At 62.5% G+C, this 56,827-nt stretch carries 53 protein-coding genes and 2 pseudogenes (1 of these 55 cut by a window edge); 32 read left to right on the forward strand and 23 right to left on the reverse strand.

Features of this window, described 5'->3' with window-relative positions:
- Positions 1-293 precede the first annotated feature (293 nt).
- Together E4Q23_RS00390 and E4Q23_RS00395 are read left to right on the forward strand one after the other, a co-directional pair.
- Complete coding sequence (locus tag E4Q23_RS00390) at positions 294-977, forward strand: TIGR04283 family arsenosugar biosynthesis glycosyltransferase (RefSeq protein ID WP_169064806.1); 684 nt, start codon at positions 294-296, stop codon at positions 975-977.
- A gap of 36 nt (positions 978-1,013) precedes the next feature.
- Positions 1,014-1,868 carry a DUF547 domain-containing protein gene (locus E4Q23_RS00395; RefSeq protein WP_169064807.1) on the forward strand — a complete coding sequence of 285 codons (855 nt, stop codon included), beginning with the start codon at positions 1,014-1,016 and terminating at the stop codon, positions 1,866-1,868.
- A gap of 96 nt (positions 1,869-1,964) precedes the next feature.
- Here the strand turns inward: E4Q23_RS00395 and E4Q23_RS00400 are convergent, their stop codons facing one another.
- The gene (locus E4Q23_RS00400; protein ID WP_248595153.1) at positions 1,965-2,732 is read right to left on the reverse strand and encodes a LysE family translocator; all 768 of its coding nucleotides are present in this window, start codon (positions 2,730-2,732) and stop codon (positions 1,965-1,967) included.
- A gap of 241 nt (positions 2,733-2,973) precedes the next feature.
- Here E4Q23_RS00400 and E4Q23_RS00405 point away from each other — a divergent pair, with 241 nt between their 5' ends.
- The 11 genes from E4Q23_RS00405 to E4Q23_RS00455 all read left to right on the forward strand — a co-directional run bounded on the left by E4Q23_RS00405 (position 2,974) and on the right by E4Q23_RS00455 (position 12,820).
- Positions 2,974-4,383: a sensor domain-containing protein gene (locus E4Q23_RS00405; protein ID WP_169064808.1), complete on the forward strand. Its 1,410-nt coding sequence runs from the start codon at positions 2,974-2,976 to the stop codon at positions 4,381-4,383.
- Between the two features lie 278 nt (positions 4,384-4,661).
- Positions 4,662-5,165, forward strand: coding sequence for a thiol peroxidase (tpx, locus tag E4Q23_RS00410; RefSeq protein WP_169064809.1), 504 nt, complete (start codon positions 4,662-4,664; stop codon positions 5,163-5,165).
- A 56-nt stretch (positions 5,166-5,221) separates the two neighbouring features.
- Entirely contained in the window at positions 5,222-6,088 is an 867-nt protein-coding gene (locus E4Q23_RS00415; RefSeq protein WP_169064810.1) for an IclR family transcriptional regulator, read from the forward strand.
- Positions 6,089-6,156: 68 nt separating this feature from the next.
- Entirely contained in the window at positions 6,157-6,354 is a 198-nt protein-coding gene (locus E4Q23_RS00420) for a YkgJ family cysteine cluster protein (RefSeq protein WP_248595154.1), read from the forward strand.
- A 34-nt stretch (positions 6,355-6,388) separates the two neighbouring features.
- A complete protein-coding gene (locus E4Q23_RS00425) occupies positions 6,389-7,213 on the forward strand; it encodes an undecaprenyl-diphosphate phosphatase (protein ID WP_169064811.1) in 825 nt (274 codons plus the stop codon).
- A 1-nt stretch (position 7,214) separates the two neighbouring features.
- Entirely contained in the window at positions 7,215-7,793 is a 579-nt protein-coding gene (locus tag E4Q23_RS00430; RefSeq protein WP_169064812.1) for a YqiA/YcfP family alpha/beta fold hydrolase, read from the forward strand.
- Between the two features lie 2 nt (positions 7,794-7,795).
- Entirely contained in the window at positions 7,796-9,709 is a 1,914-nt protein-coding gene (locus E4Q23_RS00435; protein ID WP_169064813.1) for a ribonuclease catalytic domain-containing protein, read from the forward strand.
- Position 9,710: 1 nt separating this feature from the next.
- A complete protein-coding gene (locus tag E4Q23_RS00440; protein ID WP_336511572.1) occupies positions 9,711-10,598 on the forward strand; it encodes a TonB family protein in 888 nt (295 codons plus the stop codon).
- A 7-nt stretch (positions 10,599-10,605) separates the two neighbouring features.
- Complete coding sequence (gene aroE, locus E4Q23_RS00445; RefSeq protein WP_169064815.1) at positions 10,606-11,457, forward strand: shikimate dehydrogenase; 852 nt, start codon at positions 10,606-10,608, stop codon at positions 11,455-11,457.
- Positions 11,454-12,149, forward strand: coding sequence for a monofunctional biosynthetic peptidoglycan transglycosylase (mtgA, locus tag E4Q23_RS00450; RefSeq protein ID WP_169064816.1), 696 nt, complete (start codon positions 11,454-11,456; stop codon positions 12,147-12,149). The genes aroE and mtgA overlap by 4 nt, the downstream gene beginning before the upstream one ends.
- A gap of 137 nt (positions 12,150-12,286) precedes the next feature.
- A complete protein-coding gene (locus tag E4Q23_RS00455) occupies positions 12,287-12,820 on the forward strand; it encodes a LapA family protein (protein WP_169064817.1) in 534 nt (177 codons plus the stop codon).
- Between the two features lie 72 nt (positions 12,821-12,892).
- Here E4Q23_RS00455 and E4Q23_RS00460 read toward each other — a convergent pair whose 3' ends face one another.
- The 6 genes and pseudogenes from E4Q23_RS00460 to nirJ form a co-directional block, all read right to left on the reverse strand.
- On the reverse strand, positions 12,893-14,296 hold the full coding sequence (locus E4Q23_RS00460) for a DEAD/DEAH box helicase (RefSeq protein ID WP_169064818.1): 1,404 nt from the start codon (positions 14,294-14,296) through the stop codon (positions 12,893-12,895).
- A 286-nt stretch (positions 14,297-14,582) separates the two neighbouring features.
- On the reverse strand, positions 14,583-15,131 hold the full coding sequence (locus tag E4Q23_RS00465; RefSeq protein WP_169064819.1) for a chorismate--pyruvate lyase family protein: 549 nt from the start codon (positions 15,129-15,131) through the stop codon (positions 14,583-14,585).
- Between the two features lie 179 nt (positions 15,132-15,310).
- Positions 15,311-15,754, reverse strand: coding sequence for a DUF192 domain-containing protein (locus E4Q23_RS00470; RefSeq protein ID WP_169064820.1), 444 nt, complete (start codon positions 15,752-15,754; stop codon positions 15,311-15,313).
- Between the two features lie 143 nt (positions 15,755-15,897).
- Positions 15,898-16,203 (reverse strand): hypothetical protein, encoded by a 306-nt coding sequence (locus tag E4Q23_RS00475; RefSeq protein ID WP_211203562.1) that lies wholly within the window; start codon positions 16,201-16,203, stop codon positions 15,898-15,900.
- Between the two features lie 8 nt (positions 16,204-16,211).
- A pseudogene (locus E4Q23_RS00480) lies at positions 16,212-17,801 on the reverse strand (cytochrome D1 domain-containing protein).
- A gap of 17 nt (positions 17,802-17,818) precedes the next feature.
- The gene (gene nirJ, locus E4Q23_RS00485) at positions 17,819-19,012 is read right to left on the reverse strand and encodes a heme d1 biosynthesis radical SAM protein NirJ (protein WP_169064822.1); all 1,194 of its coding nucleotides are present in this window, start codon (positions 19,010-19,012) and stop codon (positions 17,819-17,821) included.
- Between the two features lie 468 nt (positions 19,013-19,480).
- On the opposite strand from nirJ, the gene clsB reads away from it, so the two are divergent.
- The gene (gene clsB / locus E4Q23_RS00490) at positions 19,481-20,641 is read left to right on the forward strand and encodes a cardiolipin synthase ClsB (RefSeq protein WP_169064823.1); all 1,161 of its coding nucleotides are present in this window, start codon (positions 19,481-19,483) and stop codon (positions 20,639-20,641) included.
- Here the strand turns inward: clsB and gluQRS are convergent.
- Positions 20,638-21,579 (reverse strand): tRNA glutamyl-Q(34) synthetase GluQRS, encoded by a 942-nt coding sequence (gene gluQRS, locus E4Q23_RS00495; RefSeq protein ID WP_169064824.1) that lies wholly within the window; start codon positions 21,577-21,579, stop codon positions 20,638-20,640. The two genes, clsB and gluQRS, sit on opposite strands and share 4 nt — an antisense overlap.
- A gap of 90 nt (positions 21,580-21,669) precedes the next feature.
- On the opposite strand from gluQRS, the gene argB reads away from it, so the two are divergent.
- From argB to E4Q23_RS00520, 5 genes are all read left to right on the forward strand, one after another.
- Positions 21,670-22,557, forward strand: a complete 888-nt coding sequence (gene argB, locus E4Q23_RS00500) for an acetylglutamate kinase (protein ID WP_169064825.1) — start codon at positions 21,670-21,672, stop codon at positions 22,555-22,557.
- A gap of 13 nt (positions 22,558-22,570) precedes the next feature.
- A complete protein-coding gene (locus E4Q23_RS00505; RefSeq protein WP_169064890.1) occupies positions 22,571-23,215 on the forward strand; it encodes a pyrimidine 5'-nucleotidase in 645 nt (214 codons plus the stop codon).
- Between the two features lie 121 nt (positions 23,216-23,336).
- Positions 23,337-23,789, forward strand: a complete 453-nt coding sequence (locus E4Q23_RS00510; protein WP_169064826.1) for a PAS domain S-box protein — start codon at positions 23,337-23,339, stop codon at positions 23,787-23,789.
- The gene (locus E4Q23_RS00515) at positions 23,786-26,944 is read left to right on the forward strand and encodes a PAS domain S-box protein (RefSeq protein WP_169064827.1); all 3,159 of its coding nucleotides are present in this window, start codon (positions 23,786-23,788) and stop codon (positions 26,942-26,944) included. Before E4Q23_RS00510 ends, E4Q23_RS00515 begins: the two co-directional genes overlap by 4 nt.
- Positions 26,945-26,959: 15 nt before the next feature.
- Positions 26,960-28,036, forward strand: coding sequence for an acyltransferase family protein (locus E4Q23_RS00520; RefSeq protein WP_336511573.1), 1,077 nt, complete (start codon positions 26,960-26,962; stop codon positions 28,034-28,036).
- Here the strand turns inward: E4Q23_RS00520 and hemB are convergent.
- Together hemB and yihA are read right to left on the reverse strand one after the other, a co-directional pair.
- On the reverse strand, positions 28,029-29,057 hold the full coding sequence (gene hemB, locus E4Q23_RS00525; protein ID WP_169064828.1) for a porphobilinogen synthase: 1,029 nt from the start codon (positions 29,055-29,057) through the stop codon (positions 28,029-28,031). The genes E4Q23_RS00520 and hemB overlap by 8 nt on opposite strands.
- Before the next feature lie 194 nt (positions 29,058-29,251).
- Positions 29,252-29,965, reverse strand: coding sequence for a ribosome biogenesis GTP-binding protein YihA/YsxC (yihA, locus tag E4Q23_RS00530; RefSeq protein ID WP_169064892.1), 714 nt, complete (start codon positions 29,963-29,965; stop codon positions 29,252-29,254).
- Between the two features lie 122 nt (positions 29,966-30,087).
- Between yihA and E4Q23_RS00535 the strand changes: the two genes are divergently transcribed.
- The 5 genes from E4Q23_RS00535 (at position 30,088) to ilvN (ending at position 35,289) form a co-directional block, all read left to right on the forward strand.
- Positions 30,088-30,723 (forward strand): c-type cytochrome, encoded by a 636-nt coding sequence (locus tag E4Q23_RS00535; protein ID WP_169064829.1) that lies wholly within the window; start codon positions 30,088-30,090, stop codon positions 30,721-30,723.
- A gap of 137 nt (positions 30,724-30,860) precedes the next feature.
- On the forward strand, positions 30,861-31,292 hold the full coding sequence (locus tag E4Q23_RS00540; RefSeq protein WP_169064830.1) for a CBS domain-containing protein: 432 nt from the start codon (positions 30,861-30,863) through the stop codon (positions 31,290-31,292).
- A 335-nt stretch (positions 31,293-31,627) separates the two neighbouring features.
- Positions 31,628-32,905: a cation:proton antiporter gene (locus E4Q23_RS00545; protein ID WP_169064831.1), complete on the forward strand. Its 1,278-nt coding sequence runs from the start codon at positions 31,628-31,630 to the stop codon at positions 32,903-32,905.
- Positions 32,906-33,292: 387 nt separating this feature from the next.
- Entirely contained in the window at positions 33,293-34,975 is a 1,683-nt protein-coding gene (gene ilvB / locus E4Q23_RS00550; RefSeq protein ID WP_169064832.1) for an acetolactate synthase large subunit, read from the forward strand.
- Positions 34,976-34,980: 5 nt separating this feature from the next.
- Positions 34,981-35,289, forward strand: a complete 309-nt coding sequence (gene ilvN / locus E4Q23_RS00555; RefSeq protein WP_169064833.1) for an acetolactate synthase small subunit — start codon at positions 34,981-34,983, stop codon at positions 35,287-35,289.
- A gap of 42 nt (positions 35,290-35,331) precedes the next feature.
- On the opposite strand, the gene bioC is transcribed toward ilvN, so the two are convergent.
- Positions 35,332-36,222, reverse strand: a complete 891-nt coding sequence (gene bioC, locus E4Q23_RS00560; protein ID WP_169064834.1) for a malonyl-ACP O-methyltransferase BioC — start codon at positions 36,220-36,222, stop codon at positions 35,332-35,334.
- Positions 36,223-36,228: 6 nt separating this feature from the next.
- Positions 36,229-37,218: a biotin synthase BioB gene (gene bioB, locus E4Q23_RS00565; RefSeq protein WP_169064835.1), complete on the reverse strand. Its 990-nt coding sequence runs from the start codon at positions 37,216-37,218 to the stop codon at positions 36,229-36,231.
- A 93-nt stretch (positions 37,219-37,311) separates the two neighbouring features.
- Here bioB and E4Q23_RS00570 point away from each other — a divergent pair, with 93 nt between their 5' ends.
- Entirely contained in the window at positions 37,312-38,022 is a 711-nt protein-coding gene (locus E4Q23_RS00570) for a ComF family protein (RefSeq protein ID WP_169064836.1), read from the forward strand.
- Between the two features lie 77 nt (positions 38,023-38,099).
- Here the strand turns inward: E4Q23_RS00570 and E4Q23_RS00575 are convergent, their stop codons facing one another.
- The 3 genes from E4Q23_RS00575 to E4Q23_RS00585 are packed head-to-tail and all read right to left on the reverse strand — an operon-like array spanning position 38,100 to position 40,651.
- Positions 38,100-39,005, reverse strand: coding sequence for an adenylate/guanylate cyclase domain-containing protein (locus E4Q23_RS00575; RefSeq protein ID WP_169064837.1), 906 nt, complete (start codon positions 39,003-39,005; stop codon positions 38,100-38,102).
- Positions 39,002-39,886, reverse strand: coding sequence for a tRNA 2-thiocytidine(32) synthetase TtcA (gene ttcA, locus E4Q23_RS00580; protein WP_169064838.1), 885 nt, complete (start codon positions 39,884-39,886; stop codon positions 39,002-39,004). The genes E4Q23_RS00575 and ttcA overlap by 4 nt, the downstream gene beginning before the upstream one ends.
- A 27-nt stretch (positions 39,887-39,913) precedes the next feature.
- Entirely contained in the window at positions 39,914-40,651 is a 738-nt protein-coding gene (locus E4Q23_RS00585) for a pteridine reductase (RefSeq protein WP_169064839.1), read from the reverse strand.
- Between the two features lie 127 nt (positions 40,652-40,778).
- On the opposite strand from E4Q23_RS00585, the gene E4Q23_RS00590 reads away from it, so the two are divergent.
- From E4Q23_RS00590 to E4Q23_RS00610, 6 genes are all read left to right on the forward strand, one after another.
- Positions 40,779-41,624, forward strand: coding sequence for a hypothetical protein (locus E4Q23_RS00590; protein ID WP_169064840.1), 846 nt, complete (start codon positions 40,779-40,781; stop codon positions 41,622-41,624).
- A gap of 87 nt (positions 41,625-41,711) precedes the next feature.
- Entirely contained in the window at positions 41,712-42,869 is a 1,158-nt protein-coding gene (locus tag E4Q23_RS00595; protein WP_169064893.1) for a class I SAM-dependent methyltransferase, read from the forward strand.
- Positions 42,870-43,715: 846 nt separating this feature from the next.
- Positions 43,716-44,180: an MBOAT family O-acyltransferase gene (locus E4Q23_RS24710; RefSeq protein ID WP_336511574.1), complete on the forward strand. Its 465-nt coding sequence runs from the start codon at positions 43,716-43,718 to the stop codon at positions 44,178-44,180.
- A 128-nt stretch (positions 44,181-44,308) separates the two neighbouring features.
- Entirely contained in the window at positions 44,309-45,004 is a 696-nt protein-coding gene (locus E4Q23_RS24715; protein ID WP_336511575.1) for an MBOAT family O-acyltransferase, read from the forward strand.
- Between the two features lie 29 nt (positions 45,005-45,033).
- Entirely contained in the window at positions 45,034-45,717 is a 684-nt protein-coding gene (locus E4Q23_RS00605) for a hypothetical protein (RefSeq protein ID WP_169064841.1), read from the forward strand.
- A 197-nt stretch (positions 45,718-45,914) separates the two neighbouring features.
- Entirely contained in the window at positions 45,915-46,139 is a 225-nt protein-coding gene (locus E4Q23_RS00610) for a hypothetical protein (protein ID WP_169064842.1), read from the forward strand.
- A 162-nt stretch (positions 46,140-46,301) separates the two neighbouring features.
- On the opposite strand, the gene E4Q23_RS00615 is transcribed toward E4Q23_RS00610, so the two are convergent.
- From E4Q23_RS00615 to E4Q23_RS00625, 3 genes are read right to left on the reverse strand one after another with little or no spacing between them, the layout of a single operon-like run.
- Entirely contained in the window at positions 46,302-47,534 is a 1,233-nt protein-coding gene (locus tag E4Q23_RS00615; protein ID WP_169064843.1) for a multifunctional CCA addition/repair protein, read from the reverse strand.
- A gap of 39 nt (positions 47,535-47,573) precedes the next feature.
- Complete coding sequence (locus E4Q23_RS00620; protein ID WP_169064844.1) at positions 47,574-48,539, reverse strand: complex I NDUFA9 subunit family protein; 966 nt, start codon at positions 48,537-48,539, stop codon at positions 47,574-47,576.
- Between the two features lie 49 nt (positions 48,540-48,588).
- Positions 48,589-50,589: a lytic transglycosylase domain-containing protein gene (locus tag E4Q23_RS00625; protein WP_248595155.1), complete on the reverse strand. Its 2,001-nt coding sequence runs from the start codon at positions 50,587-50,589 to the stop codon at positions 48,589-48,591.
- A 5-nt stretch (positions 50,590-50,594) separates the two neighbouring features.
- On the opposite strand from E4Q23_RS00625, the gene E4Q23_RS00630 reads away from it, so the two are divergent.
- Entirely contained in the window at positions 50,595-51,227 is a 633-nt protein-coding gene (locus tag E4Q23_RS00630) for a 5-formyltetrahydrofolate cyclo-ligase (RefSeq protein ID WP_169064845.1), read from the forward strand.
- Between the two features lie 67 nt (positions 51,228-51,294).
- On the opposite strand, the gene E4Q23_RS00635 is transcribed toward E4Q23_RS00630, so the two are convergent.
- The 5 genes and pseudogenes from E4Q23_RS00635 to E4Q23_RS00655 all read right to left on the reverse strand — a co-directional run.
- Complete coding sequence (locus E4Q23_RS00635; RefSeq protein ID WP_336511576.1) at positions 51,295-52,470, reverse strand: PatB family C-S lyase; 1,176 nt, start codon at positions 52,468-52,470, stop codon at positions 51,295-51,297.
- A 5-nt stretch (positions 52,471-52,475) separates the two neighbouring features.
- Entirely contained in the window at positions 52,476-53,408 is a 933-nt protein-coding gene (gene cysK / locus E4Q23_RS00640) for a cysteine synthase A (RefSeq protein WP_169064896.1), read from the reverse strand.
- A gap of 141 nt (positions 53,409-53,549) precedes the next feature.
- Positions 53,550-55,062, reverse strand: a pseudogene (gene ilvA, locus E4Q23_RS00645) (threonine ammonia-lyase, biosynthetic).
- 81 nt (positions 55,063-55,143) lie between these two features.
- A complete protein-coding gene (locus E4Q23_RS00650) occupies positions 55,144-56,274 on the reverse strand; it encodes a YbdK family carboxylate-amine ligase (protein WP_169064846.1) in 1,131 nt (376 codons plus the stop codon).
- A gap of 2 nt (positions 56,275-56,276) precedes the next feature.
- On the reverse strand, positions 56,277-56,827 hold the end of the coding sequence (locus E4Q23_RS00655; protein WP_169064847.1) for a cation:proton antiporter. Its footprint extends 643 nt past the window's final position; only the last 551 of its 1,194 coding nucleotides appear in the window; its start codon lies beyond the right edge, outside the window; the stop codon is at positions 56,277-56,279.

The following is a 56,827-nucleotide window of genomic DNA, read 5'->3' on the forward strand; positions in this document are numbered from 1 at the left end:
GAAGGGGGCAGGGGGAAGAGGGAAACGGTCATGACTTTCATGATTTGGGGTGTCTCCACGTGTCATGACCGTTAATGTGAAAGTCGCGCCAGCGACTCACGAAACTCCCTTCTCCGCTCGCGGGAGAAGGGCCGGGAGAAGAGGGGGACGGTCATGACTTTCAGCATCCGGGGTATCTCGACTGTCATGACCGTTAGCGATGCGCTAGGGTAGGGGCGGTGGAGTTGACGGCAACGTAAGGATCGGCGCGCCTGGACGACCAAGCTCCTGTCGCCTCCATGCCGGATAACAGAATGCCAGGCTCCAACACGATCTCCGTGATCATCCCGACGTTTAACGAAGAAGCCCGCATTGGCGCGACGCTAGCCAATGTGTTGCCGCAGCGGCCGGCGGAAGTGCTGGTCGTGGACAGTGGCAGCAGCGATGCGACGGCCAGCATTGCCGCGGCGACTGCCGGCGTGCAGCTGCTGCAGTCGGCAAAAGGCCGGGCGCGTCAGATGAACGCTGGCGCTGCGGCTGCTCGTGGCGAGTGGTTACTGTTCCTGCATGCCGACACGCTCTTGCCGGCGGGGGCGCTGGAGCGTATCGCGGCGCTGCCTGATGGCGTCCTGGCCGGTGCTTTCAGGCATCGCTTTTCCGGGGACGACTGGCGCTTGCGGCTGATATCGCGTCTCGACAACACGCGCAGCCGGCTGACGAAGATTGCTTTCGGCGACCAGGCGGTGTTCGTGCGGCGGATGCTATTCGAGCGGCTCGGCGGTTTTCCGGTGTGCGAGGTGATGGAGGATGTAGCCTTCGGCGAAGTCCTGCGCCGCGCCACCACGCCGATTCTGCTCAGCGAAGAGGCGATTACCGATTCGCGCAAGTTCGAACAGATGGGCGTGTGGACCAGCCTGCTGCGGGTTGGCGTGCTGCTCGCTTGCCATCGCCTGCGCCTGCCGCTCGTCGGGCGGTCGTTTTTCAATGAAATTCGCTGACCGTGTGGCGAGTAGCGGCCGGATCCGGGAGATGGCATGAAGAGCTGGACGAATTGGACGAAATCGACGCATTGGACGAAATGGACCAGCGGGATTTTCGCGCTCGCGCTCCTGTGCCTGCCGCTAGCGGCCAGTGCGGCTTTCGACCATAGTCACGCGGCGTGGACGGTGCTGCTCAAACGGCATGTCGTGCTCATCGATGGGGGCAAGGCGTCGCAGCTGGACTATGGCGGGCTGGCGCAGGAGCGGACGGCATTGCAGGCCTATCTCGACAGTCTCTCGGCGGTGCCGCGGGCGGAGTTCGATTCCTGGTCCAAGTCGCAGCAACTTGCATTTCTGATCAACGCCTACAACGCTTTCACTGTCGAGCTGATTCTCGGCAAATATCCGGATCTGAATTCGATTCGCGATCTCGGCAACATCGTTTTCAATAGTCCGTGGAAGCAGAAGTTCTTCACGCTTTTCGGCGCGCGCCGCCATCTGGACTGGATCGAACACGAGGTGATTCGCAAGCCGGGCGCTCATGACGATCCGCGCATCCATTTTGCGGTGAATTGCGCCTCGGTCGGCTGCCCGATGTTGCGCGAAGAGGCTTTCGTCGGCGAGCGCCTGGATGCCCAGCTGGAGCAGCAGACGCGGCGTTTCCTCGCTGATCGCACGCGCAATCGCTACGAGCCGAAGACGGCGACTTTGGTCGTCTCGCAGATTTTTGACTGGTACGGCGAGGATTTCTCGGCTGGCTACCGTGGCGTGGGCTCGCTCAGACAGTTCCTGGGCAGTTATGCCAATCTGCTGGCGACTACGCCCGCCGAACAGGCGATGCTGCGTCAGAATCTGGTGGGAATCGACTTCATCGAGTACGACTGGGCGCTGAACAGCGTGCCGCGTTGAGCGGCCGCGCGCGCCAGGCGCGGTGCTGCGCGGGACTGTCGCCCGCGCTCTACTCGCACTCCTCGCACGCCGCCGCACAAGACGCTACGCCTGAGGCTATTTGCTGCTGCGCGTTCCCGTGACGGCGGCGAGGACGCCGAGGCCGATCAGGACCCCGGCGCTCAGGAAGTGGCCGACGCCGCGCAGCCGGCCGTGGCGCAGCAACGCTGGCTGCACCGCACTCGCGGTGAGCACGTACAGGCAGTCGGTGACGACGGCGATGAAGACGAACAGCAATCCCAGAAGCACGCTCTGTAAAAGTGCCGATGTCATTGGGTCGACGAACTGCGGCAGGAAGGCGGCGAAGAATAGCGCCGTCTTGGGGTTGAGCAGCGCGACGACAAAGCCCTCGCGAAATATCGGCGTGAGTTCGGCGGCGCCGAAAGTCGCCTTGTCCGTCTGCCGTGCAGCGCCTTCGCCAAGCGCTTTGATGCCCAGATAGACAAGATAGGCTGCGCCAGCGTACTTGACGACGGCAAAAGCCAGTGCGGAGGCGGCAAACAGCGCCGCCAGGCCGATCGACGCGCCGACGGCGTTGGCCAGGTTGCCGAGCGCGACGCCGGCCAGCGAAACCAGCCCGGCTCGCCGCCCCTGGGCCAGGGTGCGCGTCACGATATAGATCACTCCCGGCCCCGGTGTGGCCGCGAGCACCAGACTGGCCAGCACGAAGGCGGAAAAAGGCAGTGTTGCGGCAGAGTTGCCAAGCAGGATTTGGCTGATTTCGGTGATCGCGGGCATCGCACTTCCCTGGCTGTCGAAGAGATGGATGAAATACAAGGCGATGTGGGCAATCCGTCTGCGGTAAACCTGACAAATTGTCAGCAATCAGCTACCTTGCGCAAAAAAAAGGCTCCTTTCGGGTTCATTTCTTCTTGCCAGCCGCATCGCGCAGCATTTGAATACTGTCTGATATACCCAAACGGTGATGACATGTCGAGACTCTCCTGATGATGAATATCGTGACCGTTCCCCTTTTTACCGACCCTTCTCCCGCACGTGGAGAAGGGAGATTCGTGAGTCGCGGGCGCGACTTTCACGGCAAGTGTCTGCCAATGGAGGGCCCGGCATGAACAACGGTGGAGGTATCGATCGTTCCCGAGAGCAGCTTTCGTCGACCTGGGCCAGGCAGGTCGTGGAAGCCATATCGATCCCGATGTTCGTGATTGACGCCGAGCACCGCGTCGTGCATTGGAATCGGGCGTGCGAGAAGCTTACCGGGGTTTCTCAGGATTCCGTGCTGGGGACGACGCGAGCGTGGTCCGCGTTCTACCAGGACTCGCGACCGGTGATCGCAGATCTCGCTTTGAATGGCTCACGGCTGGAGGATCTCGAACGCTATTACGCCGGAAAATATCGTCCATCGGCTTCGCTCGAGGACGCTTGGGAACTCGAAGACTTCTTCCCGCGGATGCCCGATGGCGGCAAGTGGCTGGTCTTCAGCGCCGCAGCCCTGCACGACGAGAGCGGCGTTGTCGTCGGGGCCGTGGAGACGCTGCGCGACGTCACCGCGCAGCGGGCAGCCGAGCGGGCGGCCAGCGATGCTGCCTTGCTGTTGTCTGAAATCGTTCAGGGCTCGCCGGTGCCAACCTTCGTCATTGACGCCGAGCATCGCGTCACGCACTGGAATCGCGCCTGCGAGGCGATTCTCGGGGCGCCGGCCGAGCAGATGATCGGCTCGCGCGAGCAGTGGCGACCGTTCTATCCGCATCCGCGACCGGTCATGGCCGACCTGGTGCTTGATGCGACGGAGGGTCAAATGGGCGAGCTCTACGCCGGCAAGCTGCGACCTTCACCCTTGATCGCCGGTGCCTGGGAAGCCAGGGACTATTTTCCGCAGTTCCCGGGCGGCGGGCGCTGGTTGTACTTCACCGCGGCGCCACTACACGGCGCCGATGGACGCGCCATTGGCGCCGTCGAGACGCTGCAGGACATCAGCAAGCAAAAACACTACGAAGTGCAGTTGGAAGCTCTTGCTCGGCAAGACCCGCTCACGGGACTCGCCAACCGCATGGTGCTCGAGGAGCGCTTCAATCTCGCCCTGTCGCAGGCGGCGCGACACAAACGCCTGCTGGCACTCGCTTTCCTGGACCTCGATCACTTCAAGCCGATCAATGACGCCATGGGGCATGCGGTTGGTGATGCGCTACTGGTCGAGCTCGCCAAGCGCCTGCTGGCGATGGTGCGTGCTTCCGACACCGTTGCCCGGATCGGTGGCGACGAGTTCGTCATCGTGTTGGCCGAGCCGGAATCTCGAGAGGCCGTCGAAGGCGTGATGCAGCGCATCATCGAGACGGTCAGGCAGCCGTTCCAGCTTGACGAGCATTGCGTGCAGGTCGGTTGCAGCATTGGCATCGCGCTCTATCCGGAGGACGGCGACGACCACGGAGGCCTGCTGCGCGACGCCGATGCGGCGATGTATCTTGCCAAGACGGCTGGTCGCAACGGCTACCGCATGCATGCCAGGCAGGTTCAGTAGGTGCAGGGCAGCAGACTGCCTGGCACGCGAACTGGTGGCGAATGGCCAGCTCGCGGCATCGCTGGCAGAGTCGGTGGCCTGCGCCGGTTCGCGGTCAAGGAGGGTGTCAATCGCAGGCGATGCAGGCCGAGCAAAGTTGACGCGGTGGTGGTTCGAGAACTTCCACCGTGAAATAATGACCAAAGAGCGCTGACCAGAACGGTCAGGCCGGGCGCCCATGCGGTGCCGATTGATTGCCAACTTTCACCATCCCTTCTCCAGAAAACAAAGGAATCAACATGACGAGCACAGTAACTCTCGGTGGCAACCCTTTTCAGGTTAACGGTGATTTCCCGCAGAAGGGTCAGACGGCAGCTGCGTTCACGCTCGTTGGCAAGGATCTTGCCGACGTTTCGCTAAGCGCTTTTGCCGGTCAGAGGAAGGTTCTGAACATCTTCCCGAGCGTGGACACGCCGACCTGCGCAACGTCGGTGCGTACCTTCAATGCCAAGGCGAGCAGTCTGGCGAACACCGTCGTGCTTTGTATCTCGGCCGATCTGCCGTTTGCGCTGAGCCGCTTCTGCGCTGCCGAGGGCCTCGAGTCGGTGCTCACGCTGTCCACCATGCGCGGTCGCGAGTTCCTCCAGGACTATGGCGTTTCTCTGAGCAACGGTCCGCTGGCCGGCCTCGCCGCGCGGGCAGTGATCGTGCTCGACGGCGACGATCGGGTGCTGCATAGCCAGCTGGTTGCCGAAATCAAGGACGAACCTGATTACGAAGCTGCGCTGCAGGCGCTTGCCTGAGCCGCGCCCCCTTGATCTGCCATCTGCCACCTCGCACCCGCCGCTGAGCAGCAAAGATGCCTGCGCGCGACGACACTGAAGCGATTCCGCAGCGCCAGGGCATTCAGTCGATCGAAGTCGGCACGCGTCTGCTGCGTGCCCTGGCGGCCAGCCAGCGGTCGATGATGCTGCGCGACGTCGCCCGCAACGCCGGCATGCCGGCGGCAAAGGCCCGTCGCTATCTGGTGAGCTTCATGCGCATGGGGCTGGTCGAGCAGGATGCCAATACCGGGCGCTACGACCTTGGCGAGTTTGCGCTGGAACTGGGGCTGGCCAGCTTGGCGCGGCTGGACCCGGTGCGCCTGGCCGGGCCCGTGCTCGACGACCTCTGCGAGCAGATCGGCGCCACCGTCGCCCTGGCCATGTGGGGTAATCACGGCGCCACCTGCGTGCGCTGGGTCGAAGCCGGCGGCGCGGTGACCGTCACCCTGCGCACCGGCGTCGTGCTGCCGCTGACGACCTCGGCGACCGGGCTGGCCTTCTCTGCTTTTTACCGTTCACCTTATCTGAAAAAGATGCTCGACGCCGAAGTGCAGGCCACCGCCGAGGCTGCGGGAAAGACCTCGGCGGAGGTGATGTCGACGCTGACTTTGCAACTCGAAGACATTCGCCGTGACGGCATGTCGCGTGCGGCGGGCAGCATGACGCCGGGGATCAACGGCGTCAGCGCGCCCGTTTTCGGGCACACCGGTCGGATGGTGGCGGCGGTTACTGCTCTGGGCGTCGTCGGCAGCTTTGACGTCGCGCTGGACAGCTCGATCGCGCAGGGCACACGGGAAGCGGCGGCGACGCTTTCCAGGCGTCTTGGTTATGGCAGCAGCGACGGCGCGGCAGGCGAGCAAACCACAGCCTCTGTCAGCGCTGCGCCGCAAGTCAGTCGCTGACGTCTGTGCTTCGTGCTTGCCGTGCCGGCTGTGGGGCCTGCTGTATTGCACCTTCGATCACCACGCCGATGCCCGGCCATGCGCAGGGAAAACCGGCCGCCGAGCCCTGCGCCAATCTGAGCACGGACCTGCGTTGTCGCTTGTGGGGGCGGCCCGAGCGACCGGCCTTCTGCGCCGGCCTGCAGGCCTCCGACGAAATGTGCGGCGACGACCGGCAACAGGCGATCGCCTGGTTATCGGCGCTGGAGCGGGCAACCCGGCCGTGAGTGCTAAAATGCGCCTTTTTGCCGAAAGCTCCACGTGGACCTGCTGCTGCTGCTGAAAGCCCTGATTCTCGGCATCGTCGAAGGGGTGACCGAATTTCTGCCGGTCTCGTCGACCGGCCACCTGATCCTTGCTGGCGCTTTGCTCGATTTCAACGACGAGCGCGGCAAGCTGTTCGAGATCGTCATCCAGTCCGGCGCCATGCTCGCCGTCTGCTGGGAGTTCCGCGCCAAGATCATGCAGGTCTTGCGCGGTCTGCCCAGTGATCCCGGCGCACAGCGTTTCGCGCTCAATGTGTTGGTCGCCTTTCTGCCGCTGGCGATCATCGGGCTCTTGTTCGGAAAGACGATCAAGGCCTATCTGTTCAACGCGCCGGTGGTGGCGACGGCCTTCATCGTTGGTGGCCTGATCATTCTCTGGGCCGAACGCCGCGAGCATCGCATCCGCGTCGAGTCGATCGACGACCTGTCCCTGGGCGACGCGATCAAGCTCGGTTTTGCACAGGCGCTGGCGCTGATTCCGGGGACTTCACGCTCCGGGGCGACGATCATTGGCGGCCTGCTGTTCGGCCTTTCGCGCCGCGCCGCCACCGAGTTCTCCTTCTTTCTGGCCATGCCGACGCTGATCGGCGCGAGCATCTACCAGCTCTACAAGGAGCGCGCGCTGCTCTCTGTCGACGATATCGGAATGTGGGTGGTCGGCTTCGTTGCGGCGTTCATTTCGGCTTTCTGGGCCGTGCGCGGGCTGCTTCGCTATATCAGCACGCACGACTTTTCGATTTTCGCCTGGTATCGCATCGCCTTCGGGATACTGATTCTCGTGACTTGGCAGTACGACTTCATTTCCTGGGGAGATCACTGAGTTGGCCGCCCCACGCATCATCTATCTGCACGGCTTCTGCTCCTCGCCAGCGTCGTGGAAGGCGCGCCTGCTGGCCGAGTTTCTGGCCGTAGCGGGTCTCGCCGACCGCTTTTCCTGCCCCGTGCTGTCGCACGTTCCGCGCGCTGCGATCGCCACCGTCGAGGCCTTGCTGGACAGCGACGACGCGCCGACGACGCTGGTCGGCAGTTCTCTGGGCGGCTATTACGCGGCCTGGCTGGCCGAAAGGCGGGATCTGAACGCCGTCTTGATCAATCCGGCGGTAATGGCCCCAAGCCTGCTCGAGGGGCTGCTGGGAACACACGTCAACTACACCAGTGGCCGTCGCTTCGAGTTTGGCGCCGAGCACGTCGAGCAACTGCGCGCGCTCGACACGCCGCTGATCACCCCGTCGCATTACCTGCTGATGGTCGAAACCGGCGATGAGGTGCTCGACTACCGGCACGCCGTCGAGCGTTTTGCCGGCTGCCGACAGATAGTCGTCGAAGGCGGCGATCACAGCTTCACCCGTTTCCCTGACTTCGTACCGCAAATCATTGAATTCTGTGGGTTACAATCGTAGTGATGCATGTTCTATATGAAGAAGACGGCGCCTTCCGGACGGCCACTATTCTGGTCGACAACGACAGCTCCTTGCAGGTCGAGACGGCTTCCGGAAAGCGCAGCAAGATCAAGGCTGCCAACGTTCTGCTGCGTTACGGCGAACCGGTACCGACGCTCTTGCTCGAGCAGGCCGAGGCGCTCGCCGCCAGCATAGAACAGGAGTTTCTCTGGGAGTGCCTGGGCGACGGCGAGTTTTCTTTTTCTGATTTTGCCAACGAGTACTTCGGCCATGTCGCGACGGCGGTCGAGGCGTCGGCCTTGCTGCTGGCCCTGCATTCGGCGCCCGTCTATTTCCATCGCAAAGGCAAGGGCCGCTTTCGCAAGGCAGCAGCCGATATTCTCCAGGCCGCTCTTGCGGGTCTCGAAAAGAAGCGCCAGCAAGTACTGAGCATCGAGCGCATGGTCGGCGAACTGAAGGCCTTCACGCTGCCGCCGGAGTTCACGCCGATTCTCAGCCAGTTGCTCTACAAGCCCGACCGCAATCGCAGTGAAACCAAGGCGCTCGAAGCGGCGTGCAGCGAAAGCGGCCTTTCGGCGCCGCATCTGCTGCAGAAGTGTGGCGCCATCCGCTCTGCTCACGACTATCACCTGCAGCGTTTCCTGTTCGAGTATTTCCCGCAGGGCACGGGCTTTGCGGCCTGCGCCGCACCCCTTTTGCCGAGCAACCTGCCGCGCGCCGACGTGCGTGCATTTTCGATCGACGACGCGGCAACCACCGAGATCGACGATGCCTTCTCGCTGCAGGTGCTGCCCGGACTGGGCTGGCAGGTCGGGATCCACATCGCTGCGCCGACGCTGGGCATGGCGCCGGGATCGCCGCTCGACGCGATTGCGCGCGATCGACTGTCTACGGTCTATTTGCCGGGCAGCAAGATCACCATGCTCCCGGAAAAGGTGGTCGAGGCCTTTACGCTATGCGCTGGCCGTGACTGTGCGGCCATTTCTCTGTACCTGACGGTGACTCCCGAGTTCGAAATCACCGCTTGCGAGTCGCGCATCGAGATCGTCCCAGTGGTCGCCAATCTCCGCCATCACGACCTTGAACCCCTGTTCAACGAAGCCAGCATTGCCGCCGGCCTTGCCGAGTTCGCTTTTCGCGACGAGCTGATGACTCTCTGGCAGCTGGCCAATGCCTGCGAAGGTCGCCGTGGCAAGCCGTCGGCAACGCAGACTTTTCTCGACTACAACTTTCGCATTCAGGGCGACCTCGGCGATGCTGACGCCTGCGCGGTGGAGATAAGCGCTCGCCGACGCGGCAGTCCGCTCGACAAGCTGGTCTCCGAAATGATGATCGTCACCAACAGCACCTGGGGTGGCCTGCTATCCAGCAAGGGCGTGACCGCGATCTATCGTATCCAGACGCCTGGCGGCAAGGTGCGCATGAGCACCTCGCCGCAGGCGCACGAAGGTCTCGGCGTCAAGCAGTATGCGTGGTCGACCTCGCCGCTGCGGCGTTATATCGACCTGCTCAACCAGTGGCAGCTGGTGGCCTATCTGAATGGCGATACACCGCCTTTTGCCGCGCGTTCGGACGATCTTTTCGCCGCGCTGAGCGATTTTGACATGACCTACGCTGCCTACGCCGACTTCCAGCGCAGCATGGAACGTTACTGGTGCCTGCGCTGGTTGCGGCAGCACGAAGTCGAAACGATCAAGGCGACAATTATCGGTCGCGAGAACCTGGCGCGCTTCGATCAGCTGCCGCTGCTGCAGCGCGTGCCCTCGGCACCCGAGCTCAAGCCCGGTCAGGAAATCATGCTGCACGTCGAGTCGATCGACTATCTGACGCTCGAACTCGGCTGCCGCTATGTCGAGACGCTGCCTCCGGCGGCTGTCGCAGCTGCCGACGACGAGCTGCAGGAGGCGATCGATTGAGGTGAACGCTGCCCTCCGCGATCGCTATCAATCGCCGCTGGCGGCAAGCAGACTGTGGCTGGCCGTGGCGGTTTCCCTGCTCCTGCATGGTGGGCTGCTGGCGGTGCATTTCAGCTTTCCAGACGCTTCGCGCGCTTTTCAGGAGCGGGCACTCGATATCATCCTGGTCAATAGCCGTTCGCCGCGAAAACCTGCCGATGCGCAGGTGTTGGCGCAAGCCAATCTCGACGGGGGCGGCAACACCGAGCAGGAGCACCGCGCGGCGACGCCCTTGCCGCCGGCACCGCGCCATCAGGACGGCGACGACCTCGAACAGTCGCAACGACGCATCCAGGAACTCGAAGCGCACCAGCAGCGGCTGGCCGCAAAAGCGCGTAGCCGTGCGCTGGTCGCGCCAAAGCCGGACAAGGAAGAGCAGCTGGCACCGACGCCGCCGCCCAGCGTCAGCGGCCGCGATCTGGCGCACAGCGCGCTGGCCATGGCGCGCCTCGAGGGCGCGATCGACAAGGAACTCAACGAGTACAATCAGCGCCCGCGCAAGAAGTTCATCGGCACCCGCGCCAGCGAATACCGTTTCGCACAATATATCGAGGCCTGGCGGAGCAAGGTCGAGCGCGTCGGCACCCTCAACTACCCCGAGGAGGCCAGGGGTAAGCTCTACGGCAAACTGGTGATGACCGTCAGCATCAAGAGTGACGGTAGCCTCCTGCGTATTGAGATCAATCGCTCGTCAGGCCACCAGATCCTCGACGACGCCGCCCGTCGCATCGTCACCATGGCTGCCCCGTACGGCGATTTCCCACCAGCTATCCGGGAGGATACCGACATTCTGGTATTCACCCGCAGCCTGCGTTTCACGCAGAGCGACAGTCTCGAAAGCAAGAAATAAGGCCAGGATGAGCGATCTATATTGCGTTTTCGGCAATCCCATCAGCCACAGCAAGTCGCCGGTGATCCACACGGCCTTTGCCAGGCAGTGCCGCCAGGACCTCCGCTACGAGGCACTGCTGGCGCCGATCGACGGTTTTGCCGCCAGTGTGCGTACTTTTATCGCCGCCGGTGGTCGTGGCGCCAATGTCACCGTGCCGTTCAAGGAAGAGGCTTTTCGTCTGGCGACTCGCCTGAGCGTGCGCGCCGAACTTGCGGCGGCGGTCAACAGCTTGCGTTTCGACGGCGCCGAGATTGTCGGCGACAACACCGACGGCGCCGGCCTGCTGCGCGACCTCCTCGTCAATCTGGCGTGCCCGATCGCCGGCCGGCGTGTCCTGCTGCTTGGCGCCGGCGGCGCAGCGCGCGGCGTTGTCGCGCCCTTGCTCGAGCAGCGGCCGGCGACGCTGGTGATTGCCAATCGCAACGTTTCCCGAGCACAGGAGCTGGTGCAGTGCTTCGCCGCTAGCGCTAGTGCTTCCCTCCTGTGCCCTGGTGGCTATCCGGAACTCGCTGGGCAGTCCTTCGACCTGGTGATCAACGCCACCTCGGCCAGTCTCGCCGGTGCGCTACCACCGCTGCCCGCGGCGGCCGGCATTTTCGCACCCGCCAGCCTGGCTTACGACATGATGTACGGGAAGGGCGACACGCCATTCCTCGCCTTTGCCAGAGCGCAGGGCGTGGAGCGCCTGGCCGACGGTCTGGGCATGCTCGTCGAGCAGGCGGCCGAAGCCTTCCATTTCTGGCGCGGCCTCCGCCCCGACAGCACGCCGGTGATTGCCGCGCTACGTGCCAGGAGCGAGGCCGGGCCGGCCGGATGATTCGCCTCGGCGTCTGGCTGAAGCGGCTGCTGTTGGCGGTCATCGGCCTGCTGCTGGTCTTTCAGTTCTGGCTTTTCGGCTGGGTGCTGTGGTGGAACTGGGTCAATCCCGAGAGCACGCGGTTCATGGAGATTCGCCTCGCCGAATTGCGCGTCGCGGATGCGCAGGCGCAGTTGCAGCAACGCTGGATCGCGTATGGGCAGATCTCGGCCAATTTGAAGCGCGCCATCGTCGCCGCCGAGGATGGTAAATTCCTCGATCACGAAGGTTTCGACTGGCAAGGCATCCAGAACGCGATCGAGACGAACCAGAAGAAAGGCCGCGTTGTCGCCGGTGGCTCGACGATTTCTCAGCAGTTGGCGAAGAATCTTTTCCTGAGCCCGGCCAAGACCCCCTTGCGGAAAGCCGAAGAGGCAATCATCACCCTGATGCTGGAAGCCGTCTGGAGCAAGCAGCGGATCCTGGAGGTGTACCTCAACGTCATCGAGTGGGGCAGCGGCGTTTTCGGCGCCGAAGCGGCCGCCCGCCACTATTTCGGCATTTCGGCGAGTCAGTTGTCGGCCGAGCAGGCGGCCCGCCTGGCGGCCATGGTTCCGCGGCCGCGTTTCTACGACCGCAACCGCAACGCTCCGGCGCTGCTTGCGAAGAGCGAGATCATCCTGGCGCGAATGCGTTCGGCGGCTGTTCCGTGAGTCGGGCAGGCGACTTTCGCTTTAAGCAGCCGGGGTTTTTGCAAGTGGCGACCATTCGCCAATCCTGGGATACTATCGAGCTTCGGTCCCCGTCGCGCGAGCCCTTTTTCGGCAACCAATGAAGGAGTGATTACCTCATGAAGTTTCGCACCCTGTTTCTGCTGCTCATCCTCGGCGCTACCGCTGGCTTTTCGGCGCTCAATTGGGGCGCGTTCATTGCCCCGACCACGCTTTCGCTGGGCGTGACTGAAGTGCAGGCGCCGATCGGGGCGATCATGTTGGGCGTGGTGGGCCTGCTGACGGCCTACTTTTTGCTCTTCGTGATTTACGTGCAGGCCTCGGCGCTCTTCGATTCTCGTCGCCATGCGCAGGAATTGAAAGCCAACCAGGAGCTGGCGGACCGGGCCGAGGCCTCGCGCTTTACCGATCTGCGCGGCTTCATTACCACCGAACTGCAGGCGATGGGCAGGCATGGCGCGGGCAACGCGGCGTCGGGTGGCGCTGACCCGGCGCTTCTCGCCCGGCTCGATCGCATCGAGACCGAGCTGTTAACGGCCATCGAGCAGTCGGGGAGCAATGTTGTGACTTCTCTTAATGGGATCGAGGATCGCCTCTCCCGGTCAACAAACGGCGGCGGCCTGCCAGTGCTTGCGGCGAAAAGCAGCTTCTAGTGCATTGGCACGGGCAGAAAAAAGCCCGCTGAGTGCGGGCTTTTTCGTTCTCGATAGCGGCTTGATCAGTGATCAGCGATCGCCGTAAGCGCGGCGGTTGGCGTTCGCGCCGCCACCGCCACCATGACCACTCTTGGGCCCTTCGTGGTGAGGTGTGCGCGGCAGGCCTTCGCGGCGGGGAGCAAAAGGTTTGCCCTGGCGGTTGTCGCCACCCTTCCAGCCCGGCTTGCCGGTCGGTCGCGGTTTTGCCGGCGACGGCCGACGCGTCGGCTCGTGACCCTCGACGACAGCGACTGGAATCAACTGCTTGGTGAAGCGCTCGATCTTGCGGACGTTGAAGTGTTCGGCATGATGAACCAGCGAGATGGCCAGGCCATTGCGGCCGGCACGACCGGTACGACCGATGCGGTGCACGTAGTCTTCGGCGAACTTCGGCAGGTCGTAGTTGAAGACGTGCGTGATCGTCGGGACGTCGATACCGCGTGCGGCAACGTCGGTGGCAACCAGGATGCGTACCTGGCCACGACGCATGGCGGTCAGTGTGCGGTTGCGCGCGCCCTGATGCATGTCACCGTGTAGCGCGGCGGCGTTGAGGCCAGCGACGTTGAGACGATCGCTGACCGTATCGGCGTCGCGCTTGGTGGCGGTGAACACGACTGCCTGGTCGATCGAGGCATCGCGCAGGAGGTGGTCGAGCAGGCGGTTCTTGTGCGACAGGTCGTCGACGAAGTGCATGCGCTGCTCAATGTTGTCATGCCGGGCGGTGGTCGCATCGACGCGAATTTGCAGCGCGTTGCGGGTCATCCGTTTGGCCATCTCGCCGACGGTTCCGTCGAGCGTTGCCGAGAAGAGCATCGTCTGGCGCTCGGTCGGGGTGGCCGAAACGATCTTTTCGATGTCTTCGATGAAACCCATGTCCAGCATGCGGTCGGCTTCGTCAAGGACGAGTACCTGCAGCTGGGAAAAGTCGATCTTGCCCGAGTTCATATGGTCGATAAGACGACCCGGCGTAGCGACCAGGATCGCCGGGTTGCGGCCAAGAAGTTCCATCTGTTTCGGATAAGGCATGCCGCCGAGGATGGCAACAGCGTGCACGTGGTGCACCTGGCGGCCGTACTTCTCGGTGGCGGCAGTGACCTGCAGGGCGAGTTCGCGAGTCGGCGTCAGGACCAGCATTTTCGGCTGTGCTGGCTGGAAGCGCTGGCGATCGTTGCCGCGCGAGCGGGCCGGGCGACGTTCCTGAGAGGCGGGCGGGCGCGCTGCTTCGGGGGCGCGTTCGAGCGACGCGAAGCGATGCAGTGCCGGCAGCATGAAGGCGGCGGTTTTGCCTGAGCCGGTTTGCGAGGAAACCATCAGGTCGCGGCCTTCGAGGGCCGCCGGAATGGCTTGTTTCTGGACCGGCGTTGGTTCGCTGTAACCGGAATCGGTGAGTGCTTTGAGGATGGCCGGGTGGAGGCCGATATCTGCAAAAGTCATGGTTCTCTTTTCTATGGATGCGCCGCACGCTACCTCTACGGCATAGTGCGTTGCGAAAAAACAAATGCAACGCCAACCAACGAAAAGCTGAGAGAGACTTTGATCAAGTCGATCGCTTCGATCGATTCGCGGAAGTCAGCAGCTATCGGCACAAAAGCTTTGTGCCAGTGCGGCGCTGAATGAATCGACACCAGAAGGCAGGGGGGCTTGAGAGTTACGGCCAGGTTCGCGATGCTCGTCGCAGCGAGCAGCCCTTGGCCGCTCAGTGCAGCCGTGCATTATAGCATCAGCGTGCTGCGTGTGTTTCCTTTTTGTTGGTTTCGCGCAGTTGCAGCATTCGCGGCGAGAAGACCTCGGTGACCAGTACCGATTGCGCGCCAAAGCGAAAGTGAGAGCGACGTGCCCACAGGCAGCCTGCCTCCACTTCTTCAAGTTGCAGAGCGCCGAGCGCCGAGGCAAACAGTGTATGGCGCTCATCGAGCCGCTTGTAGTTGATCTTTCCACGCCTGAAGCCGGGGTGCGAGAAGAGCAGCGCGCCAAGTGAGCGGTTGCCCAGGCGTGCCAGCCAGAGTTGCAGTGGGCCGCGTGGCCGATACGGCAAGACGGTGTGCGCGAAGACGACGCGTTGTTCGTCACAGTGCAAAGCGACTTCACGAACCCACGCCCGTACGCCTGGTTCGATTCCGAGCAGGCGTGCTTCATCGGCAGTCGGCAGGCCGAAGCCCTGGCGCAGCACGCGCACCGCAAAGCGTCCTCTGGCCTGGATGCGTGCAGTCAGCGAGCCGCGGTCACGCAACCAGGGGATGAAAGCGACGTTGTCGGGCGTGCGCAGCAATCGGCTGCGCCAAGGCCCTTGGGGTGCCTTGCTGTTGAACACGTGGCCAGCTTTGCTTAATGTGAAAGTCGCGCAAGCGACTCACGAAACTCGCATCTCCCCTTGCGGGAGAGGGGCCAGGAACAGCGGGGGGCGGTCATGGCTTTCATGATCTGGGGTATCTCGACATGGCATGACCGTTACTGGGGACGCGGCGATTTGTCGATGCCGGCAATGCGCGTTCCCGGTTTGATTCCCTTGCTGGCGAACCAGTCGAGGTTCATTTCCAGTGCGTAGCGGGCCTCACCAGCGGCGCAGTGGTTGTCCTCGGTTTGCGGCTGCATTTTCTCGATGTTGAGAATGCGCCCCTCCTGGTCGAGAAACGCGACCGACAGCGGCAGGTAGGTGTTGCGCATCCACATGCAATGGCGGGTCGCCTGCGCAAAGACGAACAGCATCCCGTGGTTGGCCGGCAGGCTGCGGCGATTCATCAGACCCTGCGCGCGACTGGCGTCATCCGCAGCGACTTCCGCTTCGATACGATAAAAGCCGGCGCTGAGCTCGATGCTCGCAAGCTGCGCAGAAACGGACAGCGAAGCCAGCAAGGGCGCCAGCGCGATCAGAAAACAAGGAAATCTGTACATCAAGAACTCCGGGAGGGAGGATGGATTGAACGGCAAGGACCGTCACCCTCGCTGTTGCCCCACGCGCAGAAAAGTACCGCCAAGCGGATCCAGGCTAGGCGTCGAGAACGTCCTTCTGGCGTCGGCGCTATTGGGCTTTGCGACTACTTCCGTGACTTGCTCTTCGCTTTCGAATCTGTCTTCGTGTTCGTCCTGCTCTTCGCCTTGGCCGTCGTCTTCGTCCGCGGTGTCGCTTTGCCAGCCGGGCTCGATTTTTCCACCTTGGCTTGCGCTGCTGGCGAACTCTTCGCGCCTTTCGGCGGCGGTTTCGGGTGCACCGTCGGTGCGCCAATGGTGACTTCGGCAGCACCGTTCTCGGCAGCTTTCGGTACCGCCAGAGTCGCCGTGCAAGCGAGCAGCAGGGCACCAGCCAGCAGCTTGCGCAAGGAGTGGTTGATGGTCACGGTCATTGCCTGGCTCAGTGGCTGGTGCCTTCGGAACGCGATATTTTGTTCCAGACGTTGTACTTGCCGACCGGCTTCTTGGCCGGGATTCGCTTCACTTCCTCGAGCGTCTGCGCGTCGATCACGACCAGCGCGCCATCGTCTTCCCAGAGGCTGGCCAGCGCGTAGCGGCCGTCCCGAGTGAATTCGACGTGGGCCAGCGTCTGTCCCGGTTTGGCCTTGATCTGCCCGACCACTTCCAGGCTCTGCTTGTCGATTACCTGCAGAACGTGCTTGTTTTCCTTGCTCATCATTGAGTCGGTGAAAGCGTAGCGACTGTTCTCGTGGCTGCGCATGAAGAAACCCGGGCCAAGGGTCTTGATCTCCTTGACATTCTCGTAGGTCTCGAGATCGATGACTGTCACCACCCCTTCGTTGAGGTTTGGCGAGGCCATGACCGTCCGCACGCGACCCTTGGGGTCGGTCCATTGCCAGGTGATTCCCGAGCCAGATGCGGCATTCCCGGTAGGTCGAGGTCGGCGATCTTCTTGCGCCCGTCGAGAAAAATCACCTGTCCCTTGCTTGCCGAACGCGACGACCCGAGGATCTCGCCGTAGCTCTGAGTGAAGAAGAAGTCGTCGAGATACTCCTTGAGCATGGTTCGCTGCGGGTAGAACATGCCCGGCGTGAAGTGACCCTCCTGATACTGGAAGTCATGCACCAGTCCCTCGGCGACTGGCGCTGCATCGGGGTCGTAGCTGATCTCCCAGGCTTCGGGAACGTCCTTCAGGGCGGCGACGAAACTCTTGCGCGGTGCCGCGTCGTAGACCGCCGAGACGCGCGAGGTCTTGTCGCCGGCGGCGTTGAGCGTCGGGATGATCTTCACCAGCGAGAGGTCTTTGGCGTCGAGCAGGACCAGGCTGTGCGGCAGGTAGTTGGCTATCATCACCCACTTGCCGTCACCGGAAACGGCAGCGTTGCGGGTGTTCAGGCCGGCGCGGATTTCAGCGACGACGAGCAGATTGTAGATGTCGAACTTGGTGATCCAGCCGTCACGCGAAGCGAAATAGACAAAGCGGCCATCGGGCGAGAACTTCGGGCCGCCGTGCAGTGCGTAGCGGCTGGGGAAGCGGTGCAGGCGTTCGAGCTTGTCGCCGTCGAGCACCGACACGTGATGGTCGCCGGTTTCGACGACGATGAACAGATTCAACGGGTCGGCACCTTTCAGCCCCGGACCAGGCTGGTCGGGTAGTTTGCCGGCGTCGGCGTTGACCACTTGCGAGGCGCGAATTTCGCTCTCCCCCCCATTGCGGCGCCGGCGTTATCGGGTTGTAGATCAAGTCTGCCAGTTGTTGCACCTGATCGGCGCTCAACTTGTCGCCAAAGGCCGGCATTTGCGTCGCCACGCGCCCGTCGCTGATCACTTTCAACGCTTCTGGTTTGCGCAGTCGGGCCAGGTTTTCCGGCAGGAGAGCCGGCCCGACACCGCCAAAGCGCGTTTCGCCGTGGCAGGCGGCGCAGTGTTCCTTGTAAAGTGCCTGGACGCCGGCTGCCTCGGGCCCTCCGACAGCGCTGGCGAACGACGATCCGCCAGCAAGAGACGCTGCCAGGCAGGCGGCAGACATAGCTAGGCGCCAGTTCATCAGGCTCTCCGGATTCTGATGTGCGGGGTGACCGTCAAGCGTTCGCGGCCGGGTTCAACGCCGATTTCTTCGTCGTCGAGATAACAGCCGGGGTCTTCGGCCCAAGGGTCGCCGGTCAGCTGTTGCGCGCGCACACGCGTGTTGCCGTTGCAGATGTCGAAATGCTGGCAGTCGCCGCAACGCCCCGAAACGCTGCGCGGAAACTGCTTCAGACCGGCCATCAGCGGGTCGGAAACATCCGTCCAGATTTCCGAGAACGGCCGCTCACGGATGTTGCCGAGGTTGTAGTGCCACCACATGGTGTCGGGATGGACATTGCCGAGATTGTCGATGTTGGCCACATTGACTCCCGAAGAATTGCCTCCCCATTGCGCCAGCCGGGCGCGGATGTTGGCTGCCTTGTCGGGGAAGTTCTTTTTCACCCAGTACAGGAAATAGACCCCGTCGGCGTCATTGTTGCCGGTGGTGAACTCCTTGTGCAGGCCACGTTGCTGATAGTCCCAGCAGGTATCGAAGAGCAGGTCCATGGCCCAGCGCGTCAGCTTGTGTTGCGCGTCGTCCTTGCGGTTCTTGTTGCCGCGGCCGGCGTAGTTGAGGTGCGAGAAGTAGAAGCGATCGATGCCTTCGTCCTCGACCAGTTCGAGCAGGCGCGGCAGGTCGTGCGCATTGTCCTGGGTCATCGTGAAGCGGACGCCAATTTTCAGGCCCAGGTCGCGGCACAGGCGAATGCCTTTCAGGGACGCTTCGAAAGCACCTTCCATGCGCCGGAACCTGTCGTGGGTTTCACCCATGCCGTCGAGCGAAACGCCGACGTAGTCGAAGTCGCACTCGGCGATGCGGTCGATGTTCGTCGCGTCGATCAAGGTTCCGTTGGACGACAGCCCGACGTAGAAGCCCATCGTTTTCGCGCGTCGGGCGATGGCGAAGATGTCCGGGCGCAGCAGTGGCTCGCCGCCGGAGAGAATCAGCACCGGAACGCGAAAACGCTTGAGGTCGTCCATCACCGCGTAAATCTCTTCGGTGCTCAGTTCGCCGGGAAAGTCCTTGTCGGCCGAGATCGAATAGCAGTGCTTGCAGGTCAGGTTGCAGCGGCGGATGAGATTCCAGATGACCACCGGCGCCGGCGGGTTCTGCTTGGGGCCGGGCTGCTTGGGTGCGACGAGTTCCTGCATGTACTGGGAGATTCGAAACATCGTGCGTGCACTTCCCGAAAGAAAACCGTGTATTAGAGGGCAGGCCTAGGGGCTGGGCCTTGACGTGGATCAAGGCTCGGCGCATCCGCTGCCGCGAACCTGGCCAGGCAGCTGTTCGCCCGGTGGAGAAAGTCGCATTCTCACCCTCGTTTCTCCGGTCGGCAAGTGGTGACCAGCGAAGCTTCGCTCCGTGCGCTTGCGGTTGGCATCAGCTTTGCGTATTTTGGCGGCACTGCATTTTCCGAGGCGCGCAAAAAGCCTTGTGCACGGCGCTGGACGCGTGTGCGCGAAGCGTCGAGAATAGCTGCTCGACGCGCCTGGCGGCGATGGTGCGAGTTATGGGCATAGGGGGAGTAGCGGGCTTGAGCGACTGCCGATTCGGTAAAGTCCTTTGCGCGGCCGCGTTTCGGATCCAGGCAGTAAGGCTGTGTGCCAGGCGAAGCCGGGCCCGGGTCCGGAGTCAACTCCATGGCCGCTGACTTCCTGCCCGGCAATCGCTTGACCTTGCTGAACAGCGGAGCCGAGTACTTTCCGGAACTGATCAGGGCGATCGACGGCGCGCAGCACGACGTTCACCTCGAAAGCTACATTTTCGAGGACGATGCGACCGGTCAGGCGGTCGCCGCGGCGCTGGCAAGCGCTGCTCGACGGGGTGTCACGGTGCGTGTGCTGGTCGACGGCTTCGGCGCTCGGGAGTTCGCCGAGTCTCTGCAGCCGGCCTTGCTCGCCGCTGGCGTACAGGCGATGGTCTACCGACCCGACATCGCGCGCTTTCGTTTGCGCCGCCATCGTCTGCGTCGTTTGCATCGCAAGCTGGCGGTGATCGACGGTGAAATCGCCTTCGTCGGCGGTATCAACGTCATCGACGACCTCAATACGCCGTATCAGATCCCGCCGCGCTATGACTACGCAGTTCGCGTCGAAGGCCCCTTGCTGGCGCCAATCCAGCAGGCCCAGCAGCGACTGTGGGAAATCGTGTTGTGGGCAAAGCTGAATCGTCGTTACCGCCTTACCAGGCGTGTGCAGACCGATCTGGGAGCGCGTGGCGAGCAGGCTGCCGCGTTCGTGGTGCGCGACAATATTCTCCATCGCCGCGACATCGAGGAAGCGTATCTCGAGGCCATTGCCGCTGCGCAGCAGGACATTCTGCTCGCCAACGCCTACTTCCTGCCCGGTCGGCGCTTTCGCCGCGCCCTGCACGACGCGGTAAAGCGCGGCGTGCGGGTGGTCATCCTGTTGCAGGGGAGGATCGAATATCGCCTCCTCCACTACGCGACGCAGGCCCTTTATGGTCGCTTACTGGGCTACGGCATCCGCATTTTCGAATATCGGCGCAGCTTCCTGCATGCCAAAGTGGCGGTTATCGACGGTCATTGGGCGACCGTCGGCTCGTCGAATATCGATCCTTTCAGTCTGCTGCTGGCCAGGGAAGCCAATATCGTCGTCAAGGACCCGCTGTTCGCCAACAGTCTGCGCGAGAGTCTCGAACAGGCGATGCGCAATGGCGCCCGCGAACTGCCGATCGATAGCTGGAAGCGCCTGCCCTGGCATTCGCGCCTGCTGCGTTGGGCAAGCTACAACCTGGTGCGGACCCTGGTCGGCATCGTCGGTTACGGCGGCAAGCGCTAGTAAGGGCAGACGCCGCGCAAGGCCGGAACGCGCTCGATCGACCAGGCGGCAATTGCCCAGGGCCAGAAATCGCGGAGCGGTCCGGCGCTGATTTCCGGCGGTACCGCGTGACCAAGAAATTGGAGGGCTGCTGACAGGACTGCGCTGCCGGCTGATAGATCGACGGCGGCAGCCCGCATTTGCTTGGAGAGCTTTTCGCCGGCGGCATTGGTCACCACCGGCAGGTGCGCGTAAGTCGGCGTTGCCAGGTCCAGACATTGCTGCAGCCAGATCTGCCGTGGTGTCGAGTCGAGCAGGTCGACGCCGCGGACGACTGCGTTGATCCCTTGCGCGGCGTCGTCGGCGACGACTGCCAGTTGGTACGCGTACTGGCCGTCGGCACGCAGCAGGATGAAGTCGCCGACGGCGCGGTCGAGATTCTGCTGCACCTCGCCCTGAACGCGGTCGCCGAAGGCGATCGTCGCGTCGGCTACGCGCAGCCGCCAGGCGCGTGCCGCTCGGCCCGCGGCGAGGCCGTTGCGGCAGCTTCCCGGGTAGACCAGGCCGCCGTCCACCGATCGTGGCGGCGAGCAGGCGGCAATTTCCGTTCGCGAGCAGGCGCAGGGGTAGACCTCGCCGTCGAGTTGCAGGCGCACCATTGCGGCGTGGTAAAGGTCAAGACGCCTGCTCTGGACGAGCACTTCACCATCCCAGGTGAAGCCGAAGCCTTCCAGCGTGCGCAGGATATCGTCGGCGGCACCGGCAACCGTCCGCGGCTGGTCGACGTCCTCGATGCGCAGCATCCACTGGCCGCCGTGGGCGCGGGCGTCGAGATAGCTGCCGACGGCGGCGACCAGCGAACCGAAGTGCAGGGGGCCGCTTGGTGAGGGCGCAAAGCGGCCGCGATAGGGTGGCAGCGGGCGCTGAGCGCGGTCGTCGGTCGGCGTGGCCGCGATCATTGGGCTCGCGGCGCAGCGTTCAGCGTGCGCCGTCTTTGTATTTCCACCGCTGCCGCGTAAAATCCGCCGGTCATTAAAAGGACTCCAGCCATGAACGATCGTGTGTTCACCCCTGCCAACGAAGCTGCCATTCTCGCCGAGGCGCTGCCGTACATCAAACGCTTCCACGGCAAGACCATCGTCGTCAAGTACGGCGGCAATGCGATGACCGACGAGCATCTCAAGCAGTGCTTCGCGCGCGACGTGGTACTGCTCAAGCTGGTTGGGATGCACGTGGTGGTGGTGCACGGCGGCGGTCCGCAGATCGAAAACCTGCTCGCCCGAGTGGGCAAGAAAGGAAAGTTCATTCAGGGAATGCGCGTCACCGACGCCGAAACGATGGACATCGTCGAGATGGTTCTCGGGGGCCAGGTCAACAAGGATGTCGTCAACCTGATCAATCAGGCGGGGGGCAAGGCTGTTGGACTGACCGGCAAGGACGGCAGCTTCATTCGCGCCAAGAAATTACTGCTGGCCAACCACGAGAACCTTGGTGACCTGATCGACGTCGGTCAGGTCGGTGATATCACGCAGATCGACCCGTCGCTGATCGGTCACCTCGAGTCAGGCGGCTTCATCCCCGTTGTGGCCCCGATCGGCGTTGGCAAAGGCGGCGAGACGTACAACATCAACGCCGACGTCGTCGCCGGCAAGATCGCCGAAATCCTCAAGGCCGAAAAGCTGGTACTGCTCACCAATACGCCCGGTGTCCTCGACGAGAGCGGACAGTTGATCACCGGCATGACGCCCAAGGAGATCGACCAGTTGGTGGCCGACGGGACCCTGTCGGGCGGCATGTTGCCGAAAATCAGCTCGGCGCTCGATGCCGCACGTAACGGCGTCAGGAGTGTGCACATCATTGATGGCCGTGTCGAACACGCGCTGTTGCTGGAGATCCTTACCGATCACGGCGTCGGCACGATGATCAAGTCGCATTGATCAGGGAACTCTGCTGAGAGCGTCCGCGCCGGTCTGGCTTTTCGACCTCGACAACACTCTGCACGACGCCAGTCCGCATATTTTTCCGCAGATCAACCGTTCGATGGTGGCGTACATCCGCCAGCACCTCGGTGTGGACGAGGAGGAGGCAACGCGTATTCGGCAGGATTACTGGCAGCGCTACGGCGCCACGCTGCTCGGCCTGATGCGCCATCATGCAATCGATCCCAAGCATTTTCTCTGGCATACGCACCAGTTTCCTGACCTCAAGCGGATGCTGGTCTTCGAGCGCGCCCTGAAGGCCATGCTTGGTCGCTTGCCAGGGCGCAAGATTGTCTTCTCGAACGCGCCGCTGCGTTATAGTGAGGCGGTTCTGGAAATGACCGGTGTTCACCGCTGTTTCGACGCCATCTATTCGGTCGAACGCCTTCGCTTCCAGCCGAAACCGGCAGTTGCTGGCTTTCGCCACCTCTTGCGTAGCGAGCGTCTGAATGCGCAGCGCTGCATCATGGTTGAAGATACTCTGCCCAATCTGCGTACAGCGAAGCGACTCGGCATGAGGACCGTCTGGGTGAGTGCGGAAACGCGCCAGCCGGCTTCGGTCGACGTGCGGCTGGTTTCGATTCTCGACTTGCCGCGCCATCTCGCCCGGCTCTGAAGCGCGGCCGATATATCTGCCACGACAGCGCTTCCCGCACCTTCTTTTCCGGGTAAGCGCTGCTCCACCGCGGCCTTCCACAGTCGTGTACACTTTCCCCGAAAAATTTCCGTTGGTCGCCATGAGAGAGTCAGGTTCACTGGAACAGCAGCTACTTGAGTACAAGGCTATCCTCGAGCATTCGGGGAGTGCCGTGGTGTGCACACGCAATCGCCGCGTGTACCGCTGCAACCCGCGCGCCGAAGCACTTTTTGGCTGGCCGGCGGGGACTCTTGTCGGGCAGCGGGACCGTGTCTTCTATCCCGATAGCGCGGCCTGTGAGGCGCTGCGCGAGCAAGCGCGTGCGGCACTGAGCGTCGGCGAGACACTCGATATCGAAATGCAACTGGCGCGCCGCGACGGCAGTGGCTTTGTCGCTCATCTCATCGGCCGGGCGATTGACCCTGCCGCGCCGGGCCAGGGTGCCGTCTGGATTGTGCGCGACATCACGCAGGAGGTCGACGCGCGCGAGTCCAGCGCGCAGTTGCTGCGCGAGCAGCAACTCATTTCGAGAACGCCGAAACCGGTATCGTGATCCTGCGCGATCGCCTCATCCAGCGCTGCAACCGGCGTTTCGCCGAGATTCTCGGCTATGCGCCAGACGAATTGATCGGGCAGTTGACGCGCATCTACTACCCGAACGAAGAGGCCTGGCTGGAAACCGGGCAGAAGGCCTACGCGGCGATTCGCGAAACCGGCATCTACCGCGGCGAGACGGCGTTTGTTCGCCGCAACGGGACGCCGATCTGGAGCCATATCACCGGCAGCATGATCAATCAGGCGAAGCCCGATGAGGGCTACATCTGGCTCTACGAAGACGTCACCGCGAAGCGCCAGGCGAGCCGTGCCATGGACGCGCTGCTGCGCGAGCAGACGCTGCTCTTCGAGCGTGCGCCGATCGGCATCGCTTTTCTGCGTGACCGCATCATCCGGCGCTGCAATCCGAGCTTCGAGAGGATCTTTGGCTCCCTGCCAGGTCAACTGATCGGCCAGTCAACGCGCGTTTGCTTTGCCAGTGATTTGGCCTGGAGCGCAGCCGGCGAACGCGCTCTGCGCGGTATCGACGAAGGCGGGACTTTCGTCGGCGAGGTCGAGTACTGCAAGGCCGATGGCACACCGATCTGGTGCCAGGTGACCGGTAGTCTGCTCGACCCGGCAAATCATGACGAAGGCCACGTCTGGCTGTTTCAGGACATCACCGCACGCCGCGCAGCCGAAGAGGCCCTGGTCGAAAGCCTCTGGGAGCAGCAGCTGATTTTCGACAACGCGATGATCGGCATCGCGTATCAGCGTGAGCGCACGATCTTGCGCTGCAATCGCCGTTTCGAGGAGATCTATGGCTTTCCGCCAGGCGGTCTTACGGGACAGCCGACGCGCCTTCTCTATGCCAGCCAGGAAGCGTGGGAAGACGCCGGGCAGCAGCTCTATGGTCAGGGTGCAGCGCTTGGGGCCTTTGAGGGGGAAGTCCTTTTCTGCCGTCGCGATGGCACTCCGATCTGGGTCCATGTCATCGGCCGTCCGATCGAGGAACAGGACGAAGGCCAGACCTGGATCTGGACGCACGAGGACGTAACGGCGCATCGCGCTGCCCAGGATGCACTGCGGCAAAGCCATCTCGAGCTCGAGCATCGCGTTGCCGAACGTACTCATGAGTTATCGCAACAGCTGGATTTCATGCACCAATTGGTTGAGGCCATCCCGGGTCCGGTGTTCTACAAGAATCGTGCCGGCTGCTACCTCGGTTGTAATCAGGCTTTCCTCGAAATGATCGGCAAATCACGCGCAGAAGTGGTCGGAGTAAGCGTCTACGACGTCGCACCGCGCGAGCTTGCCGATCGCTATATGGCGGCTGACGAAGAACTCTTTCAGCGCGCCGGTTCGCAGGTCTACGAAGCGCAGGTGCTGCGCGCCGATGGCCAGTACCGCGACGTCGTTTTTCACAAGGCGATCTACGGTGCTCCCGGCGAAGCGGCTTGCGGTCTGGTCGGAGTCATGCTCGACGTGACCGAGCGCAAGCGTATGGAGCAGCGTCTGCAGCAGGCGGCGACGGTTTTCGACAGCAGCGCCGAAGGCATTACCATCACCTCGCCAGAGGGCGAGATAATCGCCGTCAACCGTGCATTTTCCGAGATCACCGGTTACTGCGAGGACGATGTCGTCGGTGTCAACCCGCGTATCCTGCAGTCCGGGCTTCAGGACGCGGACTTCTACCGCGAAATGTGGCGGACCCTGCACACCTGTGGGCGCTGGCGGGGAGAATTGTGGAATCGGCGCAAGGATGGGCAGGCGTTTCTGGAGTCGTTGACGATCAGCGCCGTCAAGGATGCGCAGGGCCAGGTGACGCATTATGTGGGCGTCTTCTCGGACATCACCGAGTTGCGCAAGGCGCACGATCAGCTCGACCACCAGGCGCATCACGATCCGCTCACCGGCCTCCCCAATCGTCTCTTGCTCGGGGATCGCCTGGACAAGGCGCTGCAGCGTGCTCGGCGCGACAACCGTATTCTGGCGGTGCTGTTTGTCGACCTCGATCGCTTCAAGAACATCAACGATACCCTCGGCCATCAGGTCGGCGATCGCGTTCTCTGTGAAGTGGCGCGGCGGCTGACCCGGCTCAGGCGTGAGGCGGACACCGTTGGTCGTCTCGGCGGCGACGAGTTTCTGATCATCATCGAGGATCTCGCCGATCCCACAGCTGTATCGCATATCGCGGACAAGATTCTGAGCCTCTTGCAGGACTCTCCGGTGACCGTCGAACAGGAGTTCTACGTCGGCGCCAGCATCGGTATCAGCCTTTTTCCCCAGGATGGCGGTGATGCCGAAACGCTGATGAAGAATGCCGACGTGGCCATGTACCGGGCCAAGGAGCGCGGGCGTAATACCTACGAATTCTTCACCAAGGAGTTGACCCAGTCCTCACTGGCGCGCCTGCAGATGGAAACCGACCTGCGGCGGGCCATTGAGCGCGGCGAGTTGCGGGTCTTTCTGCAGCCGCAGTTCTCGCTGAGCAGCGGTGAGCTGGTCGGCGCCGAAGCGCTGGTGCGCTGGCTGCGTCCGGAGCTGGGTCTGGTGATGCCGGGCGAGTTCATCAAACTTGCCGAGGAGTCGGGGCTGATTGTCCCGATCGGCGAATGGGTCCAACAGACCGCCGCGGGCCAGTGGGCGGCGTGGGTCGCCGCCGGCTTCAAGCCCGGCGTGCTGTCGATCAACGTCTCCGGCGTCGAGTTCCGGCGCGGCCGAATCCAGGAAACCGCTCGCAAGACGCTGGCAACGTCGCGCCTGCCTGCGCAATTCCTCGAACTGGAAATCACCGAAAGCGCGATCATGACCCAGGCCGAGAACAGCGGCCAGGTTCTCGACGCGCTGCGGGACATGGGACTCGGCCTGGTGATCGACGACTTTGGCACCGGCTATTCCTCGCTTGCCTACCTCAAGCGTCTGCAGCCCAACAAGCTGAAGATCGACCAGAGTTTTGTGCGCGGCTTGCCCAGCGACGCCGAGGATCGGGCGATCACCCGCGCGGTGATCGCCCTTGCCCATAGCCTGCAACTGACGGTTATCGCCGAAGGCGTCGAGACCGAGGCGCAGCGCGATTTTCTGGCTGGTGAAGGCTGTGATGAGATGCAGGGTTACCTGCGCGGCAAGCCGATGCCGCTCGACGAGTTCCGGCAGCGTTTCCTTGCGGGCTGAATCGAGGTGGCGGAAGTGACTTCCCGATTGCCGTTCATCGATGCGCTGAAGGCCGTGGCGGTGCAGTTGATCGTCCTGCATCACCTGGCCTTTTACGGACCCATGTCTGACCATGCCTACGCGCTGATTCCGGACCTTATCTCCTGGCTGAGTCAGCACGCGCGCGCGGTGGTGCAGGTGTTTCTGGTTATTGGTGGCTTCCTCGCTGCGCGCAGTCTTGCTCCGGCTGGCCACCTGGTGTCGGCGCAGCCCTTGCGCCTGCTCCTGAAACGTTACCTGAAACTGGCCGTTCCCTACCTCATCGCCCTGGTGATCGGCATTGGCTGCGCGACCATTGCCCGTGCCCTGATGACTCATGATTCCATTCCTGAGTGGCCGACGCTGCGGCAGTTCCTGGCGCACGCGCTGCTCCTGCAAAGCATCCTCGGTTACGAGGGGCTGTCGACGGGTGTCTGGTACATCGCCATCGATTTCCAGTTGTTTGCGCTGTTGCTGGGGACTCTCTGGCTGGCACGTGGGATCAGTTGTGGCCTCGGACGCGGCATCGCCGGCGCGGCGATCGTCGGTCTGCTACTGGTCGCCACGTTGGCCCTGTTTTCTCTATACCACTTCAACCGCGACGCCGAATGGGACAACTGGGCGTTGTATTTCTTCGCGTCCTACGCGCTCGGGGCGCTGACGTTCTGGGCGGCGAATGCGAAGCACGCCGTGCGCTGGCTGTTGCTGATTGCCGTAGCGGTGGTCATGGCCCTGCTGCTCGACTACCGTTCGCGTATCGCCGTGGCGCTGGTGGTGGCTCTGGCCCTCGGCCTCGCGAGCCGCTACGGCTTCCTGGTGCGCTGGCCGAAGTCCTCGCTGCTCGCCTACCTGGGGCAGATTTCCTACTCGGTATTCCTGATTCACTTTCCGATCTGCCTGATCGTCAACGGGCTGTTCGTGCGTGTCGCCATGGCTGATCCGTGGCTCAATCTGGCTGGAATGGTCGTCGCCTGGGCGGCCAGCCTGCTGGCCGGCGGGCTGTTCTACCGCTTCGTCGAAGGTCCGGCGCAGCAGGGGTTTCGCGGATTGCGTGCAGCGCCTGGCCTCACCTAGAGGTTTTCAACCATCCCGCCGCGCTCAGGGCGAAGTAGCTCAGGATGCCGTCTGCACCCGCCCGCTTGAAGGCCAGCAGGCTTTCCAGGACGCATGCTTCTTCGTCCAGCCAGCCGTTCTGGGCGGCGGCCTTTAGCATCGCGTATTCGCCGCTGACCTGGTACGCGTAGGTCGGCACTTGGAAGGTTTCCTTGACCCGCCGGACGATGTCGAGGTAAGGCATGCCCGGTTTGACCATCACCATGTCGGCGCCTTCGGCGAGGTCGAGGGCCACCTCGCGCAGCGCTTCGTCGCTGTTCGCCGGGTCCATCTGATAAGTGTGTTTGTTGCCCTTGCCAAGATTGCCGGCCGAGCCAACAGCGTCGCGGAACGGGCCGTAGAAGCTCGATGCGTACTTTGCCGAATAGGCCAGAATGCGCGTATGTATCTGCCTCGCCGCGTCCAGTTCGTGACGGATGCGGGCCACACGACCGTCCATCATGTCCGAGGGGGCGACGATGTCGGCGCCTGCCTGGGCGTGCACCAGCGCCTGCCTGGCGAGTACTTCGAGCGTTTCGTCGTTGAGCACATAGCCGGCGGGGTCGTCGGCGTCGATCAGGCCGTCCTGGCCGTGGCTGGTGTAGGGGTCGAGGGCGACGTCGGTAATCACGCCCAGTTCCGGGAATTCTTTTTTCAGCGCCGCAACCACCCGTGGCACCAGACCATCCGGGTTGTACGCTTCTTCGGCTGCCGCCGTCTTGCCGGCCGCGTCAATGACCGGGAACACCGCCAGCGCCGGGATACCCAGTCGCAGTGCCTGCTCTGCCGTCTTCAGCACGCGGTCGAGGCTCTGCCGTTCAACGCCCGGCATCGACGCGATCGGCTCGCCGCGGTTGATGCCGTTGAGGACGAAGACCGGGTAGATCAGGTCGTCAGCGCTCAGCCGCGATTCGCACATCATGCGGCGGGAAAAGTCGTCGCGGCGCATGCGGCGCATGCGCGTGCCAGGGAAGCGTGCTTTGGGGTCGGCTTGGTAGTCCATAGAATTCGCTACGATTAAATAGATACGATTGATGGGAAAAAACTTCTTGCCGGGAACTATCGCTGGTCAGTGCGCTCTTATCTGGCGGATGGCTTCGCCATCCCCCGCTTCACCTCCCTGAGCGGGTGCCTTATTCCTGTAAGGCATGTTGCCCCCGGCCCCCCCTTTGCCGGGGGCTTTTTTTTGCGCCTTGACTAGTGACACTTGGTGACACTGCTGCCGCTGCGCGCACTCCAGCCGATGGCGCCGCGCTTCTTGGGGCGGGCTTTCTTCTCGCTGGCCAGTCCAGTGCGCGGTGCCGGCTCGTCCTTCAGCGGCAGGTCTAGCCAGCCAGCGAGGACCGCTTCCGCTTCCTTGACGCCGGATTTCTGCAGGCTCGAAAACAGCTGCAGGCTGAAGTTCTCGCCAATTTCCGCCAATACCTCCTGGACCTCGCGAAAAACCAGTGTCTGTTGCTGGCGAGTCAGCTTGTCAGCTTTGGTCAGCAGGACGTGAATTGGTTTGCCGGTTGGCGCGAACCAGCCGAACATCTGCAAGTCGAGTTCGGTGAGTGGATGGCGACTGTCCATGATCAGCACCAGACCACAGAGCGCGTCGCGGTGGCGCAGGTAGGGCGCGAGCAAGCCTTCCCATTGCGAGCGGATCTCCTCCGGGGCTTTTGCGAAGCCGTAGCCTGGCAGGTCGACGAAGTACTTTCCTGGTTCGAGCAGAAAGTAATTGAGGTGCTGCGTTCGTCCCGGTGTCTTGGAGACAAAGGCCAGGCGGGTGTGATTGGCCAGCGTATTGATTGCCGACGACTTGCCGGCGTTCGAGCGTCCGGCAAACGCAACTTCGCACTGCGAATCGGCGGGTAGATCCCGCAGCTTGGCCACGGTCGTGCTGAAGGCAGCTTTCTGGAAGAGTGGCATCAGGGAACCCGAGAGTAGATGGACCGGCACGTGTCCAAGCAGCAAACTGATATAGAATATCAGGTTTGTCGCTTGGCTTCGCCGGCCTCAGAGTAGTCATTGTTGTCAATGGGAGTTTGGACATGATTCGTACAACGGCAGTTGCGGTTCTCCTGGCCGCCAGTTTACCCGCCTTCGCGTCAGAGCAGGCACCAGCAAAGCTTGACTTGGCAAAAGCCAAGGAGATTGCCGAAGGCCTTTGCGTTGCTTGTCACGGCGCCGACGGCAACAGTCCGACCTCGGCCAATCCGATTCTGGCTGGTCAGATCCCGCAGTACCTGTACAAGCAGCTGACCAACTTCAAGTCGGTTGACGGCAAGCCCCCGGTACGTGATAACGCGATCATGGGTGGCATGGTCGCGGCGCTCTCCGATGAAGACATGCACAGCCTGGCGGTGTATTTCTCGCAGCAAAAGATGACACCTTCGGTGGCGACCAACGAGAAACTGCTTGCCCAAGGCCAGGCGTTGTGGCGCAAGGGCGACTTCGAAAAGGGCATTCCGGCCTGCGCAGGCTGCCACGGACCCGCCGGTGCCGGTCTGCCGGTGCAGTATCCGCGCCTGGCAGGACAGTACGCGGAGTACACGGTCAGCCAGTTGAAGACTTTTCGTAGCCACGAACGCGCCAACGACGCCGAGAGCATGATGCGCGTCATTGCCGGCAAGCTCTCCGACCCGCAGATCAATGCCGTCGCCGAGTACGTTGCCGGTTTGCGCTAGGCGTTCTGGCTGCTGATTTTCTCGCAGGACTTGGCGGCGAATTTCACGACACCGTAGCACGGGGAAGACTTTCCTTGGCAATGGGCGGCGGACGCTCTAGTATGGTGGCGTGACTTCTTGACCAGAAAGGACGTTTCATGAAGACGCTCAAGCAAATCCTTGCTAGCAAGGGTGGGAAGCTGGTAACCGTTGCACCGGACGACTCGGTTTTCTCGGCCTTGCAGGTGATGGCCGAATACAACGTCGGTGCGGTCCTGGTGATCGAGAAGGAGCAGTTGCTGGGCATCTTCTCCGAGCGTGACTATGCTCGCAAGGTCTCCCTGCAGGACAAATCCTCGCGAGACACGCGGGTTCGCGACATCATGAGCGGCAAGGTGCTGTACGTGACGCCCGACCAGACGGTGGACGAGTGCATGGCGATCATGACCGAAAGGCACTTCCGTCACCTGCCCGTTCTCGATGACGATCACACGCTCCTCGGCATCGTTTCCATCGGCGACGTGGTCAAGGAAACGATTTCCGAACAGCAGTTCATCATCCAGCAGATGGAAAAGTATATCGCTGGCTGATTGCCGTATCGGTTCTTCCGGGGCGCAGTCCCGGGCGAGGCCGACAGGCCAGCGATGGTGCCAGGACCTCCCAGCACTTTTTTGCCAACGGGCGCATCCTCTCCGTCTGACGGGCCTCCGTCCGCCGTTCCGGCAAGCTTTCCAGAACGCAGATCTCCACCCGTCTTGCCGACGCTGTCGTCGCTCTGGCAGGGCTGCTCGCGTGCGCCGAGCGGCGCTGGCGGAAGCGCGTCGGCTGTTGTGTGATCAAGGCCTGCTGGCGAACTGCCTGCAGGAGCCCATGCGTGGCGCGATGATTCTTGTTCGCGACGCGTGCTTGGCCTTCGAATCGAACCATGACTTATCCCACCATCCTCAGCGCTTCCGTGTTCCTGCTTATCGTTTTCGCGGTCGAGCGTCTTTGCCGGCGTTCGGGTGTGCCGTCGGTGATCGTATTGGTCGCCAGCGGCCTTTTGGCGCGGCCGTTGCTCGACTCCGTTGGCGTGACACTGGGCTGGGCAGGTACCCTGGTGCCCATCATCGGTACCATCGGCCTGGTGTTGATCGTGCTGGAAGGCGCCCTGGACATCGAATTGCGACGCCAGCGTCTGCGCCTCATCGCCGCGACCTTTCTCCTGGCGACTGCGGGTTTTGTCATCGCTACCCTCAGCTTCGCGCTGGCCGCGCGCTGGGTGTTGGGTCTCGACGTCGTGCAGGCCATTCTCCTGGCAACCTCGGTAGCCGTTATCAGCAGCGCGGTGGCCATTCCCAGCTGTACGTTTCTGCCGCCCAAGGCGCGCGAGTTCATTACCTACGAAAGTTCGATGTCGGACATCATCGGCGTCCTGGTTTTCTTTTCGCTGCTGGGTTCGGACGGTACGCTTTCTGGCGCTCTGTTGGCGCTGCTCGGTGGCGGCGTGCTGTCCCTGCTGTTGTCGATGCTCTGCGCTCTGGTGCTGATGCTGCTCTTGCTGCGAGTGTCTGGGCCGATCCGCTTCGTGCCGCTGTTGGCGGGCTTGTTCGCCTTGTACGCGACAGGCGAGCTGCTGCATCTCTCGCCGTTGATCATGGTGCTCTTTCTGGGCCTGTTGCTCAATAAGCCGTCGCTGGTTACCCGCTTTCGGCCGGTAAGCCTGTGGATAAGCAGAGAATACGAAACGACGCTGTCCGAGTTTCGTACCCTGGTCGTGGAACTGACCTTCGTCGTGCGCGGCTTCTTCTTCGTGCTGTTTGGCTACTGGACAGATCTCTCCGACCTCACGTCGTCGTCTGCCTGGTTGGGTGCGGGCCTGGTCTTGGCGGTGGTCTACGGTAGTCGTTTCATCATGTTGCGGTTGATGCTGGGGCCGGCGGCCGCCGGGCCTCTGATGTGGATTGCCCCGCGCGGCCTGATTACCGTCCTGCTTTTCCTACACGTTCGCGAAGCGTTCTTGCTGCCCAGTTATCTCGACGCTTCGATCATGCTGGTGGTCCTGGCGTCGTCAGCATTGATTCTGATTGCCAGTTATCAAGTCAACCGCCAGGTACCGCTGGCCGCCGCGCCGCCGTTGCCAGCCCCTGATGACGAGGCGCTGCCAGCGGCAGGTGATGCGGGCGGTGCGCAAGGGAGAGCCGAGGCCGGCGGGCACGACTGAGCCTGTCGCTGCGACAGTCTGTTTGGTCGGTGCTGCTGATCCCGTGTAAGGCTTGCATTATTTTCCACGCTCGGTTCTAATTGCGTTTCGGCTCAAATGACTTCTACGTGACCACGATGCGCCACTTCCACGACCATAGTACTTATCCGCTTGCTTCCACTGGTGCGCTTGTGGTCGTTGCTGTCGGCGTCTCTCTGCTAGGCGTCGTACCCTTGGTACGCGTACCAGGCGACACACCGTCGAGGGCCGGGAGAAGAGCAGTCAAAGTGTAGAAAGAAACGACAACTCATTCCAGAAACCCCCGCCGGTGCAAGCCGAGCGGGGGTTTTCTTTTCTGACGCCACATTCGACCAAGTCAGCAGCGCAATTCAATTCAAGGAGAGTCTCTTGCCCAAGCAAACATCCGAAACCCTCACCGGCGCACAGATTGTCGTGCGCCTGCTGGAACGACAGGGCGTTCGCACCCTCGCCGGCATCCCCGGCGGAGCAATACTGCCCATTTATGATGCCTTGTCACAGTCGGCGCTGATTCACCACGTGCTTGCACGGCACGAACAGGGCGGCGGTTTCATGGCGCAGGGGATTGCGCGTACCACAGGCTTGCCGGCGGTATGCCTGGCGTCGTCGGGCCCCGGGGCAACCAATCTACTCACCGCAATCGCCGACGCCAAGCTGGATTCAATTCCGCTGGTGGCAATCACCGGGCAGGTGCCGAGAGCGATGATCGGCAGCGACGCCTTTCAGGAAGTCGATACCTATGGTCTGAGTATCCCGATTACCAAGCATAACTTCCTGGTCAACTGTGCCGAGGATCTGCTCGAAGTCGTTCCGCGGGCTTTCCGGATCGCCGCTTCGGGTCGGCCGGGGCCGGTACTGATCGACATCCCGAAGGACGTTCAGAATCAAGTGGTCGAGGTCGGCGAGTGGCCCGCGGTCGGCGTCGCCGAGATCGTTCCGGCGCCAGCGGCTGAACGGGTCGCCGTCGCCGCGGCGATGATCAACGAGGCTTCCCGGCCGATTCTCTACCTCGGCGGTGGTGTCGTGCATTCGGGAGCGTCCGCAGCGGCTGTGGCGCTGGCCGAAAAAGCCGCTCTACCGACGGTGATGACCCTGATGGCCCTCGGCGCGATGCCGGTCGAGCATTCCCTGTCGCTGGGTATGCTCGGTATGCACGGCGCGCGTTTTACCAACCTTGCGCTGGACGAGTGCGATCTCCTGATCGCTGTCGGTGCGCGTTTCGACGATCGTGCGACCGGCAAAGTGGCCGGTTTCTGCCCGCAGGCGAAGATCGTCCATATCGATATCGACCCCTCGGAACTGGATAAGATAAAGACCGCGCATGTCGGTATCGCCGGTGACGTCGGGGCCGTGCTGCAGACCTTGCTGCCGGCCGTCGAGGAGCAGCAGCGGCAAGCCTGGCTGGCGCGCGTGGCCAGCCTGAAGGCAGCGCATCCGCTACGCCTGCCGGGAATCGACGATCCGCGTACGCCTTACGGATTGATCCGCGCCGTCGCCGATTGCCTTGACGATCAGGCGACGATCACCACCGACGTCGGTCAGCATCAGATGTGGGTGGCACAAGCCTACCCGCTGCGCCGGCCGCGCCAATGGCTGACCTCGGGCGGCCTTGGCACGATGGGCTTCGGAATGCCGGCAGCGATCGGCGCGGCTCTCGCCGAACCGGAACGGACGGTGGTCTGCTTTACCGGTGACGGTAGCATTCTGATGAATATCCAGGAACTGGTCACCGCTGCCGAGGAGAAGGTCAATGTCAAGATCGTGCTGATGAACAACTCATCTTTGGGCCTGGTCTTCCAGCAGCAAACGATGTTCTACGGCGAGCGCATCTACGCTTCGAAATTCAAGGGCATGCCCGACTTCGTTCGCGTTGCCGAAGGCTTTGGCGTGCCGGCCATCGATCTCGATACGGCCAGCGATCCGCGTGCAGCCCTGGCCGAGGCGTTGTCCAGCCGCGGCCCGATGCTGATTCACGCCAGCATCGCCATGCACGAACAGGTTTTGCCGATGGTGCCGCCCGGTGCCGCCAACAAAGACATGATCGGAGGCTGAAAACCATGAACACGATCTCAAGAATGGAAAACCAGGCTGTGGCTCGTACGGTGCTCGAACTGGACGTCTACAACCACCCGGGTGTCATGTCGCACGTCGTCGGTCTGTTCTCGCGCCGCGCCTACAACGTCGAAGGTATCCTGGTGATGCCGGTGGGCAGTGGCGCGACCAGTCGCATCTGGCTGTTGGTCAATGAAGACCAACGTCTGGACCAGATGGTCAAGCAGGTGGAGAAGCTGGAGGACGTCCTGGCGGTGCGTCGGCACGGCGCCGAACACGAGGTCTTCATCCGCCTCGAGGAGTTCTTCCGCTAAGTCGGAAAGTTCGGCCGCCGGCGCTCGTGGCTGGCGGCCCGCTCAACGCATCCGCTGCTGCGGGTCGAAGCGGACGATGCTCAGTCCGGCGGGGGTTTTTCTCGGCGCCGCTTTCCAGGCGTGGCCGTAAACCACTTCCACCGTCGCTGGCACGCGGCCATCGTCGGCGGCGAGCCGTGCGTACGCCGCGCGTGCCCTGGCCCATGCCGCCCGCCCCGTCAGGCCATGGCTACGTGCCTGCATGGCGCAGGTCGAGCCGCTATGGCGCAGATCGATGAGCAGTTGGTCGAAGCCGGCGTAGGTCATGGTCAGCAGTTCGGCGTCCATCACCGGGTCGGAAAAGCCGCATTCAAGCAACATGTCGCCGTAGTCATGCATGTCGGTAAAGCGCTGGGTGTGCACATGGCCGTCCTTGAAACTGCTGCGCAGCTCCTTCAAGGTATCCGGTCCGAAGGCGGAGAACATCAGCAAGCCACCGACGTCGAGCAGGCGATGCGCTTCACGAAATGCTGCCAGCGGGTCGTCAAGCCAGTGCAGCATGAGGTTCGACCAGAGCAGGCCGATCGACTGCGGCGGGAACGGCAGCGCGCCGGCATCCGCCGCCAGCAAGGGCGTTCGCTGGCGACGCAGGAAGGGCATCAGCCAGCGCAAGCGTGAGCGCGAGGCCTGGCTGGCGCGCAGCATGTTTTCGCAGAAGTCGGCGCCGATGAGCAGTGCTCCGGGATAGCGCGCGTGCAGGGCGGTGAGGTTGGCGCCGGTACCGCAGCCGAGATCGAGAATGCGCTGCGGCTCGATGCGCACGTAGTCCAGCCTGGCCAGCATGCGGCTCGCGATCTCGCGCTGCAGCACGGCCACTTCATCGTAGCTGGCCGCGGCGCGGGCAAAACTGCGTCGCACCTGGCGCTGATCAACGAACTGCGCCGGTGCTTTCATGAGTGACTAGATCGGGCGCAGGCCAAGTTTCTCGAACAGGGCTTCGTCACGATCCGCTTCCGGATTGCCGGTGGTCAGCAGCTTGTCGCCGTAAAAAATCGAGTTGGCGCCGGCCAGAAAGCAGAGCGCTTGCAGCTCGTCGGACATCTCCTGGCGACCCGCCGACAGACGCACGAAGCTCGTTGGCATGGTGATTCGCGCGGCAGCCAGGGTGCGCACGAACTCGAAGCTATCGACCGGCGCGACATTGGCCATCGGCGTTCCGGGAATCGGGACGAGGTTGTTGATCGGCACCGACTCCGGGGCCGGGTTGAGGTTGGCGAGCTGGACGATCAGCGCGGCGCGGTTGCGGCGCGATTCGCCCATGCCGATGATGCCGCCGGAACAGACCTTGATACCTGCTTCACGCACCTGGCCCAGGGTGTCGATCCGGTCGGCGTGCTTGTGGGTGGTGATCACCTGCCCGTAGAAGGAGGCGTCGGTATCGAGATTATGGTTGTAGTAATCGAGGCCGGCTTCCTTGAGTTCGTCGGCCTGGCCGTCCTTGAGCATGCCCAGGGTGACGCAGGTCTGCAGACCCATGGACTTGACGGTGCGAATCATCTCGGTGACCTTGGCCAGGTCCTTGTCTTTCGGGCCACGCCAGGCGGCGCCCATGCAGAAGCGCGAGGCGCCCTTGTCCTTGGCAGCCTGGGCGGCGGCGATCACTTCATCGAGCGGCATCAGCGCTTCGCGTTCGGTGGTGGTGCTGTAGCGCGCCGCCTGCGAACAATAGCCGCAATCCTCCGAACAGCCGCCGGTCTTTACCGAAAGCAGCGTCGAGCGTTGAATCTCGTTGGCGTTGAAGTTCTCGCGGTGCACCTGTTGCGCGCGAAACAGCAGATCCATCAAGGGAAGCTGGTAAAGTGCTTCGACATCGGCAACCGTCCACTTGCCTGCTGGGGCCGAAATGGCGCGATCCGGACTAAGTGTCGCGACTTGAGGAATTGCGTTCATTGGTTAGACCTATGGTTGGGGGGTGGTTTGAGGCCGGCTGGGCCACCGTTCATGCATTCATGCATTGGTGAGCTCGTAAGGAGCCTTCCGAGGATGCCAATCTTAACTCAAACTGCCAGACGGATCCTCAGATCCTGCGCCGGACTGCTGACCCAGGACTGCCTGTTGTGTGCTGCGAGCAGCGGCGCCCGTTTGATTTGCTCCGCCTGTGAGGCCGACTTGCCGCAACTGCCAGCACGACGCTGTCCGCGCTGTGCTCTGCCAACGCCGCATGGCGAGGTCTGTGGTCGCTGCCTGGCCAAGCCACCCCACTACGATTTGACCCTGGCTGCGTTGCGCTACGATTTTCCGCTCGACAAGCTGGTGCAGTCGTTCAAGTACGGTCATCGCCTGGCGCTGGCCAGCTATTTCGGCGCTCGCCTTGCCGCGCTGCTGGCCAGCAGCTGCGCTGATCTCATCGTTCCCGTGCCGCTACACCCGCTACGTTTGCGCGCGCGCGGCTTCAACCAGGCGCTCGAGCTGGCGCGTCCGGTGAGCAGAGCCTGGCGCATCCCGATCGACCTGCGGAGCTGCCGGCGCATTCGGCATACTCCCGCCCAAGCCGATCTGCCCTGGCGCGAACGCGCTGCAAACGTCCGCGGCGCCTTCCAGTGCACGGCGGATTTCACCGGCAAGCGAGTGCTGCTGGTCGACGATGTGATGACCACTGGCGCGTCTCTCGACGAACTGGCGCGGAGCGTGCGTTTGCACGGTGCCGAACAGGTGACGCTGCTGGTTCTCGCGCGCGCTTTGCCGCCGGCCTGAGCCGATTGCTTTGCCACGTCTGTCGGGGATGCGCCAGAAAACAGTCGCCGGCAGCGCGTGCCCGGTGTCTCCTGCGCTCAAAGATGCTCGAATTCGGCGATGTCGGCCGACGGGCTGCTCGCCGAGGCAGCGAAGGCGATGATTCCGCTGCCTCGCAAGACGAAGTCCTCACACCTCAGAAACAGCTCGTTCTCGCCGCTAATGGTGATGAAAGTGCCATTGGTACTGAGATCGCTGAGTACGAAGTGCTCGCCGCGCCGCTCTATCGTCGCGTGCTTGCGCGATGCGCGGCGGTCGCGAATGGTGATTGCGCAGTTGGCGTCACGGCCCATGTCGATATACGCTCGCGCCTTGTCGAGCAACTTGACCTGCCCCCCATAGCGTACGCACAGGCGCAAATCGCAGTCCCTGGGTGGCAAGGGTGCGGGCGAAGCGACGAGCGTCTTGCTGGACGGTGCCTTGGCTTCAAACCACAGGACTTCGAATACCTCGTACGCAGCCGGCAGGCTGCTTTTCGGGGGCTGCTGCAGGGAACGCGTCGCCGCTTGCAAGGGTGCTGTCAGCAGAGCTCTGGTCTGGCCGCTGGTCAAGGTCTGAGCGGCAGTGGCCTGATTGGCAAGAGACTTGGCGATGCTCAGTCCTTCACCAAGAGCACCCGCGTCATCCTCGCGCACCGGGCCGTGATGAAAGCCGACACGGATTGCCAGCTGGACGCCGGACACCGGTGGCAGGTCGGCTACCCGCCGCTGCATGGCGATGGCTGCCTGACAGGCATCATCGGCGCTCGCGAAGAGCGCCGTGAGTTCGTCGCGCTTGCCCCGCAGGAGTCGTCCGCGGAAGCCCTCTACCCCCCGCGCCATGCGCTTCAGGCAACGCTCGACAGCGTGCGCGGCTTCTGTTCCGCCCCGTTTTTCGAACAATTTCGAGCTTCCGGCGACGGCGGCAATCAGAACCGAACGCATCTCTTCCTTGCTGCTCATCATTCGAGCACCGCCACTGGCAAGTCTTGCAGGCGGGGCGGCATTTCGCTGAGCGGCGCTGGGTCGAAGACCAGATCGCCGCCATCCATGGTTGCCGGATTATCTCCGGGACGCAGACCCTGGAAATCAAACAACTTCTGGTCGGCGAGGTGCGAGGGCACGATCTGCTGCAGCGCAGAGAAAACGGCCTCGGTGCGTCCCGGGTAGCGGCGGTCCCAGTCGGCCATCATTTCGCGGATTTTCTGGCGCTGCAGATTGTCCTGCGAGCCACAGAGATTGCACGGAATGATTGGGTAGGCCATGCCGCGGGCAAAGCGGGCGATGTCTTTTTCGCTGCAATAGGCCAGTGGGCGGATGACCACGTGCGCGCCGTCGTCGGTCAGCAGTTTCGGTGGCATCGCCTTCAGCCGAGCGGCGAAGAGAAGATTGAGGAACAACGTATGGACGATGTCGTCGCGATGGTGGCCAAGCGCAATTTTGTTCGCCCCGAGTTCCTTGGCGGTGCGATAGATGACCCCGCGGCGCAGGCGAGAACACAGCGAACAGGTGGTCTTGCCCGCGGGGATCTTGCTCTTGACGATGCTATAGGTGTCCTGTTCGACGATGCGATATTCGACACCCAGCTTGGCCAGATAGGCGGGCAGGATTTCGGCCGGGAAGCCCGGTTGCTTCTGGTCGAGGTTCATGGCGATGAGCCGGAAATCCACCGGCGCCCTCTGGCGCAGTGCCATCAACACCGAGAGCAGGGTGTAGGAGTCTTTGCCGCCGGAAATGCAGACCAGAATGGTGTCGCCGTCGTCGATCATCCTGTAGTCGGCGATGGCTTTGCCGGTATGGCTCTCCAGACGCTTCCTCAGGCGCTGCAGGGTGTTCGATTGTTCCAACAGTTTCCTCTCAATCGGCGTGAGCAGTCACAGATGGGCGGTGCGACCGCCGTCTACATTGATGACCTGACCGGTAATGTAGTCAGCGTCGTTCAGCAGGTAGCACACTGCCCGGGCGATATCCTGCGGGCAGCCGGCGCGCTGCAATAGGGTGTGCGCGACGATGTCCTGGCGCGCTGCGTTGTCGAAAACGCCACTGTCCGGCCACAGGATCGGCCCTGGCGCGACCGCGTTGACCCGCACCCGGGGTGCCAGTTCGATGGCCAGGGCGCGTGTCAGGCCAAGCAGTCCGGCTTTCGCCGCGCAATACAGCGGATACGCCGCCAGCGGGCGCTCGGCGTGAATGTCGGTGATATTGACCACCGACCCCTGCACCGCGATCAGGTGTGGTGCGGCCGCCTGCGTCAGGAATAGCGGCGCCTTCAGATTGCTGCCAATCAGATCGTCCCAGCTGGCCAGGTCGATCGTGCCCAGGGGGGTTGGAAAGAAGCTCGAGGCGTTGTTCACCAGGGCATCGAGGCGGCCGAAATGCGCGACCGTATCGGCGACCAGCCTTGGCAAAGTCTCGACGTCCAGCAGGTCCGCCTGCAGGCAGGCCGCCGACGACGGTCGGACAGCGTTCAGCTCGCTGGCCAGCGCTGCGGCGGCCGCCGAGGCCTGACGATAATGGAGCATCAGGTTGGCGCCGGTGGCGTGCAATTCGCGGGCGATCGCACTGCCTAGCCGGCGCGCGGCGCCGGTCACCAATATCGTTTTTCCGCTCATCTCCCGTTCCAGGCCGGCAGCAACAAGGACATGATTTTAACGGATTTTTGCCCCTCCTTCTGGAAAAACAACCTGTCCCGGTGTCGCCGCGGTAGACTAGCGTTCGAGACACTTGGGGGAAAAAGCCATGAGCAAACTGGAGCAGCCGCTTGACGCCGACGAGCTGACGATTCTGGCGGAGCGCGTCGAGCAGTTATCGGCAGACGACGCCGAGTGGGTCAACCGCTTGTTGCAGGAGTTGCTGCGCGCACGCGCACACGAGGGGGAACTGCTGGCCGGAAGGGCCAGCAGTGGCCAGCAGGGGCGGGACGAGGGTGCGTTTGACGAACAGATGGCACAGGTCGCGCTCGATACGGCCGAATGGCTGAAGACGCTCTGGGAGGTCGGCTACATGGGGGCCGGCAATTTCCGTGCGCAGCCGCGCGCGGCGTTTCCGGCGATTGATCTCGAAGACGTCAGGAAGTCTTCGCTGTTCGCGCGCATTCGTCAAGGCAAGCATGCGCTTCCCTTCCCACCACCGACGCGGCAGGGCCTGCCATGGCACGATCTCGTCGAAGGCGGCGCGCAGACGCAGGTTGTAAGCGCCGAGATTGTCCGTGAGGAAGACGGCTTGCCGATGGGCGCGATCATTGAAGGCTGCAGCGACTGGATGGTCCTCGAGGAAGATGCCGCGAAGCAGGAGTGCGTCGTCCAGCATCAGGGCAAAGGACCCAAGTTCCGACTGCTGCAGGTGGACGCCGGCAGCGCGCAGTTACGCCGCGAGCTGCCGACTATGACCCGCCAGATCCGTCTGCAAGGGCGTGGTGGCTTCCACTCCTATAGCCTCGAATGGCCGCGAGACGACGGCACTACGCAGTCCGTCGCCTTGCGCGCTGCGACCTGGGAGCGAGCCCAGTCAGAGGCTGAACATTGGCTGGCGATTACCCATCCGGAGCTGTACGGACAAGTCCGCTTTGTGGGTTCCGAAAAATGAGCCGTCGCCCGGCTGGCGGGAGTGGCCTCCGGCAGTGAGGTGGCGGTGCTTGATCGTCGCGCGGCCTCGGCAGCACTGAGCGCGAGTATGGGTTTGCCCGCCCCAAGCGCCGCCGCGCTGGCCTTCAGCGCGGTGCTCAGCGATCTGCTTGCTCGCGAGATTGAAGCGGCCGGCGGCTGGATCGGTTTTGATCGGTTCATGGATCTGGCGCTCTACGCGCCGGCGAAGGGCTACTACTCCGGCGGTGCTCACAAGTTCGGTGCGCAGGGCGATTTTGTCACCGCCCCGGAACTCGGGCCGGTTTTTGCCCAGACGCTTGCTGCACAGGTGGCACAGCTCCTCGAACTCAGCTCCCCGCAGATCATCGAAGTGGGCGCTGGCAGTGGGCAGCTGGCAGCCGATTTGCTGCGCGAGCTCGAGGGGCGTGGCCGGCTGCCCGACAGCTACGCCATCCTCGAACTCTCCGGCGAGCTGCAGGCGCGCCAGCGCCAGGCGCTTGCCGCTCAGGCGCCGCATCTGCTGGCGCGCGTGCATTGGCTCGAGCGCCTGCCCGCGCGCTTCGATGGGCTGGTGCTGGCCAACGAAGTGCTTGATGCGATGCCGGTACATCTCCTGGTCTGGAAGCCCACGGGGCTTGCCGAACGCGGTGTTGCCGTCGACCACGGGCGCTTTGCCTGGGCCGATCGCCCGGCCAGCGGCAGGCTGCTCGAGCAAGGTCTGGCGCTGTCTGCCGCATGCGCAATGCCGTCGGACTACCTCAGTGAGGTCTCGCTGACAGCACGTGCCTGGGTTGCGGAGTGGGCGGCACGCCTCGGGCGCGGCGCGCTGTTGCTGATCGACTACGGTTTCCCGCGGCGCGAGTATTATCACCCGCAACGCAGCGCCGGCACGCTGATGTGCCACTATCGCCACCACGCGCATGTCGAGCCCTTTTATCTACCGGGTCTGCAGGACATCACCGCGCACGTCGATTTCACGGCGATCGTCGAAAGTGGCTGTCAGGCAGGGCTGGAACTGCTCGGCTACAGTACGCAGTCCAACTTTCTCTTCAACTGTGGGCTGGGCGAAGTCCTGGCGCGAACCCCGGCCAGCGACGCCAGGCGCTATCTGCCTCTGGCCAGTGCCGCCAACAAGCTGGTCTCGCCAGCCGAAATGGGTGAGCTGTTCAAGGTGATCGCACTTGGCCGGGGAATCTCCGAACCTCTGCTCGGTTTTGTCAGCGGCGACCGTTGCGCGACGCTCTGACGGCTAGCACGCGCCCCGCTCTTTTTTGGCGGCGAGTGTAGTAAGTGCAGGGGGTTTGGCATTCCAGCGATCGCCCTTAGGAGTCAGCGCGCGATTGCGTAAGAAGGGCATGAATGTGACGCAATGCCGCGGTTTCACCCCGCGTGTTGGGCTAAACTAAGCTCGCTCTGTGTGGTTTCCTGTGCAATCAGACGCCGCTCACCGCTCACCGCTCACCGCTCACCGCTCACCGCCGCGCTGCTCGGCAACACCGACAGCGATGTTCTGGGCGAGGCGTGCCTTTGATCTCGTCGGGAACCTTCGTTCGCACAGAGACTTGGGGCTGGTCGCGGCTTTTCGCCGCGGCCAGCTCACCGGCCCGTCCAGCGGCTCGGGCCTCACCGCCCTCAGGGGCGAGGCGTCGGGTTGGGGGCTGGCGGTAGGCCTAGGCATCCGCCTCAACTGGCTACGTTCCACACGAAACGACACAAGTCCTAAAGTATCTACAGCAAGGGTCTTGCGGTGGTTGCTACGGTAACTGCTGCGTACTATCGATAAGCGGGATTAGAACAATAACGGAAAATCTGTCGCAATGTTATTCAATTCTTTTGAGTTTATGTTCCTGTTCTTCCCGCTTACGGTCTTGCTGTACTTTTTGGCTGTCCGATTTGTGGGGCAGGAGTTCGGCCTGGGCCTGCTGGTGGTCGCATCGCTCTTTTTTCTATGCTTGGTGGAATCCTGCTTATATTATTTTCATTCTGTTCTCAATTGCCATTAACTACGCACTGGGTGGGTGGCTCGTTTCGAATGATAACGGCAAGAGCAAGTTTTTCCTGGTGCTAGGTGTGGCGATCAACCTGGGTTTGCTTGGCTACTTCAAGTACGCCAATTTTTTTCGTCGACAACTTCAATATTCTGGTGGGTACGTCCTGGCATCTTGAGAAGATCGTACTACCGCTGGCCATTTCATTTTTCACCTTCCAGCAAATATCCTACTTAGTGGATTCCTGGCAAGGTAATACTCGTGAATACAATTTTCTTCATTACTGCCTGTTTGTCTGTTTCTTTCCGCAGTTGATCGCCGGGCCAATTGTGCATCACAAGGAAATGCTGCCGCAGTTCATGAAAAAGGAAGCACTGCAGCCGCAATGGTCGAATTTTGCGATTGGCATCAGCATATTTTGCATAGGATTGTTCAAGAAAACCGTGATCGCAGACAATCTGTCGCGCTACGTTGGGCCGATCTACGATGATCCTCTGGCTGCACAGAACGCTGATTTTTTTTGTGGCATGGGGCAGTACTCTGGCCTACACGTTTCAACTGTATTTTGATTTCTCTGGTTATTCGGATATGGCTATCGGCTGTTCTCGAATATTCGGCATCAAGTTGCCGGTGAATTTTTTTTTCACCCTACAAATCCGTAAGTATTATCGAATTTTGGCGCCGCTGGCATATTACTTTGTCCCGCTTTCTACGGGATTATCTCTATGTTCCCCTCGGAGGGAGTCGCAAAGGCAAAGGACGACGCTACGCAAATCTATTTCTTACGATGTTGCTAGGGGGGCTATGGCATGGGGCTGGCTGGACCTTCGTAATCTGGGGAGCGCTGCACGGAAGCTACCTGATGATCAACCACGCCTGGCATTGGTCGATGCAGGCTGCGGGATTTAGGCTGGAGGCTCACCGTGCCTACCGGTTATTTTGCTGGCTGCTGACTTTCCTTGGGGTGACAGTCGCTTGGGTGTATTTTCGGGCGCCGACATTGGAACAGGGTAATGCCATTATCCTGGCAATGCTTGGTACCAATGGCGCGGAATTGCCCATGAGTGTTGCTGCGCGCGTGAGTGGGCTGGAAAACACGCTGACTCTGATGGGTGTTTCCTTAGGGGGCGGAAGTGGATCGGCCTTTGTCGGCAACTACCTATGGGTTCTGGTTGGCGCGTTTGGCGCAGTTTGCATGCCCAACGTGGCACAAATTTTCCACCACTATGAACCTGTGCTGTACGAGCATCAAGAGAGCTTTAAAGCCGTCCGTGATCAGGCCAGGATTCGCTGGGGTTACTCCACGACCTGGGCCGCGACTACGGGACTTATTGGACTAGTGGGTGTGCTTACGCTTACCCAGATTTCTGAATTCCTCTACTTCCAATTCTGATCATGGCGCCGCGTCGATACACAATTCTGATGGCACTTTTCTTCATGGTGTTTGCAGCCTGTACGGTTGTCATCAATTACCTGATTGACCCCTACCTCATGCTGGGTGTCGAACGCCGCGAGGGTCTGAACCAAGGGAAGGTGGCGATCAATGAGCATGTGCGCATGAGCAAAGCCTACCACCCAACATTCGGTAAATGGGATACGCTGATCGTCGGCAATTCCAGGGTGGAGATGGGGATAAACCCAACCCATCGCTGCTTCACGGCGGCGGGAGCGCGGGTGTACAACCTCGGTTTGCCCGGGGCGGGCGTGCGAGAGCAACTGGAATATGCCCTGAATATCATCTATGCCCAGCCGGTTCAGCGGGTGTACCTAAGCATCGATTTTGTTGACTTTCTGCTGCGGCGGGATCGTCCGGCGCCTGGGGTGGAAATCGACTGGTCCAAGAACACCGGTCGTCTTCGCTATGCTTTCGACGGGTCTGGAAATAATGAATACACCTGGACCTCTCTGGTGGACCATTATCGTACGCTTTTCTCTCTCGATGCGTTGATCAGCAGTATTCGGACGATGGCCTTGCAATCTCCCGGGCAATCAGATCGAGACGACCAGGGCTTCAACCCGGGCAATGATTTTCGTACCAGCGTAGCGATCGAAGGGCCGCATGCGCTGTTTGCCCAAAAAAATGCACATGCTCAGGAAGAAGTATAGTCAAGGCTGGAGTCTACGTTATGAGGATGGAAGCCTGTCAGTGGATTTTGCAGTGCTCGATAAGTTTCTGGACATCACTGACGCTATGGGCATCCGGGTTATTATATTCACGAATCCATTTCACGAGCAGTTCTGGCAGGTCTTGAAAGACGAGAAATTATTTGGGCAGCACCAGGAGTGGCTGGAAATAATCACCAATGGACTGCGCAGACGGGGGGGGCGATAATGTCGAGTTCTGGGATTTTTCAGCGGACTCTTCCTACATTCACGAGCCGGTGCCTGACGTTGGGGCTAAACATGAGCCCGTGAAGTGGTTCTGGGAGCCTGCACATTATCGCCGAGAACTGGGGGATTTGATGCTGGAGGCCATGATCAAGGAATCCTGCGAGCAGCAACAGGACTTCGGTGTTCGCCTGTATTGATCATTTCATTCGCCACGCAGGTATCACCGTCCGCATCACTTTTCAATTACGCTCCGTGCGCTTCCCAGGTCCGGTCGTTATCGAGTTCCCCGGGTGGAGGTCAGTCGCTGGTGCTTGCCGCCAACACAGTGCGGGCTTTGCCCGGCTCCAGGCGCTGCCAGTTCAAGAAGCGCCGCCGCCGAGCCTGGCCAGCAACGGCCTGACTGCAGCCAACCGTGCCGCATGCACCTTGGCGCCGATCATTTCCGGCTCGGTAGTGCTGCGCGCGATGGACGCTGCATCGACGTCGTGCGCCAGTTGGAGCGCCTGGCGAAAGAGCGCTGGCGCCGGGTAGGGCAGGTCCTGGAAGCCCAGGCGACCATGGAAGTCACAGGCACAGGCTTCGAGCAGCTGCTCGAAGCGTTCGGGGCGGCGCAGGGCGTCGGTGTTTTCGAGCAGCCCGATGATGTCCTCTGCCGCCAATTGCGGACCGCGATGAATGTCACCGTGATAGCGGGCGACCAGGAGCGCCAGATCACGACACTCGCGCGGCACCTTCAGGCGCGCACAGACCTCGGCCGCCAGTTTGACGCTACGCGCTTCGTGGTTCGGATGACGCGGCAAATCGGCGTCCGGGGTGTCGCCTTTGCCAAGGTCGTGGAGCAGCGTAGAGAAGCGCACCGGCAGTCCGTAGTGGCGCTGCGCAGACTGATCAACGACCATCATCACATGTACCCCGGTGTCGATCTCCGGGTGCATCTCCGCCCGCTGCGGTACGCCGTAAAGGCGGTCGAGCTCGGGCAGCAGTCGGGCCAGGGCGCCGCATTCACGCAGCACCTCGAACATCCGTGACGGCTTGTCTTCCATCAGGCCCCTGGCCAGTTCCTGCCAGACGCGTTCGGCAACCAGATGGTCGAGCTCGCCGTTGGCGACCATTCCTTGCGCCAGCGCAACGGTTTCCGGAGCCACCGTGAACGCAGCGAAGCGCGCGGCGAAGCGCGCCAGGCGCAGAACGCGCACCGGGTCTTCGACAAAGGCCGGTCCGACATGGCGCAGTACGCGTGCTGCCAGATCGTCGATACCATGGTGGGGGTCGATCAGTACGCCATCGGCGCTCCGCGCGATGGCGTTGATGGTCAGGTCGCGGCGCGCCAGATCCTCGTCCAGGCTGACCTCCGGGGCGGCATGGAAAGCAAAGCCCTTGTAACCGTTGCCGGTCTTGCGTTCCGTTCGCGCCAGCGCGTATTCGGCGTGCGACTGTGGGTGCAGGAAGACCGGGAAATCCTTGCCGACGGGTTTGAAGCCGCGGGCCAGCATTTCCTCGGGCGAGGCGCCGACGACAAGGTAGTCACGATCCTGAACCGGCAAACCGAGCAACTCGTCGCGGATCGCCCCGCCGACCGTGAAGATTTCCATCAGCGCAGTGCTGGCGCCTGGGCTGGCGCGCTGGCCTGCTCAGCGACCGGCACGAAGGCGATAGCGGTCGCGGCGAAACTGCCCGATCTCGGCCGGCGACAGATAGCTCGGGGCCACGGCTTCAAGTGCCGTTGGCCGCCAATCCGGATAGTCATGGCTACCATCGGTGACGCTGTCGACGTCCATCGAGCGCAGGTTGTCCGGCGACATCGGCGGCTTCGGCAGCAGCCACAGCAGGCCGGCTTGCAGGTAAGCCCAGCCACCGTTGCCAAGATCGATGATGCGGCGCGGCTTGCCGACCAAGCGGGCAGTGTACTCGACCAGTTCGCGAAGCGTATAGACTTTCGGGCCGCAGAGATCGTAAGTCCGGCCAAAGGTGCTGTGATCGCCGAGGCAGTCGCAGAAGGCTTTCGCCACGTCGCCGACATAAACCGGCTGGAAGCGCGCCGAACCGCCAGCAAGCGGGAAGATCGGGAAAAGCTTCAGCAAGGTGGCAAACATGTTGAGGAAGGCGTCGCCCGGCCCAAAAATCACTGACGGTCGAAACACCGTGACGTCCAGCTCGGCCATCGCAGCCTGTGCCACGGCTTCGCCGTCTCCCTTCGAGCGCAGGTATTCCGATACCCCGTCGCCTGCGGCATTGAGCGCACTCATATGCACCAGGCGACGTACGCCGCTCTGCTGCATGGCGGCGACGATGCTTTTCGTCAGCTCGACATGCGCGGCGGCGAAACCCTTGCCGTAGGGCAGGCGCGAATCCCGGTCATGGAGGATTCCGACCAGGTTGATGACCGCGTCCTGACCACGCATCAGTTCGACGAGTGCCTGCTGGTCGTTCACCCTGGCTTCGACCATCCTGACCGTCGGCAGCATGATCAGTTTCTTGGTGTTGTCACGGTGGCGGGTGGCTATCGTCACCCGTACGCCGCGTTGTGAAAGGCAGCTGGCAATCCAGCCGCCGACAAAACCACTGCCGCCGATCAACAGCACATTCTTGAGTTCCATAGCGTCCTACCGATGAAGTGGGTGTCGAAAAAACATGATTTTAAGGCAATTACTCGCCCTTGGCTTCGCCGCCGGTGCGTGGAGCGATTGTCCCGAGCCGATTCTTGAGCGTTTGCGGTCGGCCATCGAAGAGCGCCGAGTAGTAAACCGAATTGCTCATGACCTTCTTGACGTAGTCCCTGGTTTCGCTGAAGGGAATCGTCTCCGCATAGATCGCACCTTCCAGCGGCACGTCGGCACGCCACCGGCGCGCCCGACCCGGCCCGGCGTTGTAGGCAGCGGAGGCGAGCACCGGGTGATTGTCGAGATCCTCGAGTACCAGTCGCATGTAGCTGGTACCGAGCAGCACGTTGGTTTCGGTGTCGTTAACCTGGCCCTGGTGGTAATTCTTGAGGCCGATCTTGCCGGCGACCCATTTGGCGGTGGCCGGCATCAGTTGCATCAGCCCGGACGCGCCGGCACCCGAGCGCGCATTGGTCACGAAGCGGCTCTCCTGGCGCATCAGGCCATAGACCCAGGCGTCGTCGAGGGCCTGGTTGCGCGCTGCCGGCCGCACCTGATCGCCAAATGGCGCCAGGTAGCGTAGCGAGTAGTCGTGTTCGTTGCGGGTACGGTCGGCGCTGGCAATGGCGCGGTCGTAAATATCGGCGCGCAGGGCGATCGTTGACGCGCTGAGCAGTTCCCGGTCGCTCATCTCGCGCAGGGACCAGTTCCATTCCCGGACCGCTTCCGAGCGCAGGTTGAGGCGAAAGAAGAGCAGCGCGCGTTGCACGCCGGGCTTGGCCTGCACCGCCGCCAGCTCATCAAGGCTCGGTGGCGATGCCTGTGGTGGTGGTGCAATGGCCTGGCCGAGATCGTCGCTGGCCAGGTTGCCGTAGAAATCGGGCTGACCGGCGATCTTCGCAAACTGCGTATCGGCTTCAGCCAGCCTGCCGCCAGCGCGGTAGGCGCGGCCCAGCCAGTAGACCCAGGCCGATTGCGCGGCCAGTTCCGGGGGCATTGCTTCGATCGTCGAGCGCACGGCGCCCCAGTCCTGGACGCGCAGCGCCGCGCGCACTTTCCATTCCGCCGCATCATCGGAAAGGCGCGTATCGCCACCCTTGCGGTACCACTCGCTGGCCTCGGGCATGTGGTCCTGCGCCGCCTGGCGGCCGATCTGCGTCCACGCCCAGCCCTGTTCCTCCTTGCTCAGCGAAGGCGCGATGCGCTGCAGTTGCTGTGCCGCCATGCGCGGGTCGTTGCGTGCGATGCGCTGGATGCCGAGGATGGCCAGCTCGCGCTGCATGCGGTTAGCTGAAAAGTCGCTCGGCAAGCGGATCAGCCAGGGCAGCGGCGCGGTGATGATCGTTTGCGCCAGTTTCGCGTCCGGGGTCTGGCTGGGCGGCAGGTAATTCATGCTGTACGCGGCGGCGGTGGTCTTGTTGGCCTCGAACTGGTTGCGGATTCGTGCCCAGACGAGATCGGCGAGGACGCGCTTTTCGAGAATCAGCGCCTCGAGTACCGGGTAGCAGGGTTCCGGAGGCTCGAGCAAGGTCAACCACAGGGGCAAGGCGTCGTCGAGCATGCTCGGGTCGCCCTGAGCCCGCCGGCCCTGCAACGAATAGCAGGCAATGTCTTGCGGCGGTGTCTGCAGCAGACGCGGGAACTCGGCATCAAAAGCCGCCCACTGCTGCTGCTTGCCGGTTTGGCGGAGCCAGTCGGTGCGCAACTTTTCGGCTACATAGCTGTTCGGATTGCGGTTAAGGAAGGCGGTGACGCTTGCTGGATCGGCTTCCTTCAGGTCGAGAAGAAGCTGCCAGTAATCGACGTAGGATGCCAGTTCGTAATCCTGCAGCGTTGGCGCCAGTTGCTCCAGGCGCGTCCTGTCGCCGTTGCGAGCGGCGCTGCGCGCGGCGAGAAACTGCTCGTCGGCGCTGCTCGCCAAGGCGCCAAGCGGCGTCAGCAGTGAGGCGCCGAGGAGGGCCAGAAGGGTGTACCGAAAGCTGTGGCGGAGGCTGTGGCGAAACTTCATGGTAAGCTGGATTTCTCGAAAAATATCTGTTTTGAGCATATCACATGGCTGCTGGAGCGACGCCGGGAATCACCATCGATGGCCTTGGTCGCGTCGCCGCCGAGCGCTTTGCCGCCCGCCGTGCGCTGCGCAAAAGCCTGCTTGAGCGCCGCTTGGCTCTGACTGCGGATGAGTGCGTGCAGCTGTCTCGTCGGGTCCGCACGCATCTGCGTGAGGGTTTTCCGCAGCTGGCGGCGCTGGCTGTCGGCTTCTGCTGGCCGGTGCAGAATGAAGCCGACCTCCGACCGCTGATCGACGAATGGGCCAGCGCGGGCAAACCAGGCTTTCGGGCTTTGCTGCCGGTGGTGATCGACGAACCGCGGACGCTGGCTTTTCGCGCCTGGTCGGCGGGCACGGCGATGTTCGCCGATCGCTATGGCATCCCGACACCGGCCCACGGCGACTTCCTGATTCCCGAGGTGCTGCTCTTGCCGGTGAATGGCTTTGACGCCGCCGGCTACCGCATTGGGTACGGCGGCGGTTATTTCGACCGCACTCTGGCATCACTTTTGCCGCGACCGCTGGTGGTGGGGGTCGGATTCGAACTCGCCCGGCTGGACAGCATTTCTCCCGAGCCGCACGACCAGCGACTCGACGCAATGGTGACCGAAGCCGGTGTCTTCCGAGCGCTGCGTTGAGCGCGCTGCTGGATCTGGTCCGCGGGCCGCGCCACCGACTCCTTGTCGCGGGCGTCGCCGCGGAGGTTCAGGAAGTCGTCGCCGCCCTGGGCAATCTCGAACAAGCGTTCAGCATACGTTCGAGGGCCGCATCGAGCGTCGCGCGCGGGCAGCCAAAATTGAGTCGTAGCCAGCCGGGGAGACCAAAGTCCGCGCCATTGGAGAGGCCAACGCCAGCCTCTTCGAAGAAGGCCGTCGCATCGCCGACGCCCAGGCCGCGTGCGTCGATCCATGCTAGGTAGGTGGCTTCGACGTGGTTTACGCGCAGACCAGGGATGGCGCCGAGCGCTGCTGTGACGCGATCACGGTTGTTGCGTAGAACGGCGAGCAGCGCCTGCTGCCAGTCGTCGCAGTCGCGATAAGCGGCTTCCATGGCCGCCAGGCCAAGCGCATTCACATGCGGGACGATGCCGCGCATCGTGGCCGTGAAGCGACGCCGTAGCGCGGTGTTCGGGATGACTGCAAAAGCGCAAGCGAGGCCAGGAATATTGTAGGTTTTCGATGGCGCCATCAGGGTGATGCTGCGCTGGGCGAGGTCGGCATCAATCGTCGCCAGGGGCCGGTGCCGCCGCTGTTGGTCGAGCAGTAGCTGGCAGTGGATTTCATCCGAGCAGACGATCAGCTGGTGCTCATTGCAGAAGGCGGCGATTTGCGCCAACTCGTCGTCGTCCCAGGCGCGTCCCACCGGGTTGTGCGGGTGGCAGAGCAGCAGCAGGCGACTGTTTGGGGTCAGTGCGCGCTGCAAGGCGGCGAAGTCCCAGAGCCAGCGGCCGGCAAGCTGCTGCAGGGGGGCGGTCGCCAGCGCCTTGCCGGACAGGCCGGGTGCCGAGAGGAAAGGGGGGTAGATCGGCGTCGCCGTCAGCACATCGCCGTCGATGGCCCGGCAGGCGACGTTGAGTCCGCTGACCAGGCCCGGCAGCCAGACCAGCCAGTCGGCTTCGACCTGCCAGCCGTAGGCACGCTGGAGATGTCCGAGGACGGCAGCGAGCAGAGCCGGTGTCGCCTCCGCGTAGCCGAAACAGCCGTGCGCGACGCGTTTTTCAAGAGCCCTGACAATCGCTGGCGGCGCCGCGAAATCCATGTCGGCAACCCACAAGGGGAGCACATCGCGGCCAGCGTAGCGGTTCCACTTCAGCGAATCACCGCCGCGCCGGTCGATGACGCCGGCGAAGGCGTCGTCTTTCTCCGGCAGCACCGGCAGCACGCCGCTCAGACTTCGAGGTCCGCGAAGAGTGCGGTCGACAGGTAGCGCTCACCGAAGGAGGGGATGATGACCACGGTCAGCTTGCCGGCGTTGTGTGGTCGCCGCGCGACTTCCATCGCCGCCCACACGGCTGCCCCGGACGAAATACCGACCAGCAGGCCCTCTTCGGTTGCCATTCTGCGGGCGGTGGCAAAAGCGTCTTCAGAGGTGACGCGCAGCACTTCATCGTAGATGGCGGTGTTCAGCACCTTCGGCACGAAGCCGGCCCCGATGCCCTGGATCGGATGCGGTCCCTTAGCCCCACCCGAGAGCACCGGCGAGGCGTCGGGCTCGACGGCGATCACCTGCACGCCGGGCTTCCTCTCCTTGAGCACTTCGCCGACACCGGTAATGGTGCCCCCAGTGCCGACGCCCGAAACGAAGATGTCCACCTGGCCATGCGTGTCGCGCCATATTTCCTCGGCCGTCGTCGCGCGGTGAATGGCCGGATTGGCCGGATTCTCGAACTGCTGCGGGATGTAGTAGCGCGAATCGGCAGCGGCCATGGCCTCGGCGCGGCTGATGGCGCCGCCCATGCCGTCCGGGCCGGGCGTGAGGACCAATTCGGCGCCGTAAGCCTTGAGCAGCAGGCGGCGTTCACGGCTCATCGTCTCCGGCATCACGAAGCAGCATTTGATCCCACGTGCCGCGCAAACCATCGCCAGACCGATGCCGGTGTTACCCGAGGTCGGTTCAAGAACGATGGTTTCCGGGCTGATTCGTCCCGCTGCCTGTGCGTCGTCGATCATTGCCATGGCGATACGATCCTTGACGCTGTGCGCCGGATTACAGAACTCCAGCTTGGCGGCGATGGTGCCTTCGATACCGGCGCTGATGCGGTGGAGTCTGACCAGTGGGGTATTGCCGATCAGGCCGGTGACGTTGTTGACGATGTTCATGGTCATGTGGATGCTCTCCTCGGAAAGGGTCCTGTGTGGACTGGTTCAGGAACGAACAGCGGCATGTGACGGGTGAGTACCGGTGGCGTCGTCAGCACAGCCTATCATTGCTGCGCCTGTCTGCGGCGCAGAGGCGCACAACTAGCCCAGAAACAGCTTGTAGGCCTGGTTGTTGGTCTCGTTCCAGTGCGCGTAGCCGACCTTCTCGAGGAAATCCTCGAATTCGTTCATTTCCCTCGGCGGCACCTGCATGCCGACCAGGACTCGCCCGTAATCGGCGCCATGGTTGCGGTAATGGAACAAGCTGATGTTCCAGCCGGCGCTCATGCTGTTGAGAAATTTCATCAGCGCGCCGGGGCGCTCGGGAAATTCGAAGCGGTAAAGAAGCTCGTTGTTGATCCCTGGTGAGTGGCCGCCCACGAGATGGCGAATGTGCCCTTTGGCCATTTCGTCGTCGGTCAGGTCGAGGGCCGGATAATTGTGTTTGTGCAGCTGTTCGAGCAGCTTTATCGACTCGGCGCGGGACGAGACCTGGATACCGACGAAGACGTGCGCGTCACGCTGGTCGTTATAGCGGTAGTTGAACTCGGTGATGTTGTGTGAGCCGATCAGCGCCACGAAGTTTTTTGTAGGCGCCCGGCTTCTCGGGCAGAGTGACGGCAAAAACGGCTTCGCGTTGTTCGCCGAGTTCGGCGCGTTCGGCGACAAAGCGCAGACGGTCGAAGTTGAGGTTGGCGCCGGAGGCGATGGCCACCAGCGCCTTGTCTTTCAGCTTGTGTGCTCGGGCGTATGCTTTGGCACCCGCGACCGCCAAAGCACCCGCCGGTTCGAGCACCGCGCGGGTGTCCTCGAAGACGTCCTTGATCGCTGCACAGATGGCGTCGGTATTGACCAGGACCATTTCATCGACGTACATCTGGCAGAGGCGGAAGGTCTCTTCGCCGACGTATTTGACCGCTGCCCCATCGGCAAAGAGGCCGACATGGTCGAGCCGGATGCGCTTGCCGGCGGCCAGCGAGCGCGTCATGGCGTCGGCGTCGCTGGCTTCAACGCCGATGATCCGGGTGTCCGGCCGTACCCGCTTGATGTAGGCGGCAACACCCGAAATCAGTCCACCGCCACCGACGCAGCAGAACACGGCATGAATCGGCTTGGCGTGTTGGCGGAGGATCTCCATGCCTATCGTCCCCTGGCCGGCAATCACCTCCGGGTCGTCGAAAGGGTGAACGAAGCTCAGTTTCTCGGATTTCTCGAGTTCGCGAGCATGCGTGAAGGCGTCGTCAAACGATTCCCCGATCAGCACCACTTCACCGCCAAGGGCTCGCACCGCCTGGATTTTGATCTGCGGCGTTGTCGTCGGCATGACGATCACCGCCCGACAACCGAGCTTGGCTGCTGCCAGCGCCACGCCTTGGGCATGATTACCGGCCGACGCGCAGATCACTCCACGTTTCAGTTTGTCGGCCGAGAGATGAAAGATCTTGTTGTAAGCGCCGCGCAGCTTGAAGGAAAAAACGGGCTGCAGGTCTTCGCGTTTGAGCAGTATCCGGTTACCGGTACGCGCCGACAGGCCGGGTGCAAAATCAAGGGGAGTTTCGCTGGCAAGGTCGTAGACCTGGGCGTTGAGTATTCTTTCGAGGTAGTCCATGGACATTTTGGCAGCGGCGGTGTGCAGCGAGGGAAAACGAGGATTCTAGCAGGTGAAGTGGTCGCCGATCACTTCGCGGGAGCTGCCTTACCTGCTTCTCCCCCGCCGGAAGAGCGTTACCGCGGCGTCGACCACGCCCTGGACACTGCCCGCATCGGCAAAGTGCTGGCGAAGGAAGCTGGCGTGGTTGCCTTCCGCGCTCACTTCGTGGCGTAGCTGCTCGAGTGCCCCGATGCTGTCCAGAACCGCGGCATGGGGTTCGAGTCTGGCGAGGGTGGCCAGGATGTCCTGGCGCAGCAGCCGACTCTCGTGGCTCTTGGGATGGACCAGCACGCCATCGAGGCCGAAGCGGCAGGCCTGGAAACGGTTGTAGTTGTAGACCAGATAATCGTCCTCGACCGGTGGTGCTTCGTCGCGTTGCAGGAGCATGCGGCAGAGCGCCTGCAGGTAGGCGGCGAGGGCCGCGGCGCGGTCCACGGTGAGCGGCGTATCGCAGACGCGCAGTTCAATCGTGCCGTACTCCGGTTTCGGGCGGATATCCCAGTAGAAATCCTTCATGCTCTTGACGACGCCGGTGGTTTCCATTTTCGCGAAGTAGTGATGCGCGAACTCCTGCCAGTCGAAGAGCAAGGGCGCACGGCCGCTCAGGGGGAAGGCAAAGACCGAATTCAGGCGTGCCGAGTCGAACTGGGTGTCGATCCCCTGGAAGAAAGGGGAAGAGGCCGACAGGGCGATGAAATGCGGCACGTAGCGATTCAAGGAATGCAGCAGGTAGAGCGCTTCGTTGGCACTGGTACAGCCAATGTGAATGTGTTGTCCGAAGACGGTGAACTGCTTGGCCAGGTAACCGTAGAGGGTGGAGAGCTGATTGAAGCGCGGATTGGGAAAAATGCGCCGCTCGGACCAGCGTTGGAAGGGATGGGTGCCGCCGCCGCAGACGGCGATGTTGAGACGGTCACCGGTACGCACCAGGGCGTCGCGGATGTCGCGCAGTTGCGCCAGCAGCTCGGCGTGGCGGTGATGCACGGCGGTCGAGATCTCGAGCATGCTTTCGGTAATCTCGGGCTTGACGTCGCCGGGGAAGGTCTTGTGGCCGAGCAGGTGGAGCAGGTCGCTGGCCGAGCCGGAGAGGTCGAAGTCGGTCCAGTTGACCAGTTGCAACTCGAGTTCGACTCCCATGCTCAGGGATGCGCTGGCCTTGAAGGACTCGAGGGGCATTTTCAGCGGCCCTCCTGCTGATGCGTTTCGCCAGCCCAGACCAGAGCCCGGCGCGTAAGCACCGGGCCAATCACCTCGAGCAGCAGGACGATCGCTGCCAGGCCGGCGACCTGATCGAGTGCGTAGAGCTTGAGGTGTCGGGTCTGTTCGAGGAGGACGATGACCAGGCCGGACATCGGCGTCATCGCCAGGCCGGTCAGCGCGCCTTTGCGCCAGCTGACGCCACTGGGACGGGCAAAGACGGTCGTCGCCGTCATCTTGACGGCCAGACGCAGCGCGATGACGGCCAATGCCAGCGTGAGTCCGCTGCGCACCTGCTGCCAGTCAAGCGAGGCCGCGACAAAAACGAACAACAGCACGGTCAGCAGGTCGCCAAGGGTGCCGAAGTTGCGCTGCGCTTGCGAGAGTATCGCGCGCCGGTGTCGGGCGACCAGTCCGAAGGCCAGCGCCGCCAGTAGCGGCGAGAACTTGAAAGCGTACGTCACGGCCGTCAGCAGCAAGGCCGCAACGGCAAAAGCGACGGTGGCATTGCGGTCGATGTTGCCCAGCTGGC

Source organism: Candidatus Accumulibacter phosphatis (genome assembly GCF_012939955.1).
GTDB lineage: Bacteria > Pseudomonadota > Gammaproteobacteria > Burkholderiales > Rhodocyclaceae > Accumulibacter > Accumulibacter delftensis.

What these genes read in the sequence shown, in the direction of transcription:
- E4Q23_RS00605 (WP_169064841.1), top strand. Translation starts at nt 45,034, where the DNA reads ATGGCACTTTTCTTCATGGTGTTTGCAGCCTGTACGGTTGTCATCAAT.
- E4Q23_RS00575 (WP_169064837.1), bottom strand. Translation starts at nt 39,005, where the DNA reads ATGATGAGCAGCAAGGAAGAGATGCGTTCGGTTCTGATTGCCGCCGTC.
- aroE (WP_169064815.1), top strand. Translation starts at nt 10,606, where the DNA reads ATGAGCGATCTATATTGCGTTTTCGGCAATCCCATCAGCCACAGCAAG.
- E4Q23_RS00455 (WP_169064817.1), top strand. Translation starts at nt 12,287, where the DNA reads ATGAAGTTTCGCACCCTGTTTCTGCTGCTCATCCTCGGCGCTACCGCT.
- E4Q23_RS00625 (WP_248595155.1), bottom strand. Translation starts at nt 50,589, where the DNA reads ATGCTCAAAACAGATATTTTTCGAGAAATCCAGCTTACCATGAAGTTT.
- bioC (WP_169064834.1), bottom strand. Translation starts at nt 36,222, where the DNA reads ATGAAAGCACCGGCGCAGTTCGTTGATCAGCGCCAGGTGCGACGCAGT.
- E4Q23_RS00595 (WP_169064893.1), top strand. Translation starts at nt 41,712, where the DNA reads ATGGGTTTGCCCGCCCCAAGCGCCGCCGCGCTGGCCTTCAGCGCGGTG.
- mtgA (WP_169064816.1), top strand. Translation starts at nt 11,454, where the DNA reads ATGATTCGCCTCGGCGTCTGGCTGAAGCGGCTGCTGTTGGCGGTCATC.
- E4Q23_RS00395 (WP_169064807.1), top strand. Translation starts at nt 1,014, where the DNA reads ATGAAGAGCTGGACGAATTGGACGAAATCGACGCATTGGACGAAATGG.
- E4Q23_RS00435 (WP_169064813.1), top strand. Translation starts at nt 7,796, where the DNA reads ATGCATGTTCTATATGAAGAAGACGGCGCCTTCCGGACGGCCACTATT.
- E4Q23_RS00540 (WP_169064830.1), top strand. Translation starts at nt 30,861, where the DNA reads ATGAAGACGCTCAAGCAAATCCTTGCTAGCAAGGGTGGGAAGCTGGTA.
- E4Q23_RS00650 (WP_169064846.1), bottom strand. Translation starts at nt 56,274, where the DNA reads ATGCCCCTCGAGTCCTTCAAGGCCAGCGCATCCCTGAGCATGGGAGTC.
- E4Q23_RS00420 (WP_248595154.1), top strand. Translation starts at nt 6,157, where the DNA reads ATGCCCGGCCATGCGCAGGGAAAACCGGCCGCCGAGCCCTGCGCCAAT.
- ilvN (WP_169064833.1), top strand. Translation starts at nt 34,981, where the DNA reads ATGAACACGATCTCAAGAATGGAAAACCAGGCTGTGGCTCGTACGGTG.
- nirJ (WP_169064822.1), bottom strand. Translation starts at nt 19,012, where the DNA reads ATGTTTCGAATCTCCCAGTACATGCAGGAACTCGTCGCACCCAAGCAG.
- E4Q23_RS00630 (WP_169064845.1), top strand. Translation starts at nt 50,595, where the DNA reads ATGGCTGCTGGAGCGACGCCGGGAATCACCATCGATGGCCTTGGTCGC.
- E4Q23_RS00405 (WP_169064808.1), top strand. Translation starts at nt 2,974, where the DNA reads ATGAACAACGGTGGAGGTATCGATCGTTCCCGAGAGCAGCTTTCGTCG.
- E4Q23_RS00585 (WP_169064839.1), bottom strand. Translation starts at nt 40,651, where the DNA reads ATGAGCGGAAAAACGATATTGGTGACCGGCGCCGCGCGCCGGCTAGGC.
- E4Q23_RS00545 (WP_169064831.1), top strand. Translation starts at nt 31,628, where the DNA reads ATGACTTATCCCACCATCCTCAGCGCTTCCGTGTTCCTGCTTATCGTT.
- E4Q23_RS00470 (WP_169064820.1), bottom strand. Translation starts at nt 15,754, where the DNA reads ATGTACAGATTTCCTTGTTTTCTGATCGCGCTGGCGCCCTTGCTGGCT.
- yihA (WP_169064892.1), bottom strand. Translation starts at nt 29,965, where the DNA reads ATGCCACTCTTCCAGAAAGCTGCCTTCAGCACGACCGTGGCCAAGCTG.
- cysK (WP_169064896.1), bottom strand. Translation starts at nt 53,408, where the DNA reads ATGAACATCGTCAACAACGTCACCGGCCTGATCGGCAATACCCCACTG.
- E4Q23_RS00460 (WP_169064818.1), bottom strand. Translation starts at nt 14,296, where the DNA reads ATGACTTTTGCAGATATCGGCCTCCACCCGGCCATCCTCAAAGCACTC.
- E4Q23_RS00610 (WP_169064842.1), top strand. Translation starts at nt 45,915, where the DNA reads ATGGACTGCGCAGACGGGGGGGGCGATAATGTCGAGTTCTGGGATTTT.
- gluQRS (WP_169064824.1), bottom strand. Translation starts at nt 21,579, where the DNA reads ATGATCGCGGCCACGCCGACCGACGACCGCGCTCAGCGCCCGCTGCCA.
- argB (WP_169064825.1), top strand. Translation starts at nt 21,670, where the DNA reads ATGAACGATCGTGTGTTCACCCCTGCCAACGAAGCTGCCATTCTCGCC.
- E4Q23_RS00475 (WP_211203562.1), bottom strand. Translation starts at nt 16,203, where the DNA reads ATGACCGTGACCATCAACCACTCCTTGCGCAAGCTGCTGGCTGGTGCC.
- E4Q23_RS00415 (WP_169064810.1), top strand. Translation starts at nt 5,222, where the DNA reads ATGCCTGCGCGCGACGACACTGAAGCGATTCCGCAGCGCCAGGGCATT.
- E4Q23_RS00620 (WP_169064844.1), bottom strand. Translation starts at nt 48,539, where the DNA reads ATGGAACTCAAGAATGTGCTGTTGATCGGCGGCAGTGGTTTTGTCGGC.
- E4Q23_RS00510 (WP_169064826.1), top strand. Translation starts at nt 23,337, where the DNA reads ATGAGAGAGTCAGGTTCACTGGAACAGCAGCTACTTGAGTACAAGGCT.
- clsB (WP_169064823.1), top strand. Translation starts at nt 19,481, where the DNA reads ATGGCCGCTGACTTCCTGCCCGGCAATCGCTTGACCTTGCTGAACAGC.
- E4Q23_RS00590 (WP_169064840.1), top strand. Translation starts at nt 40,779, where the DNA reads ATGAGCAAACTGGAGCAGCCGCTTGACGCCGACGAGCTGACGATTCTG.
- E4Q23_RS00535 (WP_169064829.1), top strand. Translation starts at nt 30,088, where the DNA reads ATGATTCGTACAACGGCAGTTGCGGTTCTCCTGGCCGCCAGTTTACCC.
- hemB (WP_169064828.1), bottom strand. Translation starts at nt 29,057, where the DNA reads ATGGACTACCAAGCCGACCCCAAAGCACGCTTCCCTGGCACGCGCATG.
- E4Q23_RS00570 (WP_169064836.1), top strand. Translation starts at nt 37,312, where the DNA reads ATGCCAATCTTAACTCAAACTGCCAGACGGATCCTCAGATCCTGCGCC.
- tpx (WP_169064809.1), top strand. Translation starts at nt 4,662, where the DNA reads ATGACGAGCACAGTAACTCTCGGTGGCAACCCTTTTCAGGTTAACGGT.
- E4Q23_RS00615 (WP_169064843.1), bottom strand. Translation starts at nt 47,534, where the DNA reads ATGGAAATCTTCACGGTCGGCGGGGCGATCCGCGACGAGTTGCTCGGT.
- E4Q23_RS00390 (WP_169064806.1), top strand. Translation starts at nt 294, where the DNA reads ATGCCAGGCTCCAACACGATCTCCGTGATCATCCCGACGTTTAACGAA.
- bioB (WP_169064835.1), bottom strand. Translation starts at nt 37,218, where the DNA reads ATGAACGCAATTCCTCAAGTCGCGACACTTAGTCCGGATCGCGCCATT.